The sequence below is a fragment of the Globicatella sp. PHS-GS-PNBC-21-1553 genome, from assembly GCF_033564055.1.
Lineage (GTDB): Bacteria > Bacillota > Bacilli > Lactobacillales > Aerococcaceae > Globicatella > Globicatella sulfidifaciens.
This window is the reverse complement of sequence record NZ_CP085470.1, coordinates 576,714-634,384: the sequence shown is the minus strand read 5'-3', so window position 1 is coordinate 634,384 and position 57,671 is coordinate 576,714. Positions and strand designations below refer to the sequence as shown.

The window sequence follows — 57,671 nt, the reverse complement described above, 5'->3', positions numbered from 1 at the left end:
TTATGTTAGTTTATAAGCTAATAGAGGTGATAGAGTGATGGGTAATCAGTTGCTAAATCCTGATCATAATTTTTATCCGGAAGATGATTCTTTTTTACGTTTTGAAAAAGCCCTATTATCAAATTACTAAGGCGGTCTATCCGGCGTGGAGTTTAGAGGCGAAAATAATTCAACAACTTAAAAATGGTTCTCAAAAAGTAATTCAGATTGCACCACCTGATACGATTGATAACCAGACTTATAATTTTTATTTTAAGCAAATTTACGATAATGTGGGCAATACCTGGTTTCAATTTATAAACGTCCAACGACAGTTAGCGAAGTCAAATTAATTTAAATAATCTAGTCAAACTACTTGATTTTTGACCAAAAATGACCTATTATTATAACTGTATTAGCACTTAGGGTGTTAGAGTGCTAAAAAATATCAAGTAATGGAGGAATGCAATGATGTTAAAACCATTAGGAAAACGTGTATTAATCAAACTAGAATCAAATGAAAAAGTTTCAACAGGTGGGTTAGTATTAGCAAGTGCTGCGAAAGAAAAACCCACTCAAGGTGAAATAATTGCTTTAGGTCAATTAGTAACCGATGAAGACATTGTGAAAGCTGGCGATGTTGTTTTATTCAATGAGTTTTCAGGAACAACGATTACTCATGAAGGTACTGACTACTTAGTTATTGATTTAGAAGAAGTTTTAGCAATTTTAGGATAGGAGAGGGTAGATAATGGCAAAAGAATTAAAATTTTCAGAAGATGCTCGTGCTTCATTATTACGTGGAGTAGATATTTTAGCAAATACCGTTAAAACCACTTTAGGACCAAAAGGTCGCAATGTTGTGTTAGATAAAACATATGGTTCTCCATTAATTACCAATGATGGTGTGACGATTGCTCGTGAAATTGAATTAGAAGATCGTTTCGAAAACATGGGAGCACAATTAGTATTAGAAGTTGCTTCAAAAACCAATGATGTAGCAGGTGACGGAACGACTACCGCAACCGTTTTAACCCAAGCAATTGCACGTGAAGGAATGAAAAATGTTACTGCTGGTGCCAATCCAGTAGGGATTCGTCGTGGAATTGATATGGCAACGAAAGTAGCCGTAGAAGCGTTAAAAGGTTTATCACAACCTGTATCATCTAAAGATGCGATTGCTCAAGTTGCAGCTGTTTCTTCAGGAGATGAAGAAATTGGTGCATTAATTGCTGATGCAATGGAAAGAGTCGGCAATGACGGTGTTATTACGATTGAAGAATCTAAATCCATTGACACTGAATTATCAGTAGTAGAAGGGATGCAATTTGATCGTGGTTATTTATCACAATACATGGTATCTGACAACGAGAAGATGATTGCGAACTTAGAAAACCCGGCAGTATTTATTACAGACCGTAAAATTACCAATATTCAAGATGTTTTACCATTATTAGAGGAAATTATGCAATCTGGTAGACCTTTGTTAATCATCGCCGAAGATGTTGATGGTGAAGCATTACCTACTTTAGTATTAAATAAATTACGTGGTACCTTAAATGTGGTAGCAGTTAAAGCCCCAGGATTTGGTGATCGCCGTAAAGCAATGTTAGAAGATATTGCTGTACTAACTGGAGCAACTGTTATTTCAGAAGAATTAGGTTACGAATTAAAAGATGCGACAACAGCGCACTTAGGACATGCAGGTAAAGTAACGGTAACGAAAGATTCAACAACAATTGTTGAAGGTGCAGGAGATAAAGCGGCTATTGAAAATCGTATCCAAATTATCCGTGCTCAAGCAGAAGAAACAACATCAAGCTTCGACCGTGAAAAACTACAAGAACGATTAGCAAAATTATCTGGTGGCGTCGCGGTGATTAAAGTAGGAGCAGCGACTGAAACAGAGCAAAAAGAACGTAAATTACGTATTGAAGATGCCTTAAATGCGACACGTGCTGCGGTTGAAGAAGGAATTGTTTCTGGTGGTGGTACAGCTTTATTGAATGTTCAAGAACAAGTATTAGCCATTGAAGCAACTGGCGATGAAGCAACAGGTGTCAACATTGTGGCGCGTGCTTTAGAAGAACCAGTTCGTCAAATTGCTGCCAATGCAGGAAAAGAAGGTTCAGTCGTTGTGAATGAAATTAATCGTGCAGAAAAAGGCATTGGTTATAACGCAGCTACCGATAAATTTGAAAATATGATTGAAGCAGGAATTGTTGACCCAACAAAAGTGACTCGTTCTGCTTTACAAAATGCAACTTCAGTAGCAGCATTATTATTAACTACTGAAGCGGTTGTCGCAGAGATACCAAAAGATGAGCCAGAAATGCCAATGGGCGGCGGTATGCCAGGAATGATGTAAGAAATGATTTATGCTAAAACAGCTATTAACTCAGTTACTTCCTAGCCTAGATAAACCTAAGTATTCAAAGTCGCTTGTGAAAAATGCTTATCACGTAGTTGAATAACGATTATTTAGCGAGCAAAAAATTGAAGACAAATCCAAGCAGAGGATAGAACAAAATCGTTCGGTCCTTTGCTTTTTTTATTTGGATAAGAGCTATAAACTTGATATACTAAAAGTATTAAAAAGGAGATGATTAAGATGCCGCAAGTTCAACAAAAAGCCACGACTAAAAGATTGGTTGCGATAGGAGCTTCATTAATTATTTTAGGACTGGGCGCTTTTACAACGACTCAAAAACAGCAAAATGAGCAAACATCTAGTTCAGAATCATTAACTGACATGGTACTGAATCGCCAAGATTTTAATGAAAAAGTCTTACAAGGTAATGATGTCACCAATCGTATCGCAGTTATCCGTGTCAATGGCGTGATTCAAGATAATGGGTCAAGTTCTTTGATAAGTGGTAGTGAAGGATATCAGCACCAACAAGTGCTAGAACAATTTAAAGCAGCTGCCAAAGACTCAACCGTAAAAGGGATACTATTAGCAGTTGACAGTCCTGGCGGTGGTGTTTATGAAAGTGCTGAGTTACGTGCGCAAATTCAAAAAGTTCGCGAAGAAACGAACAAACCGATTTATACTTCATTTGGCTCAGTCTCAGCTAGTGGTGGTTATTATATTTCAGCAGAAACAGATCGAATTTATGCTGCCGAAGAGACAACAACCGGTTCAATTGGAGTTATTATGGGCAATTATGATTTCTCACAATTAATGGAAAATATTGGTGTGAAGCAAAATGTTATTAAATCCGGCGAAATGAAAGATATTATGAGTTCTACTCGATCAATGACGAAAGAAGAAAAAGAAGTAATCCAAACTTACTTAAATAATTCTTTTGAACGTTTCTTAGAAATTGTGATGAATGGTCGAGGTATGAGCAAAGAGGAAGTTTTAAAAGTAGCGGATGGACGTGTGTTTGATGGACGTCAAGCTGTTGAAAATGGTCTGGTTGATGAAATCGGTTATGAAGCTGACGCAATTAAGGGGCTGGCAGAAAAAATAGCAGCTGAGAATCCAGTGGTATTTGAATATGTAGCAAAAGATGCAAGTCTCTTTTCAAACTACTTACCATTTGGTTTAAACTTTAAACGGAATCAAGATTTAACTTCACAGGCTGGGCAAGTGTGGTCATTCATTGAAACACAACAATCACCAACTGCTCAATATATTTATCGAGGTGGTCACTAATGACAAAATTAGATAAATCAACTTTAGAGGACGAATGGGTTAATCAAGTCGAACAACTTTCAGAAAATGCAGCTGGCGATGCCATTACGAATAACGAGAATCAAGCAACAAGCGATGAGGAGTTAGTTGACACTGTCAATGAATCGTTAACTCATGATGCAGAAGATGATGCCGTTCTTGCACGGGAGGATTACGAAGATGTAAAAGTACTCCATGATAATGTTACACCTGAATTATCTTCAGTTAATGAAAATGTATCTGAACAGGAATTACCTGTAAACGAGACGATGTTAACGCCTAAAGACAATTCTTTAAACCAGGAGCCATCAACTAACGAGACGCAGTCAACGCCTAAAGACGATGCTTCAAGAGATGCTGATCTATTGACAGCTAATGAAACGAACCAACAGACAGCTGCCACCTCTACCAAAGAGGAGTATGATTGGTCAACCGGTAAGGATTCAACCAACAATTATCAAGCAATCGAGAAAGCAGCATGGGAAGCGGATCGTAAACATAAAATTGATAAAGGCTCACCTTATGAGTTTCATTATATTGCTAGTGCCCATCGACGTGTTGTGGCCTTTTTAATTGATAGCTTAGTCATAACGGGACTTATTAATTTGTTCTTCAGCATGTGGAGCTTTACGTCGTTGATTAACTTTGGAATTTCAACTGCTATTTATTGTCTTTACTTTGCGGGATTGACTTTAATCTTTAAAGGACAAACTTTAGGCAAGATGATAATGGGCTTAAGAACGGTTCGCTTGGATGGTTATAATCTAAAACTATCAGATATTTTCTTTAGAGAAATTGTATCTAGAATTATTCAAAGACCATATCCCTTTTTATATTTAATCAGTTTCTTTACTAGTGAGAAAAAACAAATTGGGGACTGGGTGGCCAACACTTGTGTCATCGTAGATTTTGAATAAATGAGGAGTAGCAAATGATCAAACCAATAGTAAAAGATACCTTTCTCTTATCACAAAAATCAGTAGAAGCAACTAAAGCGGATCTGCCTATCATCCGAGATTTACAAGATACTTTAAATGCTAATCGTGAACACTGTGTTGGCATGGCCGCTAATATGATTGGCCATTTGAAAAATATTATTATTTTCTCTTTAGGACCGATTGACATGGTAATGGTGAATCCACAAATCATCGCAAAATCGAAACCATATGAGGTTGAAGAAAGTTGTTTGTCATTAGAAGGAGTGCGTCAAACGACTCGCTACCGCAAAATAACGGTGAGTTACCAAGATGCTCATTTTAAAAAGCATACTGGACAGTATCAAGATTTTTTAGCGCAAGTGATTCAACACGAAATCGATCATCTCCATGGTATTATTATTTAATAGTTAGCTGAAGTGAGTATGTTAAAAAAAGTATTGTTGAAATGAATAAACAATTGCTAAAGGAATTCGTTTTCATCATTTAATGCAAATTTTAGAAAATCATGATAAAATGAAAAGCGAGTGAAAACGGAGGTGGATGAATGGTTACGATTAATGATATTGCAAGAGAAGCGGGCGTTGCCAAGAGCACCGTTTCGAGATATCTTAATGGTGGCTCAGTAAGTCAGAAAACAGCTGAGAAAATAAATTTCGTGATCCAAAAAACAGGATATTTACCGAACACCTTTGCCCAAAGTTTAAAAGCAAAGCAAACGAAAATGGTGGGAGCGATCACACCACGTTTAGATAGTTATGCGTCAAATACAATGTTATCTGGAGTAGAAAGTTACTTAAGAAAAAAGGTTATAAATTATTAATTGTCAATTCAAACCTTGAACCCGAATCAGAATTAGAGGCGATAAGAAGTTTTCAAGCGAACCGGATGGATGGCATTATCTTTTTGATGACCCATTTTTCAGAAGATTTAGAAAAAACAATGAAAGCATCTAAAATACCAATTGTGGTAGTGGGGCAAGAAAATCCAATAGGAGATTCAATTTTCTTTAGCGAACAAACAGCTGGAGAACAATTAGCGCATTACCTTTATCGATTGGGTCATCGTAAAATTCATTATTTAGCAGCTACTAAAAACGACCCTGCGATTGGGATATACCGTCGTAACGCTATACGAAATACATTTCTAGCCTTCGGGGATACGGAGTTTGAAGAGTTAGAGGCGGGCTTTAGAATGGACGAAGCATATGAAGTGACTAAGCGAGAGTTAATTTTATCGCAACCAGAGTTAATTGTGGGAGCAACCGATATGATGGCCATTGGTGCGATGAAAGCCTGTTTAGAAGAAGGGTTAAGAGTCCCGAAAGATGTTAGTATTGCGGGCTTTGGGAATCATGCGACCGGTGCTTCTTTTTATCCAGGTTTAACAACAGTCGAATATCCTTATTTTAATGCGGGCGAGATTGCGGCGGACCATTTGTTACACCGAATTAATCATCAGCAACAAGAAGAAAGCATCGAATTACCAACAAAATTAATTTTAAGAGAGTCTGTTTTGGATAAAAGATGAAGAAAAAGACCTGTGAAAACATGAAAATAATGAATTTTTTTGAAAAATTATTTTCAATCGCTTTCAAAAAGATGACTTATTACCAGCGTTTTGGTAAGGAGGTCATCTCTTTTTTATAACTTAATGTAGTTTGAAAACCTTAATTTAATCATTTTGTTTACGTTTCCATGTTGCATTTTATTTTTTTATTTCGTATAATGAACTCAGCAGTTCGGAACTGGTTCCAAAAAGTAAACAAATATATGGAGGTATCAAAATGGATTACAAAGATATAGCAAAATCCGTTGTGGAAAATTTAGGCGGAACAGAAAACATTAATAGCGTGGCTCACTGTGCAACTCGTTTACGTGTAATGGTGAAAGACGAGCAAAAAATTAATAAAGAAAAAATGGAAAATGTCGATAAAGTAATGGGTGCTTTCTTTAACTCAGGACAATATCAAATCATTTTTGGAACGGGTACCGTTAATAAAGTATATGATGCAGTTGCTCAATTACCAGGTGTTAATACGGTGACAAAATCTGATCAAAAAGCATCAGCATCTGAACAACAACCACAAGGTAGTTTCTTTAAACGTGCCATTCGTACTTTTGGTGATGTGTTTGTTCCAATTATTCCGGTTTTAGTAGCGACCGGGTTATTTATGGGGGTTCGTGGATTATTAACACAGCCTGACATATTGGCATTATTTGGAATGACTCCAGAGAGCTTAAACCCAAATTTTATTCAATGGACTGAAATTTTAACGGATACAGCTTTTGCTTTCTTACCAGCATTAGTCGCTTGGTCTTCATTTAAAGTATTTGGTGGTAACCCAGTATTAGGGATTGTCTTAGGATTGATGATGGTACACCCTTCATTGCCAAATGCTTATGATGTAGCAGGTGGTAGAGCCGAGCCAATGCAATTCTTTGGTTTCATTCCCGTTGTCGGTTATCAAGGTACGGTAATCCCTGCTTTTATTGTTGGGATGGTCGGTGCAAAATTAGAAAAATGGCTACATCAACATGTTTCTGAAACCTTTGATTTATTAGTCACACCATTCTTAACGTTATTAATCATGAATATTTTAGGTTTATTTGCGATTGGACCTGTATTCCATTCATTAGAAACAGTCGTTTTATCAGCAACGGAATGGGTATTAGCTTTACCATTTGGTTTAGCCGGATTAATTATTGGTGGGTTACAACAATTAATCGTCGTGACTGGTATTCACCATATTTTCAACTTCTTGGAAGTGCAATTATTAGCAAAAGATGGTGTCAACCAATTTAATGCCTTCTTAACCGCAGCAACCGCTGCACAAGCTGGCGCAATCTTTGGTGTAGGATCAAAAACCACTAATGCTAAATTAAAAACCTTATCTTTCTCAGCAGGTATCTCTTGTTTATTAGGAATTACTGAACCAGCTATCTTTGGTGTTAACTTACGTTATGGTAAACCATTTGTGATGGGGTTAATTGGTGGTGCTGTAGGTGGTTTTTTAGGTAGTATTTTAAACCTTAAAGCAACTGGTATGTCAGTTACTGTCTTACCTGGTACTTTATTATACTTAAATCAATTATTACCGTACTTCTTAATGATGGCAGTGGCCTTTGGAGTTGCATATGGATTAACTTATATGTTTGGTTTTAATGATGAAATGACCGCGAAATAATAATTTAACTGAGGCTGGGAGTGGGCAAGAAGTAGAAAATTAAATAATTTTCGCTTCGTCTGCCCACTCCCGCACAGTTGAGTAGGACTCAAACAAGTCGTTAAGACGCAGATTGAGACCACTCAACCACTGCGCTATTAATTAACGAATAATAATCTTGACTAAAATTTATCAAGTGTATGCCTAACCCCAACCTCATTCGTGTTTTTAATTGTTAATTATAAAAGCAAAGTTGAAATGGTAATTACTATTTTAAGTTTAGTAAACTGTGGAGGAAGACACGAGTAATAAAAATGAGTAAGACTTATTTAATCTTTAAGGTTTTAAGAAAGGGATGAATTAATTGAGAAATCAGGGGAAATATGCACAACATTTCCATATTACACCGACTGAAGGATTGCTTAATGATCCAAATGGTTTGTGTTATTTTCAAGGATATTATCATGTGTTTTATCAGTTAAATCCATATAACACCAATCATGAAACAAAATATTGGGGGCATTTACGTTCCAAAGACATGATGCATTGGGAACAATTACCTATTGCGTTAAAATCAGACGATTGGTTTGATAAAAATGGCGTATATTCCGGAAGTGCAATCGTTCATAATGAACAACTGTATTTATTTTATACAGGGAATACGAAAGATGATCAAGGTGTTAGAAAAAGTTATCAATGTTTAGCTACTTCTTCAGATGGCATTAGCTTTGAAAAACATGGTCCAATATTAGAACAAGCACCAGGTTTTACTGGGCATGTACGTGATCCAAAAGTTTGGTGGGATGAACAACTATCGGGATGGTGGATGATTTTAGGGGCTCAAAGAGAAGAACTTACGGGTGATACGATTGCCTATTTCTCAAAAGATTTATTGAATTGGGATTATAAAGGATCTATTTTACAATTTGAAGAACCACTGGGTTATATGTGGGAATGTCCGGATTTAATCTTTTTAACGGATGAAGTTACCGGTGAAGAAAAGGCAGTCTTTATTTTTTCACCACAAGGCTTAGAACCTAAAGAGCATCGTTATCATAATATTTTTAATACAACCTATATTGTTGGTAAATGGGACAATGAACAGGCACAATTCATTCCTGAAGCGGAGTCGGCGCGTGAGTTAGCTGAAGTCGATGGTGGGTTTGAGTTTTATGCACCCCAAACATTTACGGCACCAGATGGTAGAACGATTCAATATGCATGGATGGGCACGATGTGGCCAGAAGTTGAAGAGGCAGTACCGACACATCGTGATAAATGGATTCATCATCTATCAATGCCGAGAAGTTTACATTTAGTAGATAATCGATTGGTGCAACGACCAATAGTTGAAACTGAGGCATTATTATCAAATGAAGTTCAACAGGTTAAATGGGAAGGTAATGATTTAATCGAGTTACCATTAGCGAATCCGTCAAGAATTCAAATTGAGGGAATAAATAATTTGACATCTGACTTCAATATTATGATTGATCAAGCTGTTCATATTCAGTACAAGCAACTTAACCAAGAATTAACTATTGAACGTATTAATTGGCATACCAAAAAAGCTGAAACGCGCTCGGTACTATTAAAAGAAGCTGCTGCACAATTAGATATTTGGTTGGATACGAGTTCTTTAGAATTATTCATCAATGAGGGAGCGACTACGATGTCGATGCGCTATTTTGCTGATAAACCTCATTCTAAAGTAACTTTCCAAGCAGAAGCAATTAGTACGCCTTGTGATATTAAGGTAACCAAATTATTAGCTTATCAATTTTCTTAAAAATATAATATAACAACCAGATGTAATTCGAGGGAAAGGTCATAAGTATAAAATCAGTTGATTTTTGCTTTGACCGTCAAGCCTCGAATTTTTTTATTTGATTTAACATTGACTATATTTGACATTCAACGTGAGATAATGTATTATACTCTCATGAACATTTGAATAAGAGGTGAAATAAAATGACAATGGCAATGATTTTAGAAGGAATTAATTATTTAGCAAGTATCGCAAAAACACGCGACTTAACAAAAGCAGAAGAAATTTTACGGGAAGAACTGCGTGGTGCTTATTTGGCCTTAATACGCCAAGCATTTCGTAAGCAAATTGAGGGCGTAAAATTAGTGGATGAAACAGGTGCCGACGTCACCCCTGAAAAATTAAAAGCAGTTCAGAAAGAAAAAGGCCTTCATGGGCGCGATCAAGATTTACCAACCCGAATGGCAAAGTTTTTATCAATGCTGCCAGATGTCGAAGAAGGCACTGTCATTTTTGGAGAAGCGAATGACCTCTATGATGACGAGTACGATGAAGAATTCGACAATGAGTATGGTTTCGATTATTATGAAGAATACAATAGCGAATCTGAAGAATATAATGAGTATGATGACGTGGAAGACGAAGATCGATTTGATGGCGAATAGGGAACCGTTTAATCATAAAGTCTAATTAATCTAAAATTAAAGAACATAATCATTTGCAGATAGCGTTAAGTAGTGGCAGGCACATTTACTACTTGATGCTTTTTTTATTTATGAATATTTGGTGAAGATGTCTTTCTAATTTTGTAAAATGTTTGACAAATAAGTGAGTTTAAGCCTTTCATAATAAGATTATGATATAATTTTAAGTGAGAGAACAAGGAGGAATTATTATGAAAATGGGACGTCAATTTAAACATTTATTATTATCATCACTTTTAGTGTTAAGTCAGATTTCGGTACCAATGATTAGTGCTCAAGATTCAAGTAACTCCGTACAATATCAAGTAGGAGTCAAATTAAATTTGCCGGATAATACGGCTCAAGACAAAACCGATGTTAGTTATGACATCATTAATGTTCAAACCAATGATGTTGTTTATTCATATCGTAATGGCGAAGTAACTGGTGGCGAACTTAATTTACCTGAAGGGCAATATATACTGCGTCTCTATTATTGGGATAATATTAGTCAATCAGGTGCGATTGTAGCCGATGAGTTAGAGCAATCGATAGCGGAACCTACCGCGGAAGAACAAACAAATGGTAAGTCAGTGAGAAAGACACATACGCCAGGTTACGAAAATACTTTAGGGGATGGCAGTGTCGTTTATGATGTGCCTTTTGAGGTGAAAGCTACTGCTGAACTTTTAGATGAGAGTAGTCAACAATATCATGCCGCATTAAATTTTTATATTGCAGATCCTCAAACAGCGCAAAATAATGATACAACAGGTCAAGATATGACTGAGACCTCAACCGAAGCGTCAGTTGAAGAAACAGAAGCACCGGTTGAAGAAACCGAATCGTCAGTTGAAGAAACGGAAGCACCAGTTGAAGAAACAGAAATGCCAGTCTTAAATGGTGCGGTCTCACTAACGGTAGTGGATGAAAATGGTAATGAGGTACCAAATGTCAATTTTGATTTTTCTGGTCATGCATTAACAACGGATGAAAATGGGCAAGCACATATCGATGGTTTAACGCCAGGTGCTTATACACTAACGATTGATGGCTTACCTGAAGGTTACCAAGGTGAATTAAATCAAGAAATAATAGTTGAGGAAAACACCGAATCTCAACTTACCTTAACTGTTAACACGGTACCAGCCACAGCTTCAGCAATTATCAGTATCGTTGATGAAAATGGGACACCAATTCCCAATGTTGGAGTATTGATGGAAGGTGTGGAAGTCGTTACTGATGAACAAGGCCAAGCGGTCTTTGCTGATTTACCAGCTGGTGACTATTATTTTGATTTAAGCAGCATTCCGAATAATTATACTGGAGAAACAGCCGGCTCTTTAGTAATTGACCCTTCAGTTGGAGATACCACGATGACGATGACGTTAACAACAGTGGCTCAGACAGGAAATGTTAAGTTTGTCGTTACCGATCAAGATGGGCAAGCTTTACCAAATGTCGGAATTCAATTCCAAGATCAGCTTATCTATACAACAGAAGATGGAAGTGTGACAGTATCAGGTTTAGACTTAAGTGAGTATAACTATACAGTTGCGGAGTTGCCAACAGAGTATACTTTAGATAATCCATCTGGTAGTTTTACCCTAGCGAATGCTGATGAGACGGTTGAAGTACCAATACAAGTTCAAGCCGTTCCCCAAGTAGGAAAGGCCGTCATTCAAGTAGTCGATGAAAATCAAGCACCGGTACCAGGAGTTTCCATTTTAATTAATGGCGAGACCAAACTCATTACAAATGATGCGGGTCAAATTTCATTAGAAGACCAAGCATTAGGTACTTATCAATATCAAGTCACTGCCTTACCAGAAGGGTATCAAAGTGATCCATTAGAAGGGTCATATGAAGTATCAACAGAAGGGATGACGGTCAATTTAGCGGTACAAACAGCACCTAAAACCCAAGTTGTTAAAATGACCTTCGTCGATCAATTAGGACAAGCCGTTCCCAACATTACTGTGACTATAGATGAACAAACTGCAACAACGGATGAGAATGGTGTCGTTACTTTTGATAAAGTTGCTATCGCGGAACAAGTTTATCAAGTGACTAATCTACCAGAGAAATTTAATGAAAGTTACGAAGGTAGTTTAACGGTGTCAGCAGATGCTGCTATCGATCAAACAGTCGTGTTAGAACGTGAAGTGACAAAAGGAACAGCTACATTAACCGTTGTCGATCAGGATAATGAGCCAGTTGCCGGAATCAATGTTAAATTTGGTGGCTTAAATGCGATATCCGATGATAACGGACAAGTACATTTTGATAACTTAGATTTAGGTAACTATCATTATGCAGCTGTCGAAGGACCAGCCAATGTCACCTTATTAGAAGAAGAAAAATTAGCTGAAATAACCGAAGGAATTGAATTTTCTGATAAAATAGTAGTTGAAGAAACGAAAGAAGGCAGCGTTCAATTTATCATTCGTGATGAAGACAATAATCCGGTCAAAGGGATTACGGTAAAAATCAATAACCAAGAATTTACGACAGATGAAGAAGGACAAGTTCAAGTTTCTGAATTGGCTCCAGGAGAAGTAGGTTATACTGTATCAGAATCGCCAGATTATACATTTAATCAAGCAGAAGGAACTATTGTGGTCGAAGCGGGTCAAACAAAAGTAGTTGAAATTAAGGCAACAATTGTTGAAACAACTACAGAAGCGCCGACGACCACGGAGGCACCGACGACTACGGAGGCACCGACAACTACGGAAGCACCGACAACTACAGAAGCACCGACGACTACGGAGGCACCGACGACCACGGAGGCACCGACAACTACGGAAGCACCGACGACTACAGAATCGCCAACGACCACGGAAGCACCGACGACTACAGAAGCACCGACAACTACAGAAGCGCCGACGACCACGGAGGCACCAACGACCACGGAAGCGCCGACGACCACGACAGTTGAACAAACGACAATTGCGTCAGAACAGGCGTTAAAACAATTTGTTGATTCAACGACCAATGTTGAAGTTTGGGTTCATCCAGATGATGCGAATAAAGTAGCGAAAATAGTAGTTGAACGTGTAAGTCAAAATATACCACAATCGTTATCTAATAAAGAGGCTGATTTTTATAATATTAAAGCGGTAGATCAAAATGGTCAACCGGTAAGTTTTACAAAAACTATACAAGTAAAATTACCAACACGACCAATCAATTCACAAATTCAATTATTACGTATTAACGAACAACAATTAACCTCGATTAATCATACGGTTCATAATCAACGCGTTAATTTTACGACGCAACAATTAGGATTATATGCTTTAGTTTATGGGGATAAAGTAACCGCAACGACAGAAGCAACTACTACACAACCAACTACCACCACTCAGCAACAAACATTAACGGTGGATAAAACGAAAACAGTCCAAAAAACAATACCGAATACCGGTGAAAAACGAAGTGTATTAGGGGTGATGTTGGCTATTGGATTACTAGCATTAGGTGGTTTAGTTATTTTTGGTAAGAAAAATAATTCGAATCGAGATGAATAACCAAAATAAGTTTGAAGACAGCGATTAAGTTCGCTTCTTCAAACTTTTTTCATACCAGATACAAATTATCAACCTGAACAAAATTGAAGCAACGATTGATGACTTTATTAAAAGGACAGATGAGGTAAAACAAGAGACTTTACAATAATTTTACAATTCTCATTTTAATCGTTCGGATAATTTTATAGTTAAGAAGCTTGATGTTATAACCTTTCTAAGTGCTTTTGTAAAAGCATTAATAAGATTTTGTAAATTTATATCAGTTGTTATACTTTCCTGTTTATTTATTTGCTATAATAAAAACATAAGGCCGATTTTCGAGTCTGCCATAATATATTTGGAGGGATTTTTCACATGAAAAAATCATTGCGCAATATTGCGTTATTCGGATTAGTTGGAACAATGTTATCAGGAACTTTTGCAGGTGTTACAGCACATGCTCAAGAAAAAATTGATTCATTAAAAGTAATGTTTGTACCTTCTCGTGACCCAGAAGATATCATTACTGCTACTGAACCATTAAAACAAATGTTAAAAGATGAATTAGCTAAAGAAGGCTTCGAAATCGGTGAAGTGGAAATTGAAGTTGGTACTAACTATGAAGCAGCTGGTGAAGCATTATCTGCTGGAACTGCCGATATTGGTTTTATCCCTGGTGGAACTTATGTTTTATATGATGAAGATGTTGATGTTATCTTAACTTCAACTCGTCAAGGATTAAGCAAAGACTCTGAAAATCCTGCTGACTGGAACGACGGCAAACCAACTGAAAAAGTTGAAGATCAAGTAACTTATTACAAAGGTTTAATCATTGCTGGACCTTCTGAAAAAGGTAAAGAGTTAGCAGAAAAAATTAATAATGGTGAAGAATTAACATGGGAAGATGTTGATTCAGCTAAATGGGCTGTAATGTCATCTTCATCTTCATCAGGTTATATTTACCCATCAATCTGGTTAGGTAATCAATTTGAAGGTAAAAAAATCTCTGACTTAGCAAATGTTGTACAATCTGAATCTTACGGAAGTTCTGTAGCGCGTTTAGCTGCTGAACAAGTAGATATCATCGTTGGATATGCTGACTTACGTGTTGATAATGTTGAAGATTGGGAAGGCGACATGAACCGTGAAGCATCAATCTTTGAAGAAACTAACGTAATCGGTGTTACTCCAAATGTTTACAACGATACTGTTTCTGTTTCTAAAACATCACCTAACATGACGGATGAATTAAAAGCAGCAATTGCTAAAGCAATGATTAACATCGCTGGTACTGAAGAAGGCAAAGAAGTTATCTCTATCTACAGCCACGAAGGTTACCAAGAAGCTAAATCAGAAGATTACGATACAGAACGTGAAGCTCAAAAAATCTTACGTGAACAAGGTAATAACTAATTAGCTTAAATAATGAATTGAACGTCTCGGGATATTCCTGAGACGTTTTTTGCGCTTGATTTATTGGAGAAGAATTAAGGTTTCTAACAGCCCAGAAATAAGTGAAGTCTGTTTTCCCTTTAAATTTGATGGAGCTAAAACTTTCCTAACAGCGGAAAAGTTTATTTAAGCATACATTTCTCAATAAAATTTAATATCAAAAAAATCCCCAAGGCTCTTATTAAGAAGCTTTAGGGATTATATTTTGGTTGATTTTAAAAATGTAAGTGACCGAAAAATTCACGGTAAAGAGCACGAATCGCATCATCTTTATCATCCATACTAATGGTATAGAACATACTAATTTCAGAGGCACCTTGGTTGATCATTAAAATATTAATTGCTTGTGAAGCTAAAGCGCGGGTTGCTTTATTGGCGGTGCCCACGACTTCAGCCATTTCTTCACCCACAATTACTACAATGGCCAAATCCGTTTCGACATTAATGAAATCAGGATCCAGTTGCTCTTCGATATCCTTTAAGAGCGCATCTAAAGTGCCGGGAGCTGCTAGTTGGTGAGAACGAACCACCACTGAAATATCATCAATCCCGGTAGGAATATGTTCAATTGAAATATGGTGATCTTCAAAAATTTGTAACAATTTGCGAGTAAAACCTAATTGACGGTTTAATAAATATTTATTAATAGAAATAGCAGTAAACCCTTCATCGCAACTAATTCCAATAGCAGGTAAATTAGGATTGATTTCTCGCTGAGCAACAATTTTAGTACCAGCAATTTCAGGGTGGTTAGTATTTCTCACCATCACGGGGATATCCACTTGATATAAAGGCTCTAATGCTTCATCGTGAAAAATTCCGAAACCAGAATAAGCTAACTCACGCATTTCACGATAAGTAATTTCTTTAATAGCATAAGGTTTACGGACGATGCCAGGGTGGGCTGCGTAAATATAGCTTTGATCTGTAAAGTTTTCATAAATATCAGCTTCAACACCACGAGCAACAATCGCGCCTGTAATATCACTACCGCCACGAGGGAAGGTCACGATATTGCCATTTCGTGAATAACCGAAGAAGCCAGGAATGATTAAAATTTGTTCATCATGCTTATATTGTGCGATTTTATCATAGGACTCCAATAATAAATGAGCATTACTCGGTTCATCACTCACGATAATACCCAATTCAGCTGGAGAAATATAACGGGCATTAAGGCCAATACGTTGAAAATACTGACTTATTAATTGAGCATTAAAATCTTCACCGCACGCTTTAAGAGCATCTAATAGTCGCAGAGGGTCAGTAATTGAAGATAAATACTCAGTTAAAACATGATCAAAATGGGTAATAATCTCTTTTGAAAGTGATAACTCATCAGCAATTGAAGAATAGCGATCTAAGACCATCTGTTTTGCCCTTTCAATTGATCCGCTATGAACTTTCTCATCAAATAAATGGATTAATAAATCCGTCACCTTCGTATCCTTATCATCTCTTTTCCCTGGTGCCGAAACAATTACGAATTGAATTTCCGGGTCATTTTGAATGATATTGGCTACTTTTTGTATTTGGGTTGCGTTACTTAACGAGCTCCCTCCAAATTTTGCGACTTTCATGCTATCACATCCTTGAACAATAATAATTTTTAACTTTATTAATCATCATACATGAAAAGATGGCAAAAAGGTAGTGTTTATTGTAAAATGAAGAGTAATAAATGAGAAAATCATTAAAATAAACTGGAGGAGAGCACTTTATGATGAAAATAGCAATTTTAGGATTAGGAACAGTAGGCGGAGGCGTTTTAAAACTATTACAAAAGGTTAATGAGTCTCGTACTGATTCAAAAATTGACATTACTCATGTGCTAGCTCGAGAAATTAAAGATGAGACCCTGGATTTAACAGGAATTGTAGTGACCGATGACATTGATGAAATATTAAACAGTGATATCCAACTTATTGTGGAGGTTTTAGGTGGCGTCGATTTTCCTTATGAAGTTCAAAGAAAAGCATTAGAACGTGGTATTCATGTGGTAACGGCTAATAAAGATATGCTTGCATTACATCTTAACGAATTAGCACAAATAGCAAATCAACATCAAGCCCAAATTGGTTATGAAGCGAGTTGTGGTGGGGGTATACCAATCATCCAACCTTTACAATATAGTTTAAATGCTAATAAAATTAATAAAGTGATGGGAATTTTAAATGGCACGACTAATTATATTTTGACGAAGATGGCTGATGAACAATGTGAATACCAAGAGGCTTTAGCACAAGCGCAAGCATTAGGATATGCCGAAAAGGATCCTACTAATGATGTTGAAGGTTATGATGCGACACGTAAAATTGCGATATTATCACGCTTAGCTTTTAAAGTAAATATTCCGCTTGAACGTGTCGAGGTAAGAGGTATTAGTCAAGTTGATCAACAAGACATCCAATTGGCTCAAGAAAATGGCTTCACTCTTAAATTATTAGGAAAAAGTCGTCAAGTTGCGGATGCCATCAGTATCAGTGTAGAGACCAGTGCTGTTACCCACTACCCATAGTTTAGCTAATGTCAAATTAGAAAAAAATGCGATATTTATTGAGGGAGATGCCGTGGGACAAACAATGTTTTATGGACCAGGAGCCGGCAGTTCGGAAACAGCATCCGCAGTAGTATCGGATATTTTGTTCATCGAAAAATTTGGCTTCACTGGGAATCTAACCACTCAAGAAAGTGCCCATTTCACAAAAAGTATAACAGATCATCGTTATTATATCCGTTTGGAGGAAGATATGTCCCTTTTAAAAGAGCGATTAACTGCGATGAACATCAAGTATCAACTATGGCAAAATGACGAAATAACAGCCGTTTTAACCGCAACCATTTCAGAACCAACATTTAAAGCGTTGACCCAAGAATTAACACTGGCAGCTTATTATCAGATAGAAGGTGAATAGATGTCACAGTTTGAAATAAAAGTACCAGCAACCACTGCGAATTTAGGAGTTGGGTTTGATTCAATTGGGTTAGCCCTTAATAAGTTTCTAACAGTTAAAGCGTCCCCGGCTGACAACTGGCAATTTAACTTTAAGGATGCTTTTTTAAAGGTTTTGCCGAACAATGAGCAAAATTTAGTCGCCAAGGTTGCGAATAAAGTTGCTTCAAAATTTAAGCAGACGATGCCACCATTAAGAGTGGAAATGAGTAGTGAAATTCCTTTAACGCATGGTTTAGGCAGTTCTTCTAGTGCTATTGTAGCAGGTATTGAATTAGCCAATCATTTTGTTCAATTAAATTTAACTCAAGAACAAAAAATTGTGATAGCGACTGAAATAGAAGGGCATCCAGATAATGTTGGCCCTTGTGTGACCGGCGGCTTGTTTATCGGAGCTTATGAAAATGGTGTATTATTTTATGAAACGGCTGATTTCAATCATGTAGGGATTATTTTAAGTATTCCCGATTATGAGTTGAGTACAGCAGAAGTTCGCAAAGTGCTACCGGCAGAATATTCTAAAGAAGCAATAATCCTTCAAAATGCCTACAGCAATATTATGACGGCTGCTATGTTGAAAGGCGATTTTGAAAAGATGGGGGCGATGATGATGAAAGACCTTATTCATGAACCTTATCGTCAACCTTTAATAAAAGAATTTGATGCAGTAAAAAATATTGCCCTTACTACCGGTGCTTTTGCCACTGTTATTAGTGGTGCCGGACCGACAATTTTAACGCTTTGTCCGGTTGAACGGACAGAAGCCATTCTTCAGTCGCTTAATTCAATGGTACCCGAATGTCGACATGAAATCACAACGGTATACCCTTTAATAACTTAATATTTTAGAGACTGGCTGGTTTAATTGCTGCCAGTCTTTTTTATTACCTAATCGTGTATTAGATGCACCCTATCAGGTAGTTTTTCAGTAATTAAAACTCATCAAATATTACTTAAATGATGACACTCGTTGAATTGTGTTACGATATATTATTTAATCTCTCCTTAAACGGAATAACATGAAGCTTTTTGGGTAGCAATGGCTTTTTTCACACTTGTTATTGCCAATGACATTAGACTTTTTCTGTCGAGCAACAGAAGAGATAAAAATTGCTGATCCATAAACTTTCTTTTTTATGTGCTGCAGTCTATTGACTATTTAGCCACTTAATAGCATAAACCATTTCAACATTTTGCGTTTTTTATCAATAATATAGCGTTAAAACCGCAAGCTTGTGTACTACTTAAAAGGATCATTTTTCAAAAAAAGCAACGACTTAATAAATTTACTATTAATAATAAGAAAACTGGTTAACTTTTAAAGATTTATTGCGTATAATAAAACGGTATGAAATGGGTAAAAGGAGAACGCGATGAGTTTATTATCAGTAACGAATTTAACGCATGGCTTTGGTGATCGTGCTATTTTTGAAGATGTATCATTCCGTTTATTAAAAGGAGAACATATCGGATTGGTCGGTGCTAATGGTGAAGGTAAATCTACTTTCATGAATATTGTCACGGGTCAAAGATTACCTGATGAAGGGAAAATTGAATGGGCTCGTAATGTCAAAGTAGGCTATTTGGATCAACATTCTGTATTGGAAAAAGGCCAAACCGTTCGCGATGCTTTAAGAACAGCTTTTGACGATTTATTTAAAGATGAAGCCAGAATCAATGAGATATATATGGCGATGTCAGAAGCTGAAGGTGAAGAACTGGATGCCTTAATGGAAGAGGTAGGAGAACTTCAAGAACGCTTAGAGGTGCATGATTTTTATATCTTAGACGCCAAAATTGATGAAGTAGCACGGGCTTTAGGTATAGTAGACTATGGAATGGATAGTGATGTCACCGAGTTAAGTGGTGGCCAACGTACGAAAATTTTACTAGCTAAATTATTATTAGAAAAACCTGATATTTTACTATTAGACGAGCCGACTAACTATTTAGATGCTGAGCATATTGAATGGTTAAAACGTTATTTACAAAATTATGAAAATGCCTTTATTTTGATTTCACATGATATTCCATTTTTAAATGAAGTGATTAATATTATTTACCATGTCGATAATTTACAAATTACTCGTTATACCGGTGACTATTATCAATTTAAAGAAGTCTATGCGATGAAACAAGCGCAGTTAGAAGCAGCCTATGAACGTCAACAAAAAGAGATTGCTGACTTGAAAGATTTTGTCAATCGTAACAAAGCCAGAGTCGCTACTCGGAATATGGCTATGTCACGCCAGAAAAAATTAGATAAAATGGATATTATTGAATTAAAAGCTGAAAAGCCCAAGCCTAATTTTAATTTTAAATCAGCGCGCACTCCAGGCCGCTTTATCTTTGAAGCTGAAGAATTAGTAATTGGTTATGATCGTCCATTAACTAAGCCTTTGAATTTAGTGTTTGAACGGAATCAAAAGATTGCTATTATCGGTGCCAATGGGATTGGGAAAACAACTTTACTAAAGAGTCTTTTAGGCATTATTGAACCAATCAGTGGTCAAGTCGAACAAGGGGATTACTTAGAAATTGGCTACTTTGCTCAAGAAGTACCTGGTGGTAATCGTCAAACACCATTAGAAGCCGTATGGGAAGCATTTCCAAGTCTTAATCAAGCAGAAGTTCGTGCAGCTTTAGCTCATGTTGGGTTAACCGCGAAACATATCGATAGTCAAATCCAAGTACTAAGTGGGGGCGAACAAGCCAAAGTCCGTTTTTGCTTACTAATGAATCGTGAAAATAATGTCTTAGTGTTAGATGAACCAACCAATCATTTAGACGTCGATGCCAAAGACGAATTAAAGCGAGCATTACAAGAGTATAAAGGCAGTATTTTAATGGTCTGCCACGAACCTGATTTTTATGAAGGTTGGGTCGACGGTGTATGGGATTTTAGTGAATTGGCGTAGTAAATTTTGAAAGTAGAATATGAAGTAATCAGACGTTTAGCCATCATTTGTGATCGCAAAAGATCGATAGCATGAATGATTTTTAATTACATCATCTAGTTTGAAGAACTAATGTATTTTTCTCTTGTAGTCCTAGTCGGGATTACAGAGGCCATTATACAAATTCTTCAAGCTTTTTTTTATATCTTATTGTTTTCTCTATTTTTCAGAAAATTAACTTAAATTCGTTTTCATAAAAACAAAGTATTTGACGATTTTAAAATCACAAACTATAATAGTTAGCATACAAACAATTGTAGTTCGTATCCATACTAAAAAGAAAGGAGTCGTCATGTTTCATATCGGATTTAAAATCAGAGAGTTAGGTTTAATCATTGAAAAGTATCTGCAACACATGATCATCCAGTGTAATTTGGAACATTTAGAAGGACCTCAAGGTGCTGTCTTATTTTACTTAATTAGTCATGAGGATCAAGATATTTTTCAAAAAGACATTGAACAACTCCTAAATATACAGAAAGCTTCGGCATCAGGGTTAATCAAGCGGATGGAAAAAATGGGTTTATCCATGTCCAGCCTTTGGAAAGTGATAAACGTTTTAAAGCCATCAAAGTAACAGATGAAGGAAAGGCCAAGCATCTAGCGATTGAGAATTTCTTGAAACAAGTTGAAGCCGACCTTAGTAACGGTATTAGTCAAGAGGAATTTAAAATTTTCCATAATGTCATCAAAAAAGTAACTCAAAATGCGCAAGTAGAATCAGAAGAAAAACAAGAAGGAGAATATGAATGTTAAAAATATTCAAACGAATGAATAGAAAAGAAGTGATGATGGCTGTCGTCAGTGTTCTATTCATTATGGCCCAAGTCTGGCTAGATTTAAAAGTACCAGATTATATGTCAGAAGTGACCAAAAAATTAGTGACGCCAGGTACAGAACTTAAAGAGCTCTATCAACCTGGAGGGATGATGTTACTCTTATCATTATTAAGTTTTGCGACCAGTCTATTAGTTGGCTTTTTAGCAGCTCGATTGGGAGCAAGTTTTACACGAACATTAAGACGTGATATTTTTGAACACGTGTTAAGTTTCTCAGCCAAGGAAACACAAAGCTTTTCAGTCCCAAGTTTAATTACACGTACAACAAATGATATTATTCAATTACAAATGTTAATTGCCTTTGGTTTGCAAGTAATGGTCAAAGGACCCATTATGGCCGGCTGGGCGATGGTTAAAATATCTAACAAAAATGGTCAATGGATGTTAGCAACCGCATTAGCCGTACTTTTACTATTAATTGTTATTACCATTATTATGGTATTGGCTTTTCCAAAGCAAAAAATGATCCAAAAATTAACCGATAAGTTGAATGCTATCTCACGTGAAAACTTAACCGGGATACGTGTCATTCGAGCTTACAATGCTGAAAAATTCCGCAATGAGAAATTTGATGTTGCCAACAGTGAATTGACCGATACCAATTTGTTCTCAATGCGAATGTTCTCATTAATGATGCCATTAATGACGATAGTATCTAGTGGGTTATCGTTATCGGTTTATTGGATTGGGGCTTATCTCATTCAAAATGCAGCTTTAAATATGAAAATAACACTCTTTGGCGATATGGCAGTCTTTACTTCTTATGCGATGCAAGTGGTCATGGGGTTCATGATGATGACGATGATTTTTGTCATGCTACCAAGAGCGATTGTGTCTGCTAAACGTATTAATGAAGTATTAGAGACGCATTCTGTGATTGACTATCCTGCAACAACCAAAACGAACAGTCAAGCGAATGAATATGTTTTAGAATATGAAAATGTAACCTTTAAATATAGTGATAGTGCTGAACCCGTTATTTCGAATGTTAGCTTCAAGGCTAAAAAGGGACAAACAATTGCCTTTATCGGTTCCACAGGTAGTGGTAAGAGTACCTTAATTAATTTATTACCACGTTTTTACGATGTGACCAGTGGTGCTATTAAGTTAAATGGACAAAACATCAAAGAGATTGCCCATGATGATTTAAATAATAGGGTGGGCTATATACCACAAAAAGCCGTCATCTTTAGTGGAACCATTGCCTCCAATTTGAATTTTGGTGAAAGTAATGAATCGCCTTTAACGGAAGAAAAAATGAATGCGGCTTTAGAGTTAGCACAAGCGAAAGAATTTGTATTAAGTAAAGAAAACGGCTTGCAATCAACAGTGGCTCAAGAAGGTGCAAATTTCTCAGGGGGTCAAAAACAACGACTAGCAATTGCCCGTGCTTTAGCGCGCAAACCAGAAATTTTAATATTCGATGATTCCTTCTCAGCTTTAGACTATAAAACGGATAAAGCGTTGAGACATGATTTAGCAGTTCAAACGGCTGATATGACGAAGTTAATTGTCGCGCAACGTATTTCAACCATTATGGATGCAGATTTAATCTTAGTATTAGATCAAGGGAAAGTAGTTGGTCAAGGTACGCATCAAGAATTATTAGCTAATAATGAAGTGTATCAAGAAATTGCCTACTCACAATTATCAAAGGAGGAATTAACCAATGGCTAAAAAACAACCACAATCAGAAAAAGCCCTAAAACGTGCTTTACGCTATGCCGATGGCTATTTAATTCCCATCGTGATTGCCTTAATTTTCTCAATTATTAGTAGTGTTATCACCGTTATCGGACCTGATAAAATGAGTGAAATGATGGATGTCATTACTCAGGGGGTGATGGTTGGTATTGACTTAAATAAAATTGATAAAATAGGAAAAACATTAGTCATCTTGTATTTAACGGCAGCGCTAATGGGGTATGCACAAAGCTTTATTGTGGCAACTATTTCACAACGCTATACCCAACGCCTTCGTCGTGCAATCGCTGAAAAGATGAATCGCCTTCCTTTACGATACTTTGATAGCCGTCCAACCGGTGATGTTTTATCCATTATTACCAATGACTTGGATACTGTTGGTCAAAGCTTAAATCAAAGTTTAGGAACATTAGTTTCGGCAACAGTTTTATTAATCGGTACGTTGTTTATGATGTTTAAAACGAATTGGGTAATGGCTTTAACAGTAATCAGTTCGGTTTTTATTGGTTTTATTGGAATGGTCTTTATTATGAGTAAATCACGTGCTCATTTTAAGGCGCAACAAAAGAACTTAGCTACTGTCAATGGCTATATCGAAGAAGCCTATACCGGACTCTCGATTGTCAGCAGTTATAATGCAGCCGATGAAATGAAGGGCCAATTTGCAAAATTAAATGAACAATTATACGGAAGTGCTTGGAAATCACAATTTTTAGGTGGGATGATGATGCCACTGATGGCTTTCATCGGGAACTTCGGTTATGTGATGGTTAGTTTAATGGGCGCTTACCTAGTTTTAAATGGGCACATTACCATCGGGGTCATAATTGCCTTTATGGTGTACGTTCGTTTATTCTCACAACCATTATCCCAAATTGCTCAAGCGGCACAAAGCTTACAATCAGCTGGAGCAGCCTTAGGTCGAGTGATGGACTATTTAGAGGCAGACGAAATGAGTGACGAATCGTATAAAACAACCCAATTATCACAAATTAAAGGACAGGTTGCCTTCGAACATGTTAATTTTGGCTATGATGAAGGTAAAACGATTATTCATGATTTCTCTGCCGAAGCTAAAGCGGGGCAAAAAATCGCGATTGTTGGTCCAACCGGTGCTGGTAAAACAACGATTGTTAACTTATTAATGCGCTTCTATGAAGTCAATAGCGGTCAAATTTTAATCGATGGCGTCAATATTAAAGACATGACTCGTGCTGAATTGCATGAATATTTCAGTATGGTATTACAAGATACTTGGTTATTTGAGGGGAGTATTCGCGATAATTTAGTGTTCAATCAACCAGAGATAACACAAGAAGAAGTGATAAAGGCAGCCAAAGCGGTGGGGATTCATCATTTTATTACCACATTACCTCAAGGTTATGACACGGTATTGGATGATTCCGTTCAATTATCAGTAGGACAAAAACAATTAATGACCATTGCCCGTGCGTTATTAAAAGATGCTCCATTATTAATTTTAGATGAAGCGACGAGCTCAGTGGATACTCGTACGGAAGAATTAATTCAAAAAGCAATGGACGCCTTAATGGTGGGGCGTACCTCATTTGTCATTGCTCATCGACTTTCAACCATTCGTAATGCTGACTTAATATTAGTAATGAAAGACGGAAATATTATCGAACAAGGTAATCACGATCAATTAATGGTTCAAGACGGCTTTTATGCGGACTTATATAATAGTCAGTTTGAGAATGGTAATGGCACCTTTGAGGAAGAAGAACTTTAATCTAAAAGGAATAAAGCATATAACGAACATAATGATTGAATTTAAACGACTTTACAACTTTTTGTGTGGCCCCACAATAAATTAAAAAAGCATATCTAGCGAAAGTGTTTAGCTAAGCGAAGGTACCTAAATAGAAAAACCAGTTAACTAGTTTCCTAAAAGGGAAATTAAGCTAACTGGTTTTTATTATAATAATTTAAGAATATCTTTTTCGATTGCTTTAGGCGAGGTGGTTGGTGAGTAACGTTTAACCACTCGTCCTTCGCGATCAATTAAAAACTTCGTAAAGTTCCATTTGATATTATTGGAGAATAGCCCTTGGGTTTCTTGTTTTAACCATTGGAAAATGGGTTCAGTCTTAGGGCCGTTCACTTCTACTGTTTCATTTAAGGGGAAACTGACTCCAAATTTCAATTGACAGGTGCTTTCCATATCACTATCGACCACTTTTTCTTGTTTAAATTGATTGGAAGGAAATCCAATGACAGTAAAATCTTGGTCGTGATAGCGTTGATAGAGTTCCTCTAATTGAGTCAATTGAGGGGCTAAGCCACAACCGGTCGCGGTATTAACGATTAACAAGACTTGTCCATTATACTCATTCAAGCGGTAAGGTTGGCCGCTGCTACGAACTAATGAAAAATCTGGTAAACTCATGCTTTTGCTCCTTTCAAACATCCCATATCTAAAACAGGACTCCCTTTACGATATTTACTAGAATAGTAAAGGCAAAATCAGTGTAGTATCTGTATCAATCATAGTCAAAGTAGAAGGGCCAACGAAATAGATTTCTAATACAACCCAACAAAAAATCTAAATGAATAAGCCTTTAAATCAACTAAAAATTTCAATCAATAAACCAAAAGTAAATTTTCAATGAATTAGTCATCTAAATCAACATTGTGGTAAACGCGTTGAACATCTTCGTCATCTTCCAAAACTTCAATTAAATGTTCAAATTTTTTCAAATCTTCGCCTTCTAATTTCACTTCATTTTGTGCAATCATGTCTGTTTCAGCTACTTCAAATTCAGTAATTCCCATACCTTCTAAAGCAGTTTTAATGGCTTCAAAGTCTTTTGGTTCACCATAAACAACTACGGTATCTTCTTCAGCAAATACTTCACGAACATCGACATCCGCTTCTAATAAAGCCATCATTACTTCGTCAGCATCTTGATCAGCCATTACAAAAACAGCTGTTGCATCAAACAAGTAATTAACTGAACCACTGACACCCATGTTCCCACCATTTTTACCATATGCAGCCCGAACATTACTTGCAGTACGGTTAACATTATTAGTTAAGGCATCGACCATAATCATCGAACCATTAGGGCCGAATCCTTCGTAACGTAATTCTTGGTAGTTTTCATCATCGCCACCTTTAGCTTTATCAATGGCTTTTTCAATAACGTGACGAGGGACATTATATGTCTTCGCACGATCAACAACAAAACGTAATTTTTGGTTTAATTCTGGATCGGGTTCACCTTGTCTTGCAGCAGCATAGATTTCAATACCGAATTTAGCATAAATCTTCGAAGTATTTTGGTCTTTATTTGCTTTCTTTTCCTTAATATTCATCCATTTACGACCCATTTATTTCACTTCTCTTTCAATAAAATTAGAATGTTCCAACACTTATTTTACCATAAAAACGTCCTTTGTGATAGAGTTTTAAGTTCTATTTTAATTCGCTAAATTATGAGAGTTTGCTTAAAAAATGGAGTTGGCTTTTGACAGAAGTGTCTTGCATTTTATGTATAATCCAAATAAGCATAATTTAATATGAATAGAAAGGGAAATATTAAGGCCATTGCTGATGATATAGGTCACGCAATGATCACCAAAAAACGTCTTTTTAAAGGGGTGGTGTTATATCACGGATTTGTCAAGATTACTAAAGTATTTAAAACCAGGAGATTATTTGGGTGTTTGTGTAACAATTAGGTTACATGACACTTTAAAAATGACCGGTTACTTTTACGATGTGATGACAAAACATCGAATTCATGGTCGAATCGTTATCTAAATGTTATAATATAGAGGTAGATTGATATCGATTGGAAGGAGAAAAAATGAAATTACATAAAAAATTAATCTCAGCTTCAATGGCTTTATTAGCCTCAACCTCATTAGCTGTTTTACCAACCACACAAGCACAAACCGCAACACACACTGTACAAAGTGGAGAATATTTACAAGGCATTGCAGCCGCATATGGCGTAACTGCAGAAGAATTACGCGCATGGAACGGCTTATCAAGTGACATGATTTATGTCGGCGATGTATTAGTCGTAGACGGATCAAGCAGTGGTACGGTAGTATCTAATTCTAGTGCTGCAGGTACTCACGTTGTACAAAATGGTGACGTCCTATATAACCTAGCCATTCGTTACGGGGTAACCGTCGATGATTTAATGGCATGGAATGGTTTAACTAGCGATTGGTTAAATGTTGGCGACACTTTAGTTGTCTATGGTAATGCTACTGCAACAGGTGGAAATTACTACTATGATTACACAGCACCAGTCTCTACCTCTTCAACCGGCTACCATACAGTATCACCTGGCGATACACTATCAGGCATTGCAGCCGTTTATGGTGTAACAGAAGAAGAATTGTGGGCATGGAATGGCTTATCCAGCGACTGGTTGAATGTCGGTGATCAAATTGCTGTCACAGGTTATAGTTCTGGCGCTACCTCAACTTATACTAATTATGTGCCAACGACCAATACTGCAACAACAAATTACACGGTATCAGCAGGTGATAGCTTATATGAAATCGCCCAAGCTTACGGTACAACCGTTGATAACTTAATGGCAATTAACGGATTATCAAGTACTTTCTTACAAATTGGTGATCAGTTAGTGGTCCCTGGTGCAGACAAGAGTGCGACTTCTGAAGCGCCAACTGAAGAAACAAAGGAAGAAACAACGACCGAAGATAAGAATAAAGAAGAAAATAAAGAAGAAGCAACGGAAACTTCAAACGATTTAACCGACGAAGAAAAGGCGGCTGGTATTAAAGCAAAACACATTATTCAAAAAGGTGAAACTTTATTTAAGATTGCCAATAAATATGGTGTCACACTATATAATTTAAAATCTTGGAATAACATTACAGCAGAAAATCCAGCTCGCGTTGGTGATGAGTTGATTATTAAAGATTCTGCTTATGAACCTCAAAAACATAAAGTAGCAGAAGGCGATGCAATTGATACAGTTGCTGAAACTTATAAAACAACAGCAGAAGCAATCAAAGTATGGAATGAATTGGCTGACAATGAATTAGAAGTAGGTAAAGAAATTTATGTAAGTAACCCAGAACCAACATTACATGAAGTTCAAACAGGTGAAAACTTACAAACTATTGCCGATCAATATGGTGTAACACCAGAAGATTTACGTGCATGGAATGGCTTACCAGAAAAATCAATGATTGTTAATGGAACTATCTTAGTATCAGATCCAACAGCCGTTACTGAATAATAAAAATAAAATAGAAAAGACTGGGCAGAAATGATAGAGTTTCTGCCTTTTTTGCGTCGTCAAATCATTGTGTAGTGATTAAATGGTATTAGACAGGAACTTTCACAAGTCGTTAATCTTAGCAGTTTATTTCCTCACCAAGAAGTGTTCAGAACGTATAAGAGAGGCGCTTTGCGAGAGAACAACCGATTCAATATCGATTCAGATTTGCGCGAATGGAAATACTAGCATATGTATGCACTGATAAAACACCGTAGACTTATTTAAAGATTAGCGACTGTCAATGTAACATAACAAACCGTCTCTAAACTGCTATTCAACCTCTTTAACTGGTAGGAGTGTTAATGCGAGGTGACAACCCGTATCAAATCGGCAATTAGAAATATTTTACAAATAGGAGAAAGATAAAAAGTAGCCATCCTGCGATTGGCTACTTTTTGTCTAGTCCCCTTTGCTTTAAAGTGTTAAATTTAAGTGGAAAAGATATTATTATAAAGAAAAAGCTGACGAATGGACGCCAGCTGAAAAGATAGATATGTTGCTATTTTAATTAAAAACTATTCCAAGCACAATTTTGTCCTGCAACAGCACCCGTAACAAAAGCAGCCGTAATATTATAACCACCGGTATAACCATTAATATCTAATAATTCACCACAGAAGTAAAGACCTTTCATTAGCTTGGACTCCATCGTTGCGGGATTAATTTCTTTAGTTGAAACGCCACCGCCAGTTACAAAACCTTTTTCAATCGGTTGCGAACCCGTACTTGTGAAATCAAAATGTTTTATCTTATTAAATAAGGCTTCAACTTCAGCGTGAACTAATTGTTTATAAGCAGTTGTATGATCCATTTTTAATTGAGATAAAATTACCTCAGCCATACGCTCTGGCATCCAATTTTTTAAAATAGTTAATAATTGTTTGTCACGGTTTTCTTCGGCAAAAACTTTTAGTTGTTCCATCGTATGATGTGGTGTTAAATCGATAGATAGATGAGCCACTTTTTCACCCGTTTGATGAAGCCACTGGTTAACATGACCAGAACATCTTAGAATAGCGGGTCCAGAATAGCCGAAATGAGTAAAAATCATATCCATTTGGTGATAAGTGATAGCTTTTTGATCAGCATCCCATAAGGTAACGCCCACATCTCTTAAAGAAACACCACGTAAAGCTTTACTGGTAATCCACTCATCATCTGATAGTAGAGGGGACTCGGTAGGGTATAACCGTACAATCGTGTGACCAGCTGATTTGGCCCAAGCATAAGCATCACCAGTCGCACCTGTTCGTGGGTAAGCCCGACCACCCGTTGCTAGACTAACACCATTGGCTTGGATTTCTAAACCAGATTTCGTTAGTACCCCTTTGACGGACTGGTTTTCACGGTCAAATAATAGCTTATCGACAGGTTCATTGGTTTGAATTTCGACACCTAGTTCACGACAGTAATCCAATAAAGTTTCTAAAATGGTACGAGCGCTATCTGTAACGGGAAACATGCGACCATGATCTTCTTCTTTCAGTTGTACTCCACGACTTTCAAAAAAATGCACAATATCATCTTGATTAAACTGATTAAGGGCACTGTATAAAAACTTGCCATTACCAGGAATATGACGAATTAATTCTTCACGTGAGGTACGGTTGGTCACATTACAACGACCACCACCCGACAAGAGTAATTTGCGACCTAATTTTGGATTTTTTTCTAGAACAAGGACACTGACACCTTGTAAAGCAGCGTGTACCGCAGCCATGAGACCACTGGTCCCTCCACCGACAATAATAACTTGATAAGTGTTTTTCATATGACTTCTTCTTAGTGACGCACCTTAATGCGATCGAAAATCAAATGAGCGAGTGCATAATCTATAAAGCCGTGAATAATGGTACCAAAACCAACTAATACCCATAAAGTATAGTAAAAGCCTTCTGTGTTGGTAGTTTGGGCAGTGACAGAGAATAAATAAACTGCTAGTACTTCACCCAAACCATGAACTACATTAATTAAGAAATAGAATGGTGCTTGTTTAGCAAATGATAGCTGATTGATTTTAAAACTTTTAATTAAAAATAAAGCAAAAAGAACGAATAAAAAATGTGATAAAGCTCTTAAAACAATGATTAAAGGGAACCCTGCCAATAAGAAACCAATGGTCGTTCCGGCAGTCACACTTAAAGCGACAAAAGGTGAGATAAACAGACCTAAAAATATCGGTACATGACTTGCAAGTGTATAGGATGCTGGACCAATAATCACTTTAATGGGCATCACTAATGGAATCATAATACCAATAGCAATTAACAAACTACTAATTAACATTTGTTGGGTACGATTTTTTGTTATAATATTCAATTTTAACCCCTCCTAATGAGAGAATTATAGCATAATATCAATAATAAAGGTATGGTAAATGAAATTCGGATTAAATTTTTACCGGGAAAATTCGTCCCCGAACACCAGGAAAAAAGTTGAAAAATAATTGAAAAATATTGTTGGTAATGCTTGACATTATCGTACTTTAGGGGTAATATGATAGACGGTATTGTTTGCCCCACTATGAGCCCCGGAAACTCAATAGTACTTGTCAAACAACTAGATTTAATAATGGAGGAAACAATCGTGCGTCAAACATATATGGCTAAGAAAAACGAAGTTGAACGTAACTGGGTATTAGTAGATGCGACAGATGTGCCTTTAGGTCGTCTTTCAGCAGTAGTTGCTTCAATTTTACGCGGAAAAAACAAACCAACATTTACACCTCACGTAGACACAGGTGATTTTGTTGTCGTAATCAATGCAGATAAAGTAGCTTTAACTGGAAACAAAGCAGCAGATAAAATGTACTACCGTCACAGCGGTCATCCAGGTGGAATCAAATCTATCTCAGCTGGTGATTTACGTGAAAAAAATTCTCGTAAATTAGTTGAATTATCTGTTAAAGGTATGTTACCAGACACTCGCTTAGGACGTAAACAATTCACTAAATTATTTGTTTACGGTGGAGCAGAGCATAAACATGCAGCTCAAAAACCTGAAGCATTAGACATTAACACATTAATTTAAGGAGGGAATTTAATTGGCTAAAGCACAATATATTGGTACAGGTCGTCGTAAAAATTCAGTAGCTCGTGTACGCTTAGTGCCAGGAACTGGTGTAATCACTATCAATGGTAAAACATTGGATGAATACATTCCTTTCCCTCACTTACATGAAGTTATGAAACAACCATTTGAAGTTACAGAAACATTAGGAGCATATGATGTAACTGTTAACGCTAATGGTGGAGGTTACTCAGGACAAGCTGGAGCAATCCGTCACGGTATCGCTCGTGCGTTATTAACTGTAGATCCTGATTTCCGTCCAGCTTTAAAAGCTGCTGGTTTATTAACACGTGACCCTCGTATGGTAGAACGTAAAAAACCAGGTCTTAAGAAAGCTCGTAAAGCTAGTCAATTCAGTAAACGTTAATTTTTTTACTGCAATAACGAAATTACAGCACTCTCATTATCGGAGGGTGCTTTTTGTGTATAAAAATAGTGCTGGTGATTTCGCCACCAACACTAAAAATTATAGAACTATAATAATTTGAGTTGTTATTATAATAAAACAACTAAGGCACTTGATATTTTTCAAGTGCTTTTTTGGCTAGTAAAGAAAGATGCATACTTATATTGGAGGATATTAATAATTTTATAAATCATATCAAAAAATATTGATATGAACTACTAAAAAGTATATAATGAGTTCAGAAAACAAATCAAAATAATTTGATATGTTGGAGGTGAGAAACATCGAACAAACATTAAAATCATTTAAGGCATTTTCAGATGAGAAACGATTGCGTATTTTATCATTACTGGCAGGTGGCGAGTTATGTGCGTGTGATTTACTAGATAAATTAGACATCACGCAATCGGGTTTATCTTATCAAATGAAGATTTTAACGGAGTCAGGAGTAGTTGAGAGTAGACAAGAGGGGAAATGGGTTCATTATAAAATTAATGAACAAGGCACCAAAGCAGTGATTCAATTAATAAAAGAATTAACCAAAATTGAAGATTAAGCTAATCACAGTTTTTATTTTACAGAACACATCAAAATTCATTGATATGAAAAGCAGTGGCGTCGGATCTTTTAAAGGATAATAGAAAAGCTTTTACTAGATCAACTAAACTTAATATAAAGGGGTAAACGGATGAAAAATAATAATCAAAGCATTTCTTTTTTTGAGAGAAATCTAACAATATGGGTGTTAATTTGTATGGTAATTGGGATATTGGTGGGAAATTCTTGCCATTCATTCCTGAATTCTTAGGTCAGTTTGAATTTTATAATGTTTCAATCCCGACGACAATTTTATTATGGATTATGATTTATCCCATGATGTTAAAGATTGATTTTGCATCGATTAAAAATATTGGTAACAATCCAAAAGGGTTATTTTTAACGTGGATTATTAACTGGGTCATTAAACCGTTTTCAATGTATTTAATTGCGTATTTATTTTTCTTTATTTTTTATCGAGAAATACTCTCGACGGAAGTGGCTAACGAGTACCTTGCGGGAGCCGTTTTATTGGGTGCTGCACCTTGTACGGCCATGGTCTTTGTTTGGTCAAAATTAACAAAAGGGAATCCAGCCTATACCTTAGTTCAAGTTGCAACTAATGATTTAATCATCTTGATTGCGTATATTCCAATCGTTAGTTTCTTACTAAAAATGGGGAACATAACAATTCCATGGGGAACTTTAGTGTTATCAATTGTTCTATTTATTGTCGTTCCATTATTAGCCAGCATGTTGACGCGTAATCAGATTATTAATACGAAAGGTGAACAATTTCTTAACGAAAAGTTCATTCCGAGTTTTGATAAGTACACGATGTTCGGCTTACTCTTGACCTTAATTATTATTTTCTCTTTCCAAGGCGATAAAATATTGAATCAACCGTTGAATATTGTTTTAATTTCAATACCTTTAATATTACAAACTCTTTTTATTTTTGTTATTACCTTTTATATGGCCTATTTAATTAAATTACCTTATTCGGTGGCAGCACCTTGTAGCATGATTGGGGCTTCCAATTTCTTTGAATTATCGGTGGCAGTTGCGATTTCGATGTTTGGCTTATCTTCGGGCGCTACTTTAACGACTGTGGTGGGCGTTTTAGTTGAAGTTCCGGTGATGTTATTACTAGTAAAAGTTGCGAATGGTTTACAAGATAAATTTTATCAGGAGGCCTAGTATGAAAATTGTAATTATTGGTTCAGTAGCAGCCGGGACTTCGGTAGCAGCAAAAGCGCGTCGCAATTCTGAAGAGAATCAAATTGTCGTTTATGACTGTGGAAAAGATATTTCTTACTCTGTTTGTGGCATTCCGTATCAAATTGGGGGCGAGGTGGAGTCGATTGATGAGCTAGTACCACGAGATGCAGCCTGGTTTAAACGTCGCTATAATGTTGATATTCATAAGGAACACGAAGTGCTATCAATTGACCATGATCGTCGGATGTTAACGGTAAAGAATTTACAAACAGGTCAAATAGTTGAAGACCATTATGATAAACTTGTGTTTGCGACCGGGGCTTCACCTTTTATCCCGAGTCCATTTAATCAAAAGGACTACGTGAACCTATTCAGTGTCCGCACGATTCAAGATAACCGTGAGATTAACCAATACATCGAACAAAATAATCCTAAAAAGGCTGTGATTGTCGGTTCTGGATTTATCGGATTAGAAATGGCCGAACAATTGACAAACAAAGGGATCGACGTAACCATCGTTGAATTAGGTAACCAAGTGATGGCTTCGATGGACCGAGACATGGCTTATCGCGTAGAAACCTATCTTGCTGAAAAAAAGATAAAGTTGCTTTTAAATGATTCGATTAAAAAAATTGAAGGCAAAGCAAAAATAGAGTCACTCATAACGCATAATGGTCAGCAGTTAGTTACTGACATGGTCTTTTTAGCAGTTGGGGTGCGTCCAAATACCCAATTGGCGACTGAAATCGGAGTCGAGTTGGGACCGACGAAAGCCATCAAAGTAGATCCGACTATGCAAACTAATCTTGAAGATGTTTATGCGGTAGGCGATGTGGCTGAAAGTTTTAGTGTTATTACAGGGAAAGCCATCTATCGTCCAATGGGGTCAACCGCCAATAAGATGGGAAGAATCGCGGGAGAAGCTTTATCTGGAGGGACATTGACTCATCGAGGTGTGTTAGGAACGGGGATATTTAGAATTTTCGATTTACATGTTGGTCAAACCGGTTTGACCGAAAAAGAAGCAAAAAGTGAAGGAATTGACTATGAAACTCTATACAATCTTAAACCGAATCGTGCTACCTATTTAGGTGGTAAAGAAATGGTGATTAAAGCCATCGCCAATCGTGCTGATCGAACATTATTAGGGGTGCAAATTGTTGGATTTGAGGGTGTTGATAAGCGTATTGATGTCTTCGCCACAGCGATTACGTTTGGGGCAAAAGTTGAAGACCTATTTCATTTGGATTTAGCTTATTCTCCTGTATTTTCTACCACTAAAGACCCAGTAATGTACACTGGCATGGTGTTGGAAAATGCAATGAATGATCGTCCCCTTATTACCGCTGAAAAATTAATTGCTTTACAAAAACAAGGCATATCGATTCAAATTATCGATGCTCGTGCCGAAAAGGATTACTTGAAAAGTCATGTGGATCAGGCCACTCATATTCCTTTATCACATTTAAGAGAACGCTTAGGTGAGTTGGATAAATCAGTGATGACTATCACTTACTGTAATAAAGGCGTAACCGGTAATGCAGCGCAAAATATTTTAATTAATCATGGCTTTGAACAGGTTTATAATTTATCCGGTGGTAATAAAACGTATCAGTTATTTAAAGAATTATCGGAATAATCAACAACAGTCTTAGGATCGTCCTCTCTTCGGAGAGGATTTTTTTGTTTAATTTTTTTCTGAGGAGAAGTATACGAAATGAATTACTTTTTTCACAGCCAAGATGAAAAAGTAACCTATCATGTTTTAAAACTAAACGACAATTTTAAATCCCTTTATGATATTGCCATCATATTTAATATATTACTACGGATATCAAAAAATACTAAGCGAAATTTAGGTTAAAATTGGATTCACAAATTTTTAAATTATATAATGAATGGGAGGGGACAATTAGTAAAAAATCGAATGATTTTCGCTTCGTAAGCCCAGTTCCGCACAGTTAAGGCCACTCAATCGCTGCACGATAAACTAAATAGATTAGACCAAACAAAAATTTTTAAGTTTTGCTCAACCATTACACTCGTGCTGATTTTACATTATGTTATTGTCTATTTCTATCATTTTTAAGATGCATTTTTACGTGTTCAAACTTAAGACTAAACAATGAGTATTGACTTATGACTAAATTATCATCATAAATTCTGATATGACATTGTGTATAAAAATCAATTAATATCTTAAAGAGAATAAAAAGAACAGAAGAGTATTGTTATATAATTAAAGGTGATGATTTTTGTGAATAAAGAAAAAGAAGTTGAGAGATTAAAAGAATTAGAAAAAGAATTTAGTGAAATAAATGCGACTTTAGAAGAATTGGATAAAGTCCTAGAAAAATTAAAAAAACAAATGCCAAAGATTAAGAAATTCGATAAGTATTATAGTAGTGAAGAATGGTTTAAGCATAGAGAGATGCTTGATGAGGGCTATTTTGATGAGCTCGAAACAACTGCTATTTTAGGCGAAGACTATCCGTATGACACCTTATTTGCCATTAGAAATCAAGCGATTGAAATGTTAGAAATAGCTACAGAATTATTGAAGTGATTAATTAGGTATAGGCATTTATAAATATCAAATTTTGTTGAGGCTATTTAAGGCTAAGAGATTAGTTACCGCTATCTTAAGATGAGTTTATATTTAGATTGAGTAATATCTAATTATTACATGTTACGCATTTTAATAAGTCTGGATAGAAATGATTAAGTTTCTGTCCAGCTTTTTTGATTTATGCTATACTAAAATCGAAAATTGAGGGAAGGAGGACATTTATATGAAAAAAACTACTGGAGGTTTCAAAAACAATTAAAGCCTCGATAAGGAGCATAACATGGTAATAATTAAGGAAATAAATGAATCGTTAGAAAAATCGCAAATAGTTAAAAATATTTTGCAAGAGTTACCTGAATGGTTTGGAATTGAAGAAGCTACTCAATGGTATATAGATGATGCTAAAACAAGTGAGTGTCTTATCGCTTTGGATGAGAATGAACCTGTTGGGTTTGTAACACTATCAAATACTAGTGAAGATTGCGTTGAAATTGTCTGTATGGGAGTTTTACCATCCTATCATCGAAAAGGAATAGGTAAACAACTTATGAAAGCAGCTGAAAAATTAATGACCGGTCGCTATCACTTAATTCAAGTTAAAACAGTAGATGAAGGTCATTATGAGCAGTATGATGCAACGAATCAATTTTATCGTTGTTGTGGCTTTAAAAAATTAGAAGTCTTTCCGACATTATGGGATGAACATAATCCCTGTTTAGTATGGGTTAAAGCACTATCGTAATCATTGTCATAAAAAGTCAGTATAAAAATTGAGTTTTACTTGAAGTTTCTGAATTAATTTGATGAAATTAACTTAAATAACAGTCAGTTAATAATATTAGAGTAAGTTAGAAGGAAATCGTAGAATTGCTTACTGGAAATAAATTATTGCACCAGATAGTAATACGAAGGGCTAAGACAATACTAAATATGAGGACGACAAAGCTATCAAAAATTTAAAGAAAGCAGTAACTATCTTTTCATCTAAAAATTGATTGTATTCATTAGAAAAATATTTAAGCGATAATAGACGCTGGGCATAAACTTGTTAAATTTAGTCAAGTTTATTGTTCGTGAATTAAAAGCGCAGTGGTTGAGTGGCCTCAAATGGCGTTTTAACGAAATTGAACATAAATTTGAAAAATTCAGTCAAATTAGTGCTTATTCATTAAAATCGCAGTGGTTGAGTGGCCTCAACCTGCGTCTTTCGACTTGTTTGAGACCTACTCAACTGTGCGGGGGTGGACAGACGAAGCGAAAACTATTCAATTTTCTACTTCTAGTCCACTCCCAACTGTGCGGGGGTGGACAGACGAAGCGAAAACTATTCAATTTTCTACTTCTGGTCCACTCCCAACTTTGCGGGGGTAGACCGACGAAGCGAAAACTATTCAATTTTCTACTTTTGGTCCACTCCCATCATTGTGTTAACTTACTTTATTACTTAAAATAGTTTGATCTTCTATTGCACTGGAGAAGGGCAAAGCAATAATTTTCGATGCGCTATTTTCATTGAATACCGATTGGACAGTTTTCAAGTTCTTAATTGGATAGTGGATATCATCAAAAATCGCAATATATTCTGCTGAAGTTTTGGTATAGCGAAGTAATTGAGTATCCATCGTGAGTAACTTTGCGCGATTTAAGTCATTGCCATTGCGGATAGTTCGTATCAATTTCTCATTCTTTTGGGTAGGAATTGAGAAATCAAATTGAATGGTAATGCCTTCTTTACCCGCATAGGATGGTTTATTGACAAATAAAACTTCTTTTTTAGTTAATAAATCTGCGACTTCTTCGAAGAAAATGTTTCGACGAACATTTTTGTGTAATACGATTAAATCATTGACTTGCATAATAGCTTGTAACATTCGTTGTTTAACAATTGGAAATTTAGAAAAATCTGTCTCTATATATAACTCATGATGACGGCGATCAATGCCAAGATGACTGATTATATTTTCAAGTGCAGTCAAATTGGTTTTGTTCTGACTATTAAAATAAATGCCTTTGTCTTCAAGATTACTCAAAGTCCAGCCATCATCAGTAATAATGATGCGATCATTCGAAAGTACTTCGACATATAAAACAATATTGTCAAATTGATTATCTAAGAAAGGTGTATCAATGCGGATTAAATTTTGACCTAAATCTTGGAAATTTTGCTCTTTGAATAACCATTCGAAATACTGATTTTTAAGTTTGGCTGACTGTTTCATCTTGATGACCTCCTTTGAATTAATTAATATTATTATAGGATAAAAAAGCGGTAAAAGCATCAACAATATTACTTATTTCAGGAAAATCTTGCTCATTTAAGGGATAGGCAAATAAGTCTTTTTGAGTGGGAGAGCTATTATTATAAATATGGATATGACTTCCTTTTATTTTTTTCCATCAGGATTATTGTGAGCGATATTAGGATCAATATCAATTCTCACTAAGTGGTGATGTGTTTCTTTAAAACGAAGATGCATACTAAACCGGTTGATTTCTCTTTGTCCACGTTTGACTTGTAAAATGTATTCAATTTCCTCGGTATCGATAATATATTCTTTCAAGTTTACTGCACCAAATAACGCATAGATTTGCTTGGTAGCTTCCTCAAAACTAAGGGGATTAGCAATGTTTTTAAGACGATTAATTAATACTTTAACTAGCTCATCATTAAGATTATTAGTGTCGATTAGTCTCACCTCTATAATAAATACGCCAGCATTTCGAAAAACACTTTAAATATGAGAGACTGTGCTAAAATTTATCAAATAATCTTTTGCGATAAATTGTCGTGAAGCAGTCAATCTATAGTATAATTTAATCAAGACAAATCATAATAGCGTTCAGTTAGGAGGGTAAAAATGAGTAAGCAGATCATCATTGCCTCAGATTCTTTTAAAGGGAGTGCTACTTCTAAGGAAGTAGGAAGTTATATAGCAAAAGGGATTCACAGTCTATATCCAGAATACCAGACACATATTTTCTCAATTGCTGATGGGGGTGAAGGAACGGTTGAAGCAGTGATGGCAGCTCTACCGGGAGAAACAGTGACTTTGCCAGTTCGTGGACCACTAAATGAGACTGTTCAAGCAGTGTATGGTTTAATTGAACAAGGACAAACAGCTATTATTGAAATGGCTCAAGCTTCCGGATTAACATTAGTTCCTGAAGACAAGCAAGATATTATGAAAGCAACGACTTTTGGTACGGGGCAACTGATTTTAGATGCCATCAATAGAGGCGTTAGAAAAATATATATAGGGATCGGAGGTTCTGCTACTAATGATGGCGGTATGGGAATGGCGCAAGCTTTAGGTGTTGAGTTCCTCGATGCTAAGGGACAAGCGTTAAGTGGTAATGCTCAAAATTTAAAAGCAATTGCGCAAATTGATCTAACCAAAATGAAAGTCAAACCTAAAACTATTGAGATTATTATTTTATCTGACGTCAATAATCCTTTATGCGGAGAAAATGGCGCCGCTAAAGTTTTCGGCCCTCAAAAAGGAGCTAAAACGAATCAAATTAAAATGCTGGATGAGGGATTACAACATTATGCTGAAAAACTGAAAGAAGTCTACAATCGTGATTTCGCTTCTATCCCTGGCGCCGGTGCTGCGGGTGGTTTAGGAGCAGGGTTAATGGCTTTTTTAAATGCAGCACTTAAAAGTGGTATTGATGAGATTTTACAACTGATAGAAATTGAACCAGCAATTCAAACGGCGGATCTTGTCATAACAGGTGAAGGTAGAATAGATGGGCAGTCACTTAGTGGTAAAGCACCCATTGGGATTGCTAGAATAGCTAAACGGTATGGTGTACCCGCGATTGCGATTGTAGGGTCACAATCGTTAGATATTGAAGCTGTTTATCAGGAAGGAATTGCAGGTGTCTTTGATATTATTAATCAACCACTGACTTTAGAACGAGCCATACAACAAACCCCCACGTTAGTGGAAGCAGCTGCTAAAAATATCATCTCATTTTATGGAGCATTAGTTGAAAAGTACTAATAGAAAATAGGTAAAAAAGGTTTAAAAATTCGTTTATCAGTAATATTAGCGATAACCGTTGTTTTACAAAGTTTGCACAGTTTAAGTAGTGTTAATCTTTGTTTTAAGAAGCAATCACCGTTTTTTTGAAAATGACATTAGGTTGAATGTTATTTGAGTCATCTAAATACTTAATCTACGGATTTAGCTTTGTTTTAGCCGTCACAATCGTTAATTCATTGGATTGAGGAAAATTTAGAAACATTAATGTTTTTTTATAGTGTGTGCAGATTCTTCAATTGTCAATCGGTCTTATCACCTTACCTTATCATGACAATCCGGAAAAATGTAATTAAACTCACTAGAGGAGGCAGAAAAATGAAGACGGATCAAGAGATTAAATTAGTGGCAGTCGATGTGGATGGAACCTTTGTACGTTCTGATTACACATATGATGTCGATCGTTTTAAAGTATTACTGGAGCATATGAAGGCCATTGATTGTCATTTTGTTGTCGCTAGTGGTAATCAATACTACCAGTTACGTAGCTTGTTTCCAGATTACCATGAAGAGCTCAGTTTTGTTGCTGAGAATGGAGCCTTTGTAAAAGATAAGACGGAGCTAGTGTTCAATGCCAACATCGATCAAACTATCGTTCATGATATTATTGACTTTTGTGACCAATATCCAGAAATACAATATGTTTTGTGCGGGGTAAACTCTGCCTATGTGGGAAGAGCTAAAATTAGTCCAGCTTTTTTTGATGAGATGGCCATCTATTACCCACGTCTTCAATGGGTAGATGATTTAAAAGCAGTTAAAGATCAAATCTTAAAATTCGGTTTTCGAGTAAATGTGGAGGATACGGAAAAATACTTACAATTATTCAGTGAAAAGTTAGCGGGTAAATTGGTACCAACGGGGAGTAGTTATGGCTATATTGATTTAATTTTACCAGGATGTCATAAAGCTTCAGGTATTCAACGCTTAGTAGAGCGTTGGGGATTAACAGCAGCACAATGTGTCGCCTTTGGTGATGGTGGTAATGATATTGAAATGCTTCAATATTGTGGTCGGAGTTACGCCATGGAAAATGCGCCGGACGAAGTCAAAGCAGTTGCTAAAGCTACCTGTCCGTCGAATGAAGATCAAGGTGTCTTAACAACTTTAGAAAAACTATTTTTTGAAAATTAAAATATTAGGTTTATGAAAGTAGACTGTTAAATCATTCCGATAATATGATTTTACTAAAAGGTATTCGTATCGTAAAACGGAGGCTGAGAAAAGGATGAGTGGTATAAGGTTTTCTGCTTCATGCAATAGAGGGTTAGAATAAAGTGAGTGGCGTAAGGCTTTCTGCTTTATATGAATTGTTTTTTTGCATTGGGATTCCTTATTATAATTTTATTTGAACGAGGTCGATTTTTTATCCGATAAATGAAAGTTAGCTTGATTATAAATATCGAAATAATCAGTCTCAAGTACCTTTTTCTTAATTGAAAACATGATATGATAGATTTAAGAACAATAATCAGGAGCGTGAATCATGAAAAAATCCTATTTAAAAAAATTTACTGTGTTATTAGTCTCGGTGATATTATTATCAGGCTGTCAGGCGATTAGTGAATTTATCTCGGGTTTCAAACAAGATTTTATTGGCTTAACAATGACGGTGCAAACGTATGATGATACAGCCCAAGTAATCGATTCTATCACGGGTAAATCGGTATCGATTGAACGCGAAACAGAATTTGATTCGACTAATCATGAAGGTGATTCCAATAGCGATTCACATGTGTTAAATATTCAAATTGGTGGCCATACGATGACTCATGTTGGCTCGTCTTTAATCGCAGCCGAAACAGGATTAGAGGACTTAACGATGGAAATTCCTAATAAGGTAGAGTTATATGATTCGCGTTCAAATTTACCATTTATTTCTCGTATGCAAAACCAATTAGGGCAATCTTTCTTTGGTAAGAAAAAGACGGTATTAATCCGTAGTCAAAATGGGACTCCATTAGCCGTGTATTCAGGTAATAATGTTTCTTACTTTAAAACCGATGTCCCTAAATCAACCGGCTTGATTGTAGACGGAAAATACTTATTCATTTACCGTTGTGATTATACCATCTATGACAATGCTTTATTAAAATAATTCAGTTTCTTTATGGAAAGCTGCTTAACGACTATCATCAAATCGTTGAGCAGTATTTTTTATAGAAGGGCTTGAGAGAGTGGGGAAGGATGGTTGGTTATGTGTTTACGGTCTTTTGTACACTGGTTATTTTCATTGCATCGGAGTGGAGAAGGAGGGGTGAACATGTGTGCACCTCAAATCTTTGAATTTTTCCCAGTGTTATTTATGGCATTTACATTAATATTATGCTTTTTAGGTGAAAATATAGTGAAACTTTCAACATAAAGCGTTCTTTTTTCAATCATTTTACAAATACTATATACAAGACTTAAAATAAGTGTTATACTAAGTATGTAGTAAAGAAATTAATTAATTATATTTTTTCCATTCATTTGTAAATCATATCTTTAAATTTATTTTTGTTATTGCAATATCAAGTGCTTAAGAGGCACACAGGAGGATTTACACATGGAAAATGGTACAGTTAAATGGTTTAATGCAGATAAAGGTTTTGGGTTCATTACAGGACAAGATGGAAATGATGTTTTTGCACATTTCTCTCAAATTCAAGGTTCTGGATTCAAATCATTAGAAGAAGGCCAACAAGTGTCTTATGACATTGAAAAAGGTCAACGTGGTTTACAAGCGACTAATATCGTTAAATTATAATCACTGAATAAATAATCAAACACCTCATCGTTTTCTACGGAAAATTGATGAGGTGTTTTTTTGCGTTCTTTGTAAGATGATGAAATCTGTTTATATTGCATTTTGGTTGTAGTGAATTGAGAAGGAGAATTTTATACAGAATATCCCTAACGGAGTCCATCAGAAAAAGTGTTTTTTCAAATATATATTAATCAAAGTAAAATGCTAATTATAAAATTAGACATAATTAGCAAAACCAAAAAGAGACTAACTCCCAAACAAGTGCTTGGTGGTTAGTCTCTCTTACTTTAATATTTATGATTGTTTTGCTGTTTCAATCCAATTATCTACTGTGTCACGATTGTTTTCTATCCATTCTGAAGCTGCTGTTTCAGCAGGTTGACCGTTTTCCATTTCGTTCATGATGGCTTCCAAATCAGCAATATCCCATTCGAATTGGTCTAAAATATGAAAAACTTCCGGCATATCTTCTTCTAAACCGATACGAGCAAAGCTGACAACTTGTTCTTCGCCACCCATTGTGCCTTCAGGATCGTCTAAATATTTAATATCGAAACGTTCGAACATCCAATGTGGTGTCCAGCCAGTAATAATAATCTCTTGTTTATTTTTAATGGCTTGATCTAATTGAGTGGTCATCGCTCCCGTAGAAGAAGTCTTTTGGGTCCATCCATCTAAATTGGAATAAGTCTTAATGGTTTCATCCGTTGCTTTCGTAATACCAGCTCCGGGTTCGATTCCGGTGATGACTTTTCCGGCTTCATCCGTTAAATCAGCGATGGAATTAATATCTTCCATATAGGTTGGCACAGCCAGTCCTAATTTAGCGCCGGTTGTGTTGGGACCTAAATCAATGATTTGGTCTTTATACTCCTCATATAGAGCTGCATGGGTATAAGGCAACCATGGAACTAAGGAACCATCTGTTTCACCAGATGCAACCGATGAGAACAGAATAGCCGGGTCTAATGGTTTTACTTCAACTTCATAGCCCATTTCTTCAAGGATTTGTTTAACTACGGTTGAAGTGGCTAAATCGGCATCCCATTGAGTTGAAGCCAAGGTAACCGTTTGTTTATTGGCATTGGCAAAATAAGAATAAGCTGTACTACCAGCGATTAATGCTAAAACAGCAAAACTAATAGCTATTGTTTTCGTGCGTGCTTTTTCTTTTCTTCTTTGGTTTTAGCAACACGTGGTCGATTTAATAGTTGAGTAAAGCGGTCCACGATAATCGCTAAGATAACCAGTGAAACACCATAGACAAAACCAGAACCAATATTAGCTTTTTGTAATGCTGTTAAGACACCTTCACCAAGACCAGGTGCTCCGATCATCGATGCGGTCACGACCATTGATAAGGCGAGCATTGTGGTTTGGTTAATACCAGCAAAGATGGTATCTTTAGCCATTGGTAAATCTAATTTAAATAATCGCTGAACACCTGTTGAACCGAACGCTTGCGAAGCTTCGACTAAATCCTTTGGTACTTGACGAATCCCTAAATTAGTAAAGCGAACAGTAGGTGGTAAGGCAAAAATAACCGAGGCGAATACTCCTGGAACCATTCCGATTCCAAAGAAGGCAACCGCTGGAATTAAGTAAACAAACGAAGGCATCGTCTGCATAAAGTCTAAAATCGGTGCAATAATTTTAGCTGCTACTTGATTTTTTGCCATTAAAATACCTAAAGGAATCCCAATGATAATTGACACTAAACTTGAAATGAGTACTAAGGTTAAGGTGCTCATTAACATTGGCCATAAACCTTGATTATAGACGAAAAGTAAGCCTAGAAAGGTAAATAAAGAAATACCTTTACTTTTTTTAGATAAGAAATACATTCCGATAGTCGCTAAAATAATAAATAATAGAGCGGGAATAGTCGTCAATAAATCGGTAATACCATTCATCGTGATTTCGCCAATTGATTGTAAAACATTAAATAGTTCACTAAACGTATTGGTAATCCAATTAGTTGCACTATTGACCCAATCAGACAATGGTATGGGTTGAGTTAGAAAATTTTGAACTGAATTCATTATTTAGCCACCTCCTTGCTTGTTGTGTGAGTATTGGCAGGATCAATCGTGGTTGCTTCTTTAACAGCATCAGTTTCAGCTGAATTCGTTGTATTGGTATCATGATCTGATTCATCAGTGTATTTTGCTAAGGAATCAATAATTTGACCACGACGGATAACGCCTATCAGACGATCGTTTTCATCGATAACAGCGATTGGAGCGGGTGATAGATTGGTTAATTCAAATAAATCACTAACCAAAGTACCTTTTTCAACGCGAGTTACATTTTCATTGATCACATCGTTTAATGGTAAATGTTCTTTTCTTGCTCTTAATAAATCATCGGCATCGATATAACCTAATAAGTGTCGTTTGGAGTTAATCGCCATTACCAATGAACTTCCTTCTTGACGCATACGTGTTAAGGCGACATGAGGACCATCTAAATCAATATTCGACGAGATAGCAGGCTCCATGATGTTTTCTGCAGTAAATACTTTTGAACGGTCGACTTCTTCAACAAAATCACGAATATAATCATTAGCTGGATTGGTTAAGATTTCTTCACCGGTTCCTACTTGCATTAACTGACCATCTTTTAAAATTGCGATACGATTACCAATTCTTAAAGCTTCATTTAAATCATGGGTAATAAAGATGATAGTTTTTTGAACTTTATCTTGTAGTTCTACTAATTCGTTTTGCATTTCGCGACGAATTAAAGGATCTAAGGCAGAAAAAGCTTCGTCCATTAATAAAATCTCAGGATCATTCGCCAACGCACGGGCTAAACCGACACGCTGTTGCATCCCTCCTGAAAGTTGATCAGGGAATTGATCTTTAAAGGCAAGTAAACCCGAGTTTTCTAAAGCTTGTTCTGCGCGCTTTGTCCGTTCTTCTGGATCAAGTCCACGAACTTCCATACCATATTCTGTATTTTCTAAAATGGTACGATGTGGGAAAAGAGCGAAGTTTTGAAAGACCATATTGATCTTTTCCCTTCTAACTTGACGCAATTCCTCTTTGTCTAATTTGTTAATATCTTTTCCGTCAATATAAATTTCTCCGGAAGTTGGTTCAATTAAACGATTTAATAAACGAATTAAAGTGGATTTTCCAGAACCAGATAGTCCCATTATCACAAAAATTTCATTTTCATTAATATCCATTGAAATATCATAGACACCAACTGTGGCGCCAGTTTCTTTTAATATCTCTTGTTTTGGCACTTGTTGTTTTACTAAATCAAGTGCTTGTTTGGTTTTCTTACCAAAAATTTTGGTAAGATTTCTTATTTGTACTTTAGTCAAAACATTTCTCCTTTTCTTAAAAACTAAATAAGTGACAATCCTATGATACATAGAATAGTCACTTATTGCAAGTGATTCAAACTAGTTTTCATGAAAACGAACTTTAGTTTTCAATGTTATTAATAGAAGAAAGTTTTTACTGATGCGATTGTTTGCGGTTTCCCAATAAAATATAAAATATCTTTTTCTTTTAACTGACTTTTTGGATTGGGAGAAAGAATCAATTCATTTTCTCGTTCAAGTGCCACAAGGGTAGCATGGGTGTTGGGCCATAGATTAAGACTCTCGATGGATTTTCCTAGATATTTAGCATTATGGTCTAAATAAATTTCAAATGGATTGAAGGGGTTATTTAATTTCATTTTATAAGAATAGTCAATCAGTTGCGTTACTTTGTCTTGGAAAAACTTCCAGGTTTGTTGTTGTTCTGATAAACTTTGAGAGATTTCATTATGTAATTGATCAATGATGATTTCGTCTTTATTATTTTTGATGTATTGCACTGCACGATCTTTTGACGCCACGACGGTTCCGGAACCATGGTAAGAATGCATGATGCCTAATTTAACGAGATAATTAACGGCTTTACGCGCAGTCTCAGGAGACACCTTAAATTCGCTAGTTATATCCGTACGTATCGATAACTTTTGTCCTTCTTGATAATAGCCTGAAGCGATGCGGTCAATCATTGTTCGACTGATTTTCTGATATGCGGGTGTTTTAGCATAACTCATCTTGTCACCTCCTATGTATGATTCCTATTTTGCACCATAAGTGACCAGAATGCAATAGAAAGGTAGTCACTTAGAAGTGAATAAAATGAGCTTCCGCCTAGATAACGAGAGCTTAAATGATGGTCGGACGTCGATATCTACCTAACAAGACGATGTAAAATGATATGTGAAACTAAATGAATCGAATGCTACTATAGATGCCTACCTTTAGCATATTGGAGTCACATTGGAATACGGTGGTTTGTGACTCACTCACTTGTGGGGGTGAACATGACATTTAGATGACGAAGAGAGTGACAATTTTAGACTAACCCACTTGTGGGGGAAAGAGACGATACAAAAATCATTCAATTTTCTACTTCTGTTCCACTCCCAACTGTGCGCTCAACTAAGACCAGGCGAAATTCAATCGTATTTTCGATTTTTTGTGCTTTCAAAGAAATTTTATAAAAGGGGTTGCAAAACGAATAGACCTTTGATAATATAAGCTTATCAGGATTGTTACTGGTCGTGCAGGCAAAACCTATATACATACAAGTTGTTTTTTATAGCTATGGGCTAAGTATTGATTGAATGACAATTTGTATTTATATAGGTTTTTTTCATTGAGAGGGTGAGGTGATAAGGTGAAGATTCTTAAAGTCTTCAATAATAACGTGGCTTTGACGGTGGACGAATCTAATAAAGAAGTCATTGTGATGGGGAAGGGATTGGCTTTTGGTAAAAAGTTTGGAGATGATATCGCAGAAGATATTGTAGAGAAGACCTTCGTATTAAAAGAAGAATCTGCTTCGATTTTCTCGGATTTGTATGAAAGTACCAAACCAGAAGTGATTGATGCCTTATTAAAAATTGTTGATATAGCAGAAAAGAAATTGGATCTTACCTTAAAGTCAAATGTTTATATTGCTTTAGCGGATCATATTAACTTTGCGATTGAAAGACAACAAGATGGGATTAGTTTAGAAAACCCGCTTTCATGGGAAGTTAAAAACTTCTATCCTGAAGAGTACGCTATCGGTATAGAAGCGCTTGATGTCATAGCGAAGATTGCTGGGTTTCAATTTGATGAAAGTGAAGCCACTTCTATTGCACTACATTTAGTGAATGCAAGTAAGCAAGGTGATCACTTAGAACAAACCATTAAAATGACGAAGATTGTACGGGATATTTTAAATATTGTACGCAATTATTTTGGGATTAATTTTGATGAAGAATCGATTACTTATTCAAGATTTGTCACTCATTTACAATTTTTCGCGCAACGGATTGTTAAAAATATCAATCACGGAGAAGCCGATTCTTTCTTGTTTGAACAAGTAAAAGCGTCTTATCCTAAAGCGTTTGAATGTACGGAGAAAATTAAAGAATATACTGAAAGAGTTCATCAATTTACTATCAATCAAGATGAGCAAGTATATTTAGCGATTCATATCCAACGTTCTATTACTCAAAGTCAAATAAAACAACAGAGGAATTCACATGAATAGGATCGTGACTGGTAATGCAGGCGAAACCTAGGTGGATAATCTAAGTTATTCTTGTTTGGAGAATGTTGATGGCCGGACTATCGACTTTTTCAGATGCTAGAATGGTTTAGATTATCTATCTAGGTTTTTTTCATTCTTAGGTAGTAAAATTATAAAAATAATAAAATAGAAAGAGGTAAGGAAAATGGCAGATTATACAGATTTAGCCAAAGACATCGTGGAGCATGTCGGGGGAAAGGAAAACGTTAAAAGTGTGAGACATTGTATCACAAGATTACGTTTCCAATTGAAAGATGAAGGTAAGGCAGATACAGAATACTTGAAAAAACGTGATGGTGTCGTAACGGTTGTTCAAGCCGGTGGACAATACCAAGTCGTTATTGGTAATCATGTGCCAGATGTTTATGAAGCGGTGTTAAAACAAGGCGTTGCCGGTGTAGGATCAGTGGATATTGATGAAGGTGACGATGCCGCAAATGGTAATTTATTTGATCGTTTCGTTGACTTAATGTCAGGTTTATTCCAACCATTCTTAGGCGCGTTAGCAGCTGCCGGTATTTTAAAAGGGATTGTGGCGATTTTAGCTGCTGTTGGTGGTGAAAATATCACAGCATCTGGTTTATATGTCTTATTAAATGCAGCCGGAGATGCCTTTTTCCAATACTTACCATTTGCCTTAGCAATTACAGCAGCTGGTAAATTCAGAATGAATCAATTTACCGCTTTAGGTGTAACAGGAGCATTATTATATCCAGGAATTGGTGAACAAATTGTTGAAGGAATCAAATTCTTAGGTATTCCATTCGCATTACCACAAGCGGGTAGCTATTATCAAACGGTTATTCCGATTATTTTAGCGATATGGGTAGCGTCTAAAGTTGAAAAATGGGCAAAATCATGGATGCCAACCGTGATTAAATTATTCGGAGTTCCATTATTAACGTTATTAGTTTCTGTTCCATTAACTTTCATTGTCGTAGGTCCCGTTTCAAATATGTTATCTGATTTATTGTCAGTATCGTTTAATTCATTATATGGATTCAGTCCAGTTTTATTTGGTGCTGTATTGGGTGGTGCATGGCAAGTAATGGTAATGTTCGGTATGCACTGGGCTATTGTACCAATGGTAATTAATCAACTTGCAGTACAAGGATTCACCGCTTTCTTCTCGCCAGCCGTATTGCCTAACTTTACCCAAACAGGTGCATTGGCCGCGATTATGATGAAAACTAAAGAAGAAAAAGCTAAACAATTAGCTGGCCCAGCCTTAGTGTCTTCATTATTTGGTGTGACTGAACCAGCAATTTATGGTTTAACTTTACCAATGCGTACGCCATTTATTATTTCTTGTATTGCCGGCGCGATTCAAGGTGCTTATGTGGGACATTTGGGTGTAACAGGCTATCAAATGGGTGGTTTAGGAATCTTTGCGTACCCTTCATATGTAAACCCACAAAATGGTGATTTCTCTGGTGTTATTCATATGTTAATCGGTACCGCCATTGCGATTGTCGTATCATTTATTTTAACTTACTTCTTTGGAGTAACTGAAATCTTTGGTGGCAATAAAGCGGAAGCAGCGACTACCGCAGCGACAACAACTGAAACATCTCAGGCAACAGCGACGCCTGCGGCTTCACAATTAAAACAAGAAATTATCGCCGCACCATTGTCAGGACAAGTAGTTGCATTAAAAGATGTACCCGATCAAGTTTTTGCCAGTGAAGCAATGGGGAAAGGGATTGCGATTTTACCTAATAAAGGTGAAGTGGTGTCACCTGTCAATGGGGTTGTGACCACTATTTTCCCAACAGGACATGCCGTAGGGATTACTTCAGATTCAGGAGCAGAAATCTTAATCCATGTCGGAATGGATACTGTTCAATTAGACGGTAAAGGTTTCCGTGCACATGTACAAAATAATGACCGTGTTCAAGCAGGTCAAAAATTAATTGACTTTGATATTCCAACCATTGAAGCAGCTGGTTTACCAATCATTACACCGGTTATTATTACCAATACAAATAACTATACGGATGTAATTTCAACTCAAGAAGCTGAAGTAACGGCTGGCGACTATTTAATCGATGCCATCGTTTAATTCGCTTCGTTTAATTCGCTTAAGTAATTGAATATAGTAGCAAATGTAGCGAATGAAGGGAGACTTTAATTGAAAAGTCAAAGCGGAGTTCGCTACAATATTGTTAGAAAACAAAAAAATTGAAAAGGGGTATAAGTAATGACAGTTTTTCCAAAAGGATTTTTATGGGGTGGCGCAACGGCCGCTAACCAATTTGAAGGTGCTTATAATGAAGATGGAAAAGGCTTAAGTGTCCAAGATGTCACACCACAAGGTGGGTTTGGTCCGATTACGGAAGAACCAACAGAGGATAACTTAAAGTTAAAAGGAATTGACTTCTACCATCGTTACAAAGAGGATATTGCCTTATTTGCGGAAATGGGCTTTAAAGTCTTCCGTTTATCCATTGCTTGGAGCCGTATTTTTCCTAAAGGTGATGAATTAGAACCAAATGAGGCGGGATTGGCCTTTTATGATCGTGTATTCGATGAATTAGAAAAATATGGTATTGAACCATTAGTGACGTTATCACATTATGAAACACCTTTACATTTAGCACGTGAATATAATGGTTGGGCTAATCGTGATTTAATTTCATTTTATGAACGCTATGTTCGCACAGTGTTTGAACGTTACCAACATCGTGTAAAATATTGGTTAACATTTAATGAAGTGAACTCAGTCTTACATGCACCATTTATGAGCGGGGGATTGTGACGCCGCCTGAAGAATTATCTCAACAAGATTTATATCAAGCGGTTCATCATGAGTTAGTAGCGTCTGCTTTAGCAACTAAAATTGCTCATGAAATCAATCCCGAGATGAAAGTGGGTTGTATGGTATTAGCGATGCCAGCTTACCCAATGACTTCTCATCCATTAGATCAATTGGCTGTTCGTCAATTTGAAAATCAAAATTATTTATTCTCTGATATTCACGTACGTGGAAAATATCCAAATTATATCAAACGTTATTTCAAAGAAAATAATATCGAAATTCAATTTGCTGATGGAGATGAAGAATTATTATTAAACCATACTGTTGATTTTATTTCATTCTCTTATTATATGAGTGTGGCTCAAGCACATAATCCTGAAGAATATACGTCGGGTAAAGGAAATATTATGGGGGGTATTACCAATCCTTATTTAGAAGCTTCTGAATGGGGATGGCAAATTGATCCAGTAGGTTTACGTTTAGTGTTAAATGATTTCTACGATCGTTATCAATTGCCATTATTTATTGTTGAAAATGGATTAGGCGCAAAAGATGAGTTAGTAGAAGGTCCGAATGGCCCAACGGTGGAAGACGATTATCGTATCGATTATTTACAAAAACACTTAGTACAAGTTGGTGAAGCAGTAAAAGATGGTGTTGAAGTAATGGGGTATACGACTTGGGGATGTATTGACTTAGTTTCAGCTTCAACTGCAGAAATGAGTAAACGTTACGGCTTTATTTATGTAGACCGTCATGATGATGGAACAGGTACTTTAGCACGTTATAAGAAAAAATCATTTGATTGGTATAAAGAAGTGATTGCTACCAATGGTGAAAAATTATTTGAGGAGCAATAATATGAATAAAAAAGTAATCTTCCTGGATGTAGACGGGACCATTACCAATTATTCAAACCAAATTCCCGCTTCAACGATTGAAGCAATCCGTCAAGCAAGAGCGAATGGTCACCTAGTTTTTACGGTGACCGGCCGTTCTAAGGCGGAAATGTATGAAGAAATTTTAGATATTGGGTTTGATGGCTACATTGGCGGCAATGGATCCTATATTGAATTGGGTGACCAAGTTCTCTTTGAACAAGTTATCGATTTTGATGATGCGAAAGCGATTGTTGATTGGTTACATGAACAAGGATTAGAATTTTATCTAGAATCAAATTCAGGATTATATGCCTCAGAGAACTTTGTAGAGCGAGGTACTCCCGTTATGATTGAGTACACACGTTATAAAGGACAAGAGAATGCTGAGCAAACGACCGTTGATTCGGCTTTTCCCGATATGATTTATGGAGCTGATTTATATCGTCATGATTTAAATAAAGTGTCATTTATCTTAGATTCTTACCAAAACTATTTAGATGCTAAAGAAAAATTTAGTCATCTTAAAGTAGGTACTTGGGGCGGAGCAGGTGAAAAAGCTTTGTTTGGCGATATTGGGGTAGCGCAAATTGATAAAGCGAAAGCCATTGATTTATTATTGGAACATTTAAATATGAAGCGTGAAGATACCTTTGCTTTCGGTGATGCTAAAATAGATATTCCGATGTTGGCGTATTGTGCAGTCGGAGTGGCTGTGGACTCTGGTGGCGATGAAATTAAAGCAATGGCCGATTATATTACCGATGCAGTGGATGATGATGGTATTTATAACGCATTTAAACATTTTGGTTTAATTTAATGCAAAGGATGGTGGCCGATGAAAAGATTATTTTTAATGCGCCATGGTCAAACTTTATTTAATTTACAAAAACGAATACAAGGAGCTTGTGACTCGCCTTTAACTGAATTAGGCATTCAACAAGCTTTAGCTGCTAAACAATATTTTGAAGAACGTCAGATTCAATTTGATGCTGCTTTTTCGTCAACACAAGAAAGAGCTAGTGATACTTTAGAGTTGATTTTACCTAGTGGGCAAACTTACACACGCTTAAAAGGCCTTAAAGAGTGGAATTTTGGTGAATTCGAAGCTCAACCAGAATTCTTAAATCCCAAACGTCAACCAGGTGCTAAAAGCTATGGTGATTATTTTGTCGCGTATGGCGGTGAATCGGCAGACGAAGTAGCTAAGCGCATGAAGGAAACCATCACCAATGCATTAGAAAATGTTGAAGGTGACAATATTTTAATGGTTTCTCATGGTGGTGCCATGTGGGTGCTGTACCTCTTATTAGATTTACTAAAAGAGCCAGTGCCGATTATGCCAAATTGTGGCATTTATGAATACACTTATGACAATGGGCAATTTGATATCGTTCAGATTATTGACCCCATTGCAGAGAAGATTTATCGAATATCAGAGGAGGAGAAAAATGTCAGAAATTAAAACATTTCCAGAAGGATTTTTATGGGGTGGCGCAACAGCCGCTAACCAATGTGAAGGTGCTTATAATGTAGACGGACGTGGACTAGCAAACGTTGACGTCGTACCAATCGGTGAAGATCGTTTCCCAATTATTACCGGTGAAAAGAAAATGTTTGATTTTGAAGAGGGGTATTTCTACCCAGCAAAAGAATCAATCGATATGTATCACCGCTTCAAAGAAGATATAGCTTTATTTGGTGAAATGGGTTTTAAAACCTATCGTTTATCTATTGCATGGACTCGTATTTTCCCAAATGGTGATGAAGAAGAACCAAATGAAAAAGGGTTACAATTCTATGAAGATTTATTCAAAGAGTGTCATAAACATGGTATTGAACCATTAGTTACGATTACTCACTTTGACTGTCCAATGCACTTAATTGAAAAATATGGTGGATGGCGTAACCGTAAAATGTTAACTTTCTACGAACGCTTGTGTCGTACTTTATTTACTCGTTATAAAGGATTAGTAAAATACTGGTTAACCTTTAATGAAATTAATATGATTTTACATGCACCATTCATGGGCGCTGGATTATACTTTGAACCAGGTGAAGATAAAGAGCAAGTTAAATACCAAGCAGCTCATCATGAGTTAGTTGCTAGCGCACGCGCAACACAAATCGCTCATGAAATTGATCCAGAAAATAAAGTGGGCTGTATGTTAGCAGCTGGACAATATTATCCTAATACCGCTCATCCAAGAGATTATTGGGAAGCAATGAAAGAAGACCGTGAAAATTACTTCTTTATCGATGTCCAAGCACGTGGCGAATATCCAAACTATGCATTGAAAAAATTTGAACGTGAAAACATCAAGGTTGAAATGACGGAAGAAGACTTAGCATTATTAAAAGAACATACCGTTGACTTTATTTCATTCTCTTATTATTCAAGTCGTGTAGCTTCAGGGGACCCAGCAGTTAAAGAAAAAACAGCTGGAAACATTTTTGAGTCACTTAAGAACCCTTATTTAGATGCATCTGAATGGGGCTGGCAAATTGACCCATTAGGTTTACGTATTACGATGAACGCTATCTGGGATCGTTATCAAAAACCATTGTTTATCGTCGAAAATGGATTAGGTGCGGTTGACACACCAGATGAAAATGGTTATGTAGAAGATGACTACCGTATTGAATACTTAAAAGCACATATCAAAGCAATGCGTGATGCGATTAATGAAGACGGAGTCCCATTATTAGGTTACACCACATGGGGATGTATCGATTTAGTTTCAGCTGGAACCGGTGAAATGAAAAAACGATATGGCTTTATCTATGTAGACCGTGATAACCAAGGTAACGGAACCCTAAAACGTACCAAGAAAAAATCATTTGACTGGTATAAAGAAGTTATCGCAACCAACGGCGCAAGTATCGAATAAAGTGTGATGAAAGGCGTTCAGAAAGAAATCACTGGAGAAAAGAGCCTGCTGTGCGACTTGCGCACAAAGGAACTTTTCGAAGTGGAGGTTCTTTCTGCCTTTCAGAACCGGATTATAAAGTGCGAAAAGTTGCGTTTAGAAATGGAACACTGGAGAACATAGCCAGCAGAGTGCAATACACTCAAAGGCAATGTTTGAAGTGGAGGCCATTTCTGCAACTTTGAACCGGATTAAAAACGGTGTCCTATTGCATACAATGGATCAAATGAGGCGGGGCAAAAACTTTTTTAATTCTGTTCAGGCATATCTATTTAATTCAAAGCGCAGTGGTTGAGTGGTATCAAACTGCGTCTGAATGACTAGTTTGATACCTACTCAACTGTGCGGGGGTGGGCAGACGAAGTGAATATCAACTGATTTTCTACTTCTTGCCCACTCCCATTTTTAAAACAAAAATTGAGAACGTATACAAAAAATAAGGAGTATCTGATGAAAAAAGATGTATTAAGACTATTAACTATATTAACGACTGTTATTTTTTTGAGTATGAATAGTATTTTCATTTATGCTCAAGATAATAATGATGAATTATTAATCAGAGAAGTCGCCAGTGGCCAAATTAAAGGGAATTTGGATAATGAAAATAATGTTTTAGAATGGTTAGGTGTACCATATGCTCAAGCGCCAGAAGGCGATTTAAGATGGAAAGCTCCACAACCAGTAGAAAAATTCGAAGAATTATTTGAAGCCACTAAAGCGGGTGAACCCTTTGTACAATTATCCCAAGAAGGTTTAGTTGGTTCAGAATCTTCTTTAAATTTAGATGTAGTTCGCCCCAATACAGAAGAAAATAATTTACCGGTATATGTATTTCTACATGGTGGTAATAATCAAACAGGGCATGCTCAAGAAATTAAAGGCAATACGATAGTAAATGATCTGAACGCTGTTTATGTCTCAGTCAATTATCGTTTAGGAGCATTGGGTTTCAATCCACTTGATGCTTTAAAACATGGTACTGAAGAAGAAAATTCAGGAAACTTTACCTTATTAGACATTGCAGCCGCTTTAGATTGGGTTGCAGAAAACATTGATGCATTTGGTGGCAATAAAGATAACATTACCTTAGTCGGATTTTCTGCCGGGGGCGTGATGTAATGGCAACATTAATCTCGCCATTATTTGAAGGAAAATTTGATAGAGCTATTTCGTATAGTGGTGGTATGACTTTAGCAGATGAAGCTGAAGCTCAGGAAATCTTTGCCACTGCCATCGCCGCTTTAGTAGTAGAAGACGGTGTAAAAGCAACGGAAGACGAAGCAAAAGAATGGTTGTTACAAGATAATCCAGAAGTGACGGAATACTTATATTCATTATCCGCAGAGCGCCTTGCTGGTTTGATGGGAAATGCCGGTATCCGTATGTCAGTTTTTCCTCATTTATATGCCGATGGTGTCGTGATACCAAAAGAAGGATTTGAAACGGATCAATATAATGATGTTCCGTTAATGCTAGTTACAGGAACCAATGAGTTTTCATTATTCTCTGCATTTGACCCTTATTTTGGGAAATATGTGGAAGACGGTAGCTTATTTACAGATGAAAATTTAAAAAATGAGTTTGCCTATGTAAGAAATTACGGTGGCGCTCTCTACCGCTTATCCAATACCATTGATAGTGCAAGAGTAATGGCTGGAAAATATGAATCGCCTATTTTTATTACTGAAATTTCTTATGGAGACAATGCTGAGGTGACACCAAAGACAGAATCATTACTTGGTGCATTTCATGGGGTCTTTGAACCTTTATTGCAAAAGCCATCTAATTACAGTGCCCTTATAGAAAATGAATTTGAAACACAAGGTGCCAAGGAATTAAGTACTATTTTTAAAAGCTATCTAAAACAATTTATTGCGAATGGTGATCCCAATATGGAAGGACTCCCTGAATGGCAAAATTGGAACCAAGATGACAGTCTAGTGCTAAGTTTAGATGCTACTAAAGATAACGCTATTGTTGAAATGAAAGAGGACAA

At 36.3% G+C, this 57,671-nt stretch carries 45 protein-coding genes and 6 pseudogenes (1 of these 51 only partly in view); 41 read left to right on the top strand and 10 right to left on the bottom strand.

Going from position 1 to position 57,671, the window contains the following annotated elements; translation table 11 throughout:
- Positions 1 to 447: 447 nt before the first annotated feature.
- From LB888_RS02885 to LB888_RS02830, 12 genes and pseudogenes are all read left to right on the top strand, one after another.
- A complete protein-coding gene (locus LB888_RS02885) occupies positions 448 to 717 on the top strand; it encodes a co-chaperone GroES (protein ID WP_078756596.1) in 270 nt (89 codons plus the stop codon).
- A gap of 13 nt (positions 718 to 730) precedes the next feature.
- Positions 731 to 2,347: a chaperonin GroEL gene (groL, locus tag LB888_RS02880; RefSeq protein ID WP_318753549.1), complete on the top strand. Its 1,617-nt coding sequence runs from the start codon at positions 731 to 733 to the stop codon at positions 2,345 to 2,347.
- Between the two features lie 243 nt (positions 2,348 to 2,590).
- Positions 2,591 to 3,640 (top strand): signal peptide peptidase SppA, encoded by a 1,050-nt coding sequence (sppA, locus tag LB888_RS02875; RefSeq protein ID WP_318753548.1) that lies wholly within the window; start codon positions 2,591 to 2,593, stop codon positions 3,638 to 3,640.
- Positions 3,640 to 4,575: an RDD family protein gene (locus LB888_RS02870; protein ID WP_318753547.1), complete on the top strand. Its 936-nt coding sequence runs from the start codon at positions 3,640 to 3,642 to the stop codon at positions 4,573 to 4,575. Before sppA ends, LB888_RS02870 begins: the two co-directional genes overlap by 1 nt.
- Before the next feature lie 14 nt (positions 4,576 to 4,589).
- Positions 4,590 to 5,000, top strand: coding sequence for a peptide deformylase (locus LB888_RS02865; RefSeq protein ID WP_318753546.1), 411 nt, complete (start codon positions 4,590 to 4,592; stop codon positions 4,998 to 5,000).
- 140 nt (positions 5,001 to 5,140) lie between these two features.
- A complete protein-coding gene (locus LB888_RS02860) occupies positions 5,141 to 5,416 on the top strand; it encodes a LacI family DNA-binding transcriptional regulator (protein ID WP_318753545.1) in 276 nt (91 codons plus the stop codon).
- A complete protein-coding gene (locus LB888_RS02855) occupies positions 5,371 to 6,123 on the top strand; it encodes a trehalose repressor (protein ID WP_318753946.1) in 753 nt (250 codons plus the stop codon). Before LB888_RS02860 ends, LB888_RS02855 begins: the two co-directional genes overlap by 46 nt.
- A gap of 256 nt (positions 6,124 to 6,379) precedes the next feature.
- Positions 6,380 to 7,771, top strand: a pseudogene (locus LB888_RS02850) (sucrose-specific PTS transporter subunit IIBC); the annotation flags it as partial.
- 352 nt (positions 7,772 to 8,123) lie between these two features.
- Positions 8,124 to 9,548, top strand: coding sequence for a sucrose-6-phosphate hydrolase (locus tag LB888_RS02845; protein WP_318753544.1), 1,425 nt, complete (start codon positions 8,124 to 8,126; stop codon positions 9,546 to 9,548).
- A 188-nt stretch (positions 9,549 to 9,736) separates the two neighbouring features.
- Positions 9,737 to 9,982 (top strand): annotated as a pseudogene (locus LB888_RS02840) (DUF896 domain-containing protein); the annotation flags it as partial.
- Positions 9,983 to 10,422: 440 nt separating this feature from the next.
- The gene (locus LB888_RS02835; RefSeq protein WP_318753543.1) at positions 10,423 to 13,743 is read left to right on the top strand and encodes a SpaA isopeptide-forming pilin-related protein; all 3,321 of its coding nucleotides are present in this window, start codon (positions 10,423 to 10,425) and stop codon (positions 13,741 to 13,743) included.
- Positions 13,744 to 14,097: 354 nt separating this feature from the next.
- Positions 14,098 to 15,135, top strand: a complete 1,038-nt coding sequence (locus tag LB888_RS02830; RefSeq protein ID WP_376713537.1) for a phosphate/phosphite/phosphonate ABC transporter substrate-binding protein — start codon at positions 14,098 to 14,100, stop codon at positions 15,133 to 15,135.
- Positions 15,136 to 15,389: 254 nt separating this feature from the next.
- Here LB888_RS02830 and LB888_RS02825 read toward each other — a convergent pair whose 3' ends face one another.
- Entirely contained in the window at positions 15,390 to 16,754 is a 1,365-nt protein-coding gene (locus LB888_RS02825; protein WP_318753542.1) for an aspartate kinase, read from the bottom strand.
- A gap of 140 nt (positions 16,755 to 16,894) precedes the next feature.
- On the opposite strand from LB888_RS02825, the gene LB888_RS02820 reads away from it, so the two are divergent.
- The 8 genes from LB888_RS02820 (at position 16,895) to LB888_RS02785 (ending at position 25,377) form a co-directional block, all read left to right on the top strand.
- Positions 16,895 to 17,692 carry a homoserine dehydrogenase gene (locus tag LB888_RS02820; protein WP_318753541.1) on the top strand — a complete coding sequence of 266 codons (798 nt, stop codon included), beginning with the start codon at positions 16,895 to 16,897 and terminating at the stop codon, positions 17,690 to 17,692.
- A complete protein-coding gene (locus tag LB888_RS02815) occupies positions 17,670 to 18,089 on the top strand; it encodes a hypothetical protein (protein ID WP_318753540.1) in 420 nt (139 codons plus the stop codon). Before LB888_RS02820 ends, LB888_RS02815 begins: the two co-directional genes overlap by 23 nt.
- Positions 18,090 to 18,968 carry a homoserine kinase gene (gene thrB / locus LB888_RS02810; RefSeq protein ID WP_318753539.1) on the top strand — a complete coding sequence of 293 codons (879 nt, stop codon included), beginning with the start codon at positions 18,090 to 18,092 and terminating at the stop codon, positions 18,966 to 18,968.
- A 532-nt stretch (positions 18,969 to 19,500) separates the two neighbouring features.
- Positions 19,501 to 21,045, top strand: coding sequence for an ABC-F family ATP-binding cassette domain-containing protein (locus tag LB888_RS02805; protein WP_318753538.1), 1,545 nt, complete (start codon positions 19,501 to 19,503; stop codon positions 21,043 to 21,045).
- Between the two features lie 331 nt (positions 21,046 to 21,376).
- Positions 21,377 to 21,661, top strand: coding sequence for a helix-turn-helix domain-containing protein (locus LB888_RS02800; RefSeq protein ID WP_318753537.1), 285 nt, complete (start codon positions 21,377 to 21,379; stop codon positions 21,659 to 21,661).
- Positions 21,662 to 21,702: 41 nt separating this feature from the next.
- Entirely contained in the window at positions 21,703 to 21,840 is a 138-nt protein-coding gene (locus LB888_RS02795) for a hypothetical protein (protein WP_318753536.1), read from the top strand.
- Positions 21,834 to 23,600: an ABC transporter ATP-binding protein gene (locus LB888_RS02790; protein ID WP_318753535.1), complete on the top strand. Its 1,767-nt coding sequence runs from the start codon at positions 21,834 to 21,836 to the stop codon at positions 23,598 to 23,600. Before LB888_RS02795 ends, LB888_RS02790 begins: the two co-directional genes overlap by 7 nt.
- On the top strand, positions 23,593 to 25,377 hold the full coding sequence (locus LB888_RS02785) for an ABC transporter ATP-binding protein (RefSeq protein WP_318753534.1): 1,785 nt from the start codon (positions 23,593 to 23,595) through the stop codon (positions 25,375 to 25,377). The genes LB888_RS02790 and LB888_RS02785 overlap by 8 nt, the downstream gene beginning before the upstream one ends.
- Positions 25,378 to 25,563: 186 nt before the next feature.
- Here LB888_RS02785 and LB888_RS02780 read toward each other — a convergent pair whose 3' ends face one another.
- Together LB888_RS02780 and LB888_RS02775 are read right to left on the bottom strand one after the other, a co-directional pair.
- The gene (locus LB888_RS02780) at positions 25,564 to 26,034 is read right to left on the bottom strand and encodes a glutathione peroxidase (RefSeq protein WP_276647796.1); all 471 of its coding nucleotides are present in this window, start codon (positions 26,032 to 26,034) and stop codon (positions 25,564 to 25,566) included.
- A gap of 224 nt (positions 26,035 to 26,258) precedes the next feature.
- Positions 26,259 to 26,978, bottom strand: coding sequence for a YebC/PmpR family DNA-binding transcriptional regulator (locus LB888_RS02775; protein WP_318753533.1), 720 nt, complete (start codon positions 26,976 to 26,978; stop codon positions 26,259 to 26,261).
- Between the two features lie 479 nt (positions 26,979 to 27,457).
- Between LB888_RS02775 and LB888_RS02770 the strand changes: the two genes are divergently transcribed.
- Positions 27,458 to 28,873, top strand: coding sequence for a LysM peptidoglycan-binding domain-containing protein (locus tag LB888_RS02770; protein WP_318753532.1), 1,416 nt, complete (start codon positions 27,458 to 27,460; stop codon positions 28,871 to 28,873).
- 550 nt (positions 28,874 to 29,423) lie between these two features.
- Here the strand turns inward: LB888_RS02770 and LB888_RS02765 are convergent.
- Both LB888_RS02765 and LB888_RS02760 read right to left on the bottom strand, forming a co-directional pair.
- Complete coding sequence (locus tag LB888_RS02765) at positions 29,424 to 30,686, bottom strand: NAD(P)/FAD-dependent oxidoreductase (protein WP_318753531.1); 1,263 nt, start codon at positions 30,684 to 30,686, stop codon at positions 29,424 to 29,426.
- 11 nt (positions 30,687 to 30,697) lie between these two features.
- Entirely contained in the window at positions 30,698 to 31,234 is a 537-nt protein-coding gene (locus LB888_RS02760) for a hypothetical protein (protein ID WP_276647777.1), read from the bottom strand.
- 267 nt (positions 31,235 to 31,501) lie between these two features.
- Between LB888_RS02760 and rplM the strand changes: the two genes are divergently transcribed.
- The 8 genes and pseudogenes from rplM to LB888_RS02720 all read left to right on the top strand — a co-directional run bounded on the left by rplM (position 31,502) and on the right by LB888_RS02720 (position 38,088).
- Entirely contained in the window at positions 31,502 to 31,945 is a 444-nt protein-coding gene (rplM, locus tag LB888_RS02755; RefSeq protein WP_066125431.1) for a 50S ribosomal protein L13, read from the top strand.
- A 13-nt stretch (positions 31,946 to 31,958) separates the two neighbouring features.
- Positions 31,959 to 32,351, top strand: a complete 393-nt coding sequence (gene rpsI / locus LB888_RS02750) for a 30S ribosomal protein S9 (RefSeq protein WP_071408851.1) — start codon at positions 31,959 to 31,961, stop codon at positions 32,349 to 32,351.
- Positions 32,352 to 32,664: 313 nt separating this feature from the next.
- A complete protein-coding gene (locus LB888_RS02745; RefSeq protein WP_412928198.1) occupies positions 32,665 to 32,946 on the top strand; it encodes an ArsR/SmtB family transcription factor in 282 nt (93 codons plus the stop codon).
- 132 nt (positions 32,947 to 33,078) lie between these two features.
- Positions 33,079 to 34,127: pseudogene (gene arsB / locus LB888_RS02740) on the top strand (ACR3 family arsenite efflux transporter).
- Between the two features lies 1 nt (position 34,128).
- Entirely contained in the window at positions 34,129 to 35,787 is a 1,659-nt protein-coding gene (locus LB888_RS02735) for an FAD-dependent oxidoreductase (RefSeq protein ID WP_318753529.1), read from the top strand.
- Positions 35,788 to 36,405: 618 nt separating this feature from the next.
- Entirely contained in the window at positions 36,406 to 36,714 is a 309-nt protein-coding gene (locus tag LB888_RS02730) for a DUF4298 domain-containing protein (protein WP_318753528.1), read from the top strand.
- Between the two features lie 283 nt (positions 36,715 to 36,997).
- Positions 36,998 to 37,459 carry a GNAT family N-acetyltransferase gene (locus LB888_RS02725; RefSeq protein ID WP_318753527.1) on the top strand — a complete coding sequence of 154 codons (462 nt, stop codon included), beginning with the start codon at positions 36,998 to 37,000 and terminating at the stop codon, positions 37,457 to 37,459.
- A gap of 470 nt (positions 37,460 to 37,929) precedes the next feature.
- On the top strand, positions 37,930 to 38,088 hold the full coding sequence (locus LB888_RS02720) for a hypothetical protein (RefSeq protein WP_318753526.1): 159 nt from the start codon (positions 37,930 to 37,932) through the stop codon (positions 38,086 to 38,088).
- Positions 38,089 to 38,144: 56 nt separating this feature from the next.
- Here LB888_RS02720 and LB888_RS02715 read toward each other — a convergent pair whose 3' ends face one another.
- Together LB888_RS02715 and LB888_RS02710 are read right to left on the bottom strand one after the other, a co-directional pair.
- On the bottom strand, positions 38,145 to 38,936 hold the full coding sequence (locus tag LB888_RS02715) for a DUF1828 domain-containing protein (protein ID WP_318753525.1): 792 nt from the start codon (positions 38,934 to 38,936) through the stop codon (positions 38,145 to 38,147).
- Between the two features lie 19 nt (positions 38,937 to 38,955).
- Positions 38,956 to 39,413: pseudogene (locus LB888_RS02710) on the bottom strand (DUF6978 family protein).
- A gap of 162 nt (positions 39,414 to 39,575) precedes the next feature.
- Here LB888_RS02710 and LB888_RS02705 point away from each other — a divergent pair.
- From LB888_RS02705 to LB888_RS02690, 4 genes are all read left to right on the top strand, one after another.
- Positions 39,576 to 40,724: a glycerate kinase gene (locus LB888_RS02705; RefSeq protein WP_318753523.1), complete on the top strand. Its 1,149-nt coding sequence runs from the start codon at positions 39,576 to 39,578 to the stop codon at positions 40,722 to 40,724.
- Between the two features lie 357 nt (positions 40,725 to 41,081).
- Positions 41,082 to 41,897 carry a Cof-type HAD-IIB family hydrolase gene (locus LB888_RS02700; protein WP_318753522.1) on the top strand — a complete coding sequence of 272 codons (816 nt, stop codon included), beginning with the start codon at positions 41,082 to 41,084 and terminating at the stop codon, positions 41,895 to 41,897.
- 352 nt (positions 41,898 to 42,249) lie between these two features.
- Positions 42,250 to 42,861 carry a DUF5052 family protein gene (locus tag LB888_RS02695; RefSeq protein ID WP_284629422.1) on the top strand — a complete coding sequence of 204 codons (612 nt, stop codon included), beginning with the start codon at positions 42,250 to 42,252 and terminating at the stop codon, positions 42,859 to 42,861.
- Positions 42,862 to 43,311: 450 nt separating this feature from the next.
- Positions 43,312 to 43,512: a cold-shock protein gene (locus LB888_RS02690; protein WP_071408769.1), complete on the top strand. Its 201-nt coding sequence runs from the start codon at positions 43,312 to 43,314 to the stop codon at positions 43,510 to 43,512.
- Positions 43,513 to 43,806: 294 nt separating this feature from the next.
- Here LB888_RS02690 and LB888_RS02685 read toward each other — a convergent pair.
- From LB888_RS02685 to LB888_RS02675, 3 genes and pseudogenes are all read right to left on the bottom strand, one after another.
- Positions 43,807 to 45,554: pseudogene (locus LB888_RS02685) on the bottom strand (ABC transporter permease/substrate binding protein).
- On the bottom strand, positions 45,554 to 46,846 hold the full coding sequence (locus LB888_RS02680) for a glycine betaine/L-proline ABC transporter ATP-binding protein (RefSeq protein WP_318753521.1): 1,293 nt from the start codon (positions 46,844 to 46,846) through the stop codon (positions 45,554 to 45,556). Before LB888_RS02680 ends, LB888_RS02685 begins: the two are co-directional and overlap by 1 nt.
- 119 nt (positions 46,847 to 46,965) lie before the next feature.
- On the bottom strand, positions 46,966 to 47,580 hold the full coding sequence (locus tag LB888_RS02675; RefSeq protein WP_276648159.1) for a TrkA C-terminal domain-containing protein: 615 nt from the start codon (positions 47,578 to 47,580) through the stop codon (positions 46,966 to 46,968).
- Between the two features lie 626 nt (positions 47,581 to 48,206).
- On the opposite strand from LB888_RS02675, the gene licT reads away from it, so the two are divergent.
- The 8 genes and pseudogenes from licT to LB888_RS02635 all read left to right on the top strand — a co-directional run.
- Positions 48,207 to 49,070: a BglG family transcription antiterminator LicT gene (gene licT / locus LB888_RS02670; protein ID WP_318753520.1), complete on the top strand. Its 864-nt coding sequence runs from the start codon at positions 48,207 to 48,209 to the stop codon at positions 49,068 to 49,070.
- Between the two features lie 184 nt (positions 49,071 to 49,254).
- Positions 49,255 to 51,171 carry a beta-glucoside-specific PTS transporter subunit IIABC gene (locus tag LB888_RS02665; protein ID WP_318753519.1) on the top strand — a complete coding sequence of 639 codons (1,917 nt, stop codon included), beginning with the start codon at positions 49,255 to 49,257 and terminating at the stop codon, positions 51,169 to 51,171.
- 138 nt (positions 51,172 to 51,309) lie between these two features.
- Positions 51,310 to 52,727, top strand: a pseudogene (locus LB888_RS02660) (glycoside hydrolase family 1 protein).
- A gap of 1 nt (position 52,728) precedes the next feature.
- The gene (locus LB888_RS02655; RefSeq protein ID WP_318753518.1) at positions 52,729 to 53,565 is read left to right on the top strand and encodes a Cof-type HAD-IIB family hydrolase; all 837 of its coding nucleotides are present in this window, start codon (positions 52,729 to 52,731) and stop codon (positions 53,563 to 53,565) included.
- A gap of 18 nt (positions 53,566 to 53,583) precedes the next feature.
- Positions 53,584 to 54,210 (top strand): histidine phosphatase family protein, encoded by a 627-nt coding sequence (locus tag LB888_RS02650; RefSeq protein ID WP_318753517.1) that lies wholly within the window; start codon positions 53,584 to 53,586, stop codon positions 54,208 to 54,210.
- Positions 54,197 to 55,636 carry a 6-phospho-beta-glucosidase gene (locus tag LB888_RS02645; RefSeq protein ID WP_318753516.1) on the top strand — a complete coding sequence of 480 codons (1,440 nt, stop codon included), beginning with the start codon at positions 54,197 to 54,199 and terminating at the stop codon, positions 55,634 to 55,636. Before LB888_RS02650 ends, LB888_RS02645 begins: the two co-directional genes overlap by 14 nt.
- A gap of 489 nt (positions 55,637 to 56,125) precedes the next feature.
- Complete coding sequence (locus LB888_RS02640; protein WP_318753515.1) at positions 56,126 to 56,794, top strand: carboxylesterase family protein; 669 nt, start codon at positions 56,126 to 56,128, stop codon at positions 56,792 to 56,794.
- A protein-coding gene (locus LB888_RS02635) for a hypothetical protein (RefSeq protein ID WP_318753514.1) crosses the window boundary here: on the top strand, positions 56,794 to 57,671 show its 5' portion. The gene runs 136 nt beyond the window's last position; the window shows 878 of its 1,014 coding nt (coding positions 1–878); it begins with the start codon at positions 56,794 to 56,796; its stop codon lies beyond the right edge, outside the window. Before LB888_RS02640 ends, LB888_RS02635 begins: the two co-directional genes overlap by 1 nt.

Excerpts from the sequence above, each read along its gene's own strand:
- LB888_RS02725 (WP_318753527.1), top strand. The coding sequence starts at position 36,998 with ATGGTAATAATTAAGGAAATAAATGAATCGTTAGAAAAATCGCAAATA.
- LB888_RS02770 (WP_318753532.1), top strand. The coding sequence starts at position 27,458 with ATGAAATTACATAAAAAATTAATCTCAGCTTCAATGGCTTTATTAGCC.
- LB888_RS02860 (WP_318753545.1), top strand. The coding sequence starts at position 5,141 with ATGGTTACGATTAATGATATTGCAAGAGAAGCGGGCGTTGCCAAGAGC.
- LB888_RS02885 (WP_078756596.1), top strand. The coding sequence starts at position 448 with ATGATGTTAAAACCATTAGGAAAACGTGTATTAATCAAACTAGAATCA.
- LB888_RS02825 (WP_318753542.1), bottom strand. The coding sequence starts at position 16,754 with ATGAAAGTCGCAAAATTTGGAGGGAGCTCGTTAAGTAACGCAACCCAA.
- LB888_RS02800 (WP_318753537.1), top strand. The coding sequence starts at position 21,377 with ATGTTTCATATCGGATTTAAAATCAGAGAGTTAGGTTTAATCATTGAA.
- LB888_RS02835 (WP_318753543.1), top strand. The coding sequence starts at position 10,423 with ATGAAAATGGGACGTCAATTTAAACATTTATTATTATCATCACTTTTA.
- LB888_RS02715 (WP_318753525.1), bottom strand. The coding sequence starts at position 38,936 with ATGAAACAGTCAGCCAAACTTAAAAATCAGTATTTCGAATGGTTATTC.
- LB888_RS02690 (WP_071408769.1), top strand. The coding sequence starts at position 43,312 with ATGGAAAATGGTACAGTTAAATGGTTTAATGCAGATAAAGGTTTTGGG.
- LB888_RS02780 (WP_276647796.1), bottom strand. The coding sequence starts at position 26,034 with ATGAGTTTACCAGATTTTTCATTAGTTCGTAGCAGCGGCCAACCTTAC.
- LB888_RS02695 (WP_284629422.1), top strand. The coding sequence starts at position 42,250 with ATGAAAAAATCCTATTTAAAAAAATTTACTGTGTTATTAGTCTCGGTG.
- thrB (WP_318753539.1), top strand. The coding sequence starts at position 18,090 with ATGTCACAGTTTGAAATAAAAGTACCAGCAACCACTGCGAATTTAGGA.
- LB888_RS02655 (WP_318753518.1), top strand. The coding sequence starts at position 52,729 with ATGAATAAAAAAGTAATCTTCCTGGATGTAGACGGGACCATTACCAAT.
- groL (WP_318753549.1), top strand. The coding sequence starts at position 731 with ATGGCAAAAGAATTAAAATTTTCAGAAGATGCTCGTGCTTCATTATTA.
- LB888_RS02705 (WP_318753523.1), top strand. The coding sequence starts at position 39,576 with ATGAGTAAGCAGATCATCATTGCCTCAGATTCTTTTAAAGGGAGTGCT.
- LB888_RS02820 (WP_318753541.1), top strand. The coding sequence starts at position 16,895 with ATGATGAAAATAGCAATTTTAGGATTAGGAACAGTAGGCGGAGGCGTT.
- LB888_RS02865 (WP_318753546.1), top strand. The coding sequence starts at position 4,590 with ATGATCAAACCAATAGTAAAAGATACCTTTCTCTTATCACAAAAATCA.
- LB888_RS02790 (WP_318753535.1), top strand. The coding sequence starts at position 21,834 with ATGTTAAAAATATTCAAACGAATGAATAGAAAAGAAGTGATGATGGCT.
- LB888_RS02775 (WP_318753533.1), bottom strand. The coding sequence starts at position 26,978 with ATGGGTCGTAAATGGATGAATATTAAGGAAAAGAAAGCAAATAAAGAC.
- LB888_RS02640 (WP_318753515.1), top strand. The coding sequence starts at position 56,126 with ATGAAAAAAGATGTATTAAGACTATTAACTATATTAACGACTGTTATT.
- LB888_RS02870 (WP_318753547.1), top strand. The coding sequence starts at position 3,640 with ATGACAAAATTAGATAAATCAACTTTAGAGGACGAATGGGTTAATCAA.
- LB888_RS02665 (WP_318753519.1), top strand. The coding sequence starts at position 49,255 with ATGGCAGATTATACAGATTTAGCCAAAGACATCGTGGAGCATGTCGGG.
- LB888_RS02700 (WP_318753522.1), top strand. The coding sequence starts at position 41,082 with ATGAAGACGGATCAAGAGATTAAATTAGTGGCAGTCGATGTGGATGGA.
- LB888_RS02675 (WP_276648159.1), bottom strand. The coding sequence starts at position 47,580 with ATGAGTTATGCTAAAACACCCGCATATCAGAAAATCAGTCGAACAATG.
- LB888_RS02650 (WP_318753517.1), top strand. The coding sequence starts at position 53,584 with ATGAAAAGATTATTTTTAATGCGCCATGGTCAAACTTTATTTAATTTA.
- LB888_RS02785 (WP_318753534.1), top strand. The coding sequence starts at position 23,593 with ATGGCTAAAAAACAACCACAATCAGAAAAAGCCCTAAAACGTGCTTTA.
- sppA (WP_318753548.1), top strand. The coding sequence starts at position 2,591 with ATGCCGCAAGTTCAACAAAAAGCCACGACTAAAAGATTGGTTGCGATA.
- LB888_RS02765 (WP_318753531.1), bottom strand. The coding sequence starts at position 30,686 with ATGAAAAACACTTATCAAGTTATTATTGTCGGTGGAGGGACCAGTGGT.
- LB888_RS02645 (WP_318753516.1), top strand. The coding sequence starts at position 54,197 with ATGTCAGAAATTAAAACATTTCCAGAAGGATTTTTATGGGGTGGCGCA.
- LB888_RS02830 (WP_376713537.1), top strand. The coding sequence starts at position 14,098 with ATGAAAAAATCATTGCGCAATATTGCGTTATTCGGATTAGTTGGAACA.
- LB888_RS02735 (WP_318753529.1), top strand. The coding sequence starts at position 34,129 with ATGAAAATTGTAATTATTGGTTCAGTAGCAGCCGGGACTTCGGTAGCA.
- LB888_RS02805 (WP_318753538.1), top strand. The coding sequence starts at position 19,501 with ATGAGTTTATTATCAGTAACGAATTTAACGCATGGCTTTGGTGATCGT.